Source organism: Streptomyces fildesensis, assembly GCF_016107395.1.
GTDB lineage: Bacteria > Actinomycetota > Actinomycetes > Streptomycetales > Streptomycetaceae > Actinacidiphila > Actinacidiphila fildesensis.
In genome coordinates this window covers 57,119-114,509 of sequence record NZ_JAAIKO010000002.1, presented here as the reverse complement: position 1 = coordinate 114,509, position 57,391 = coordinate 57,119, and the positions used below count along the sequence as shown (strand labels likewise).

Annotated in this window: 53 protein-coding genes, 2 pseudogenes and 1 riboswitch (1 of these 56 only partly in view); of the genes and pseudogenes, 33 read left to right on the top strand and 22 right to left on the bottom strand. The window is 70.1% G+C overall.

Annotated features, from left to right (window positions below; genetic code table 11):
- Both C6N31_RS04275 and C6N31_RS04270 read right to left on the bottom strand, forming a co-directional pair.
- Positions 1-138: the start of an NYN domain-containing protein gene (locus C6N31_RS04275; protein ID WP_198357148.1), read on the bottom strand. 1,239 nt of this gene lie to the left of the window's left edge; 138 of the gene's 1,377 nt are visible here — the first part of the coding sequence; it begins with the start codon at positions 136-138; its stop codon lies beyond the left edge, outside the window.
- Positions 139-229: 91 nt separating this feature from the next.
- Positions 230-520: a hypothetical protein gene (locus C6N31_RS04270; RefSeq protein WP_138356190.1), complete on the bottom strand. Its 291-nt coding sequence runs from the start codon at positions 518-520 to the stop codon at positions 230-232.
- Positions 521-659: 139 nt separating this feature from the next.
- Between C6N31_RS04270 and C6N31_RS04265 the strand changes: the two genes are divergently transcribed.
- Positions 660-1,439 (top strand): rhomboid family intramembrane serine protease, encoded by a 780-nt coding sequence (locus tag C6N31_RS04265; RefSeq protein WP_138356191.1) that lies wholly within the window; start codon positions 660-662, stop codon positions 1,437-1,439.
- Entirely contained in the window at positions 1,436-1,717 is a 282-nt protein-coding gene (locus C6N31_RS04260) for an Lrp/AsnC family transcriptional regulator (protein WP_138356192.1), read from the top strand. The genes C6N31_RS04265 and C6N31_RS04260 overlap by 4 nt, the downstream gene beginning before the upstream one ends.
- A 33-nt stretch (positions 1,718-1,750) precedes the next feature.
- Here the strand turns inward: C6N31_RS04260 and C6N31_RS04255 are convergent, their stop codons facing one another.
- The 6 genes from C6N31_RS04255 to ctaE all read right to left on the bottom strand — a co-directional run bounded on the left by C6N31_RS04255 (position 1,751) and on the right by ctaE (position 9,013).
- Complete coding sequence (locus C6N31_RS04255) at positions 1,751-3,124, bottom strand: aminotransferase class V-fold PLP-dependent enzyme (protein ID WP_164296231.1); 1,374 nt, start codon at positions 3,122-3,124, stop codon at positions 1,751-1,753.
- A 45-nt stretch (positions 3,125-3,169) separates the two neighbouring features.
- A riboswitch (SAM riboswitch) is annotated at positions 3,170-3,285 on the bottom strand.
- 318 nt (positions 3,286-3,603) lie between these two features.
- Complete coding sequence (gene trpD / locus C6N31_RS04250; RefSeq protein ID WP_138356194.1) at positions 3,604-4,668, bottom strand: anthranilate phosphoribosyltransferase; 1,065 nt, start codon at positions 4,666-4,668, stop codon at positions 3,604-3,606.
- Positions 4,669-4,805: 137 nt separating this feature from the next.
- Positions 4,806-6,440 carry a cytochrome bc1 complex cytochrome b subunit gene (gene qcrB / locus C6N31_RS04245; protein WP_138356195.1) on the bottom strand — a complete coding sequence of 545 codons (1,635 nt, stop codon included), beginning with the start codon at positions 6,438-6,440 and terminating at the stop codon, positions 4,806-4,808.
- Positions 6,437-7,489: a cytochrome bc1 complex Rieske iron-sulfur subunit gene (qcrA, locus tag C6N31_RS04240; RefSeq protein WP_232484789.1), complete on the bottom strand. Its 1,053-nt coding sequence runs from the start codon at positions 7,487-7,489 to the stop codon at positions 6,437-6,439. The genes qcrB and qcrA overlap by 4 nt, the downstream gene beginning before the upstream one ends.
- Positions 7,490-7,497: 8 nt before the next feature.
- Entirely contained in the window at positions 7,498-8,310 is an 813-nt protein-coding gene (gene qcrC, locus C6N31_RS04235; protein ID WP_138356197.1) for a cytochrome bc1 complex diheme cytochrome c subunit, read from the bottom strand.
- Between the two features lie 82 nt (positions 8,311-8,392).
- Positions 8,393-9,013, bottom strand: a complete 621-nt coding sequence (gene ctaE, locus C6N31_RS04230) for an aa3-type cytochrome oxidase subunit III (protein ID WP_138356198.1) — start codon at positions 9,011-9,013, stop codon at positions 8,393-8,395.
- A 228-nt stretch (positions 9,014-9,241) separates the two neighbouring features.
- On the opposite strand from ctaE, the gene C6N31_RS04225 reads away from it, so the two are divergent.
- Positions 9,242-9,649, top strand: coding sequence for a hypothetical protein (locus C6N31_RS04225; RefSeq protein WP_138356199.1), 408 nt, complete (start codon positions 9,242-9,244; stop codon positions 9,647-9,649).
- Between the two features lie 9 nt (positions 9,650-9,658).
- Here C6N31_RS04225 and C6N31_RS04220 read toward each other — a convergent pair whose 3' ends face one another.
- The 4 genes from C6N31_RS04220 to ctaC form a co-directional block, all read right to left on the bottom strand.
- Positions 9,659-10,915, bottom strand: a complete 1,257-nt coding sequence (locus C6N31_RS04220; RefSeq protein ID WP_138356200.1) for a L,D-transpeptidase — start codon at positions 10,913-10,915, stop codon at positions 9,659-9,661.
- A gap of 122 nt (positions 10,916-11,037) precedes the next feature.
- Complete coding sequence (locus C6N31_RS04215) at positions 11,038-11,436, bottom strand: cytochrome c oxidase subunit 4 (RefSeq protein ID WP_138356201.1); 399 nt, start codon at positions 11,434-11,436, stop codon at positions 11,038-11,040.
- Entirely contained in the window at positions 11,433-13,190 is a 1,758-nt protein-coding gene (gene ctaD / locus C6N31_RS04210) for an aa3-type cytochrome oxidase subunit I (protein WP_138356202.1), read from the bottom strand. The genes C6N31_RS04215 and ctaD overlap by 4 nt, the downstream gene beginning before the upstream one ends.
- Positions 13,187-14,137: an aa3-type cytochrome oxidase subunit II gene (gene ctaC, locus C6N31_RS04205; RefSeq protein WP_138356203.1), complete on the bottom strand. Its 951-nt coding sequence runs from the start codon at positions 14,135-14,137 to the stop codon at positions 13,187-13,189. Before ctaC ends, ctaD begins: the two co-directional genes overlap by 4 nt.
- A 237-nt stretch (positions 14,138-14,374) precedes the next feature.
- Here ctaC and C6N31_RS04200 point away from each other — a divergent pair, with 237 nt between their 5' ends.
- On the top strand, positions 14,375-15,772 hold the full coding sequence (locus C6N31_RS04200) for a cysteine desulfurase/sulfurtransferase TusA family protein (RefSeq protein ID WP_138356204.1): 1,398 nt from the start codon (positions 14,375-14,377) through the stop codon (positions 15,770-15,772).
- A gap of 97 nt (positions 15,773-15,869) precedes the next feature.
- Here the strand turns inward: C6N31_RS04200 and C6N31_RS04195 are convergent, their stop codons facing one another.
- Entirely contained in the window at positions 15,870-16,844 is a 975-nt protein-coding gene (locus C6N31_RS04195) for a carbohydrate kinase family protein (protein ID WP_138356205.1), read from the bottom strand.
- Positions 16,845-17,032: 188 nt separating this feature from the next.
- Here C6N31_RS04195 and C6N31_RS04190 point away from each other — a divergent pair, with 188 nt between their 5' ends.
- Together C6N31_RS04190 and C6N31_RS04185 are read left to right on the top strand one after the other, a co-directional pair.
- Positions 17,033-17,251 carry a hypothetical protein gene (locus tag C6N31_RS04190; protein ID WP_138356206.1) on the top strand — a complete coding sequence of 73 codons (219 nt, stop codon included), beginning with the start codon at positions 17,033-17,035 and terminating at the stop codon, positions 17,249-17,251.
- A gap of 94 nt (positions 17,252-17,345) precedes the next feature.
- Positions 17,346-18,944: a hypothetical protein gene (locus tag C6N31_RS04185; protein WP_198357147.1), complete on the top strand. Its 1,599-nt coding sequence runs from the start codon at positions 17,346-17,348 to the stop codon at positions 18,942-18,944.
- 93 nt (positions 18,945-19,037) lie between these two features.
- On the opposite strand, the gene C6N31_RS04180 is transcribed toward C6N31_RS04185, so the two are convergent.
- A complete protein-coding gene (locus C6N31_RS04180) occupies positions 19,038-19,391 on the bottom strand; it encodes a HesB/IscA family protein (RefSeq protein WP_138356207.1) in 354 nt (117 codons plus the stop codon).
- A gap of 232 nt (positions 19,392-19,623) precedes the next feature.
- Here C6N31_RS04180 and nadA point away from each other — a divergent pair, with 232 nt between their 5' ends.
- On the top strand, positions 19,624-20,805 hold the full coding sequence (gene nadA / locus C6N31_RS04175) for a quinolinate synthase NadA (RefSeq protein WP_138356208.1): 1,182 nt from the start codon (positions 19,624-19,626) through the stop codon (positions 20,803-20,805).
- 93 nt (positions 20,806-20,898) lie between these two features.
- On the opposite strand, the gene pspAA is transcribed toward nadA, so the two are convergent.
- Positions 20,899-21,177, bottom strand: a complete 279-nt coding sequence (gene pspAA / locus C6N31_RS04170) for a PspA-associated protein PspAA (protein WP_164296222.1) — start codon at positions 21,175-21,177, stop codon at positions 20,899-20,901.
- Positions 21,178-21,241: 64 nt separating this feature from the next.
- Positions 21,242-22,012, bottom strand: coding sequence for a PspA/IM30 family protein (locus C6N31_RS04165; RefSeq protein ID WP_138356210.1), 771 nt, complete (start codon positions 22,010-22,012; stop codon positions 21,242-21,244).
- A gap of 194 nt (positions 22,013-22,206) precedes the next feature.
- On the opposite strand from C6N31_RS04165, the gene C6N31_RS04160 reads away from it, so the two are divergent.
- The 3 genes and pseudogenes from C6N31_RS04160 to C6N31_RS04150 all read left to right on the top strand — a co-directional run.
- Complete coding sequence (locus C6N31_RS04160) at positions 22,207-22,794, top strand: DUF3043 domain-containing protein (protein WP_138356211.1); 588 nt, start codon at positions 22,207-22,209, stop codon at positions 22,792-22,794.
- Positions 22,795-22,880: 86 nt separating this feature from the next.
- Positions 22,881-23,582, top strand: coding sequence for a class I SAM-dependent methyltransferase (locus tag C6N31_RS04155; RefSeq protein ID WP_138356212.1), 702 nt, complete (start codon positions 22,881-22,883; stop codon positions 23,580-23,582).
- Positions 23,582-24,145, top strand: a pseudogene (locus tag C6N31_RS04150) (S1C family serine protease); the annotation flags it as partial. The gene C6N31_RS04155 and the pseudogene C6N31_RS04150, both read left to right, overlap by 1 nt.
- A gap of 231 nt (positions 24,146-24,376) precedes the next feature.
- On the opposite strand, the gene C6N31_RS04145 reads toward C6N31_RS04150, so the two are convergent.
- Positions 24,377-24,586, bottom strand: coding sequence for a hypothetical protein (locus C6N31_RS04145; RefSeq protein ID WP_138356213.1), 210 nt, complete (start codon positions 24,584-24,586; stop codon positions 24,377-24,379).
- A gap of 118 nt (positions 24,587-24,704) precedes the next feature.
- Between C6N31_RS04145 and C6N31_RS04140 the strand changes: the two genes are divergently transcribed.
- The 9 genes from C6N31_RS04140 (at position 24,705) to C6N31_RS04100 (ending at position 37,456) form a co-directional block, all read left to right on the top strand.
- Positions 24,705-25,910 carry a bifunctional adenosylcobinamide kinase/adenosylcobinamide-phosphate guanylyltransferase gene (locus tag C6N31_RS04140; protein ID WP_187144839.1) on the top strand — a complete coding sequence of 402 codons (1,206 nt, stop codon included), beginning with the start codon at positions 24,705-24,707 and terminating at the stop codon, positions 25,908-25,910.
- 411 nt (positions 25,911-26,321) lie between these two features.
- Positions 26,322-27,470 (top strand): nicotinate-nucleotide--dimethylbenzimidazole phosphoribosyltransferase, encoded by a 1,149-nt coding sequence (cobT, locus tag C6N31_RS04135; protein ID WP_138353709.1) that lies wholly within the window; start codon positions 26,322-26,324, stop codon positions 27,468-27,470.
- Between the two features lie 112 nt (positions 27,471-27,582).
- Entirely contained in the window at positions 27,583-29,355 is a 1,773-nt protein-coding gene (locus tag C6N31_RS04130; RefSeq protein WP_138353710.1) for a phosphatidylglycerol lysyltransferase domain-containing protein, read from the top strand.
- Positions 29,352-30,062 (top strand): hypothetical protein, encoded by a 711-nt coding sequence (locus C6N31_RS04125; protein WP_164296214.1) that lies wholly within the window; start codon positions 29,352-29,354, stop codon positions 30,060-30,062. Before C6N31_RS04130 ends, C6N31_RS04125 begins: the two co-directional genes overlap by 4 nt.
- Positions 30,063-30,084: 22 nt before the next feature.
- Positions 30,085-30,903, top strand: a complete 819-nt coding sequence (locus tag C6N31_RS04120) for an adenosylcobinamide-GDP ribazoletransferase (protein ID WP_138353711.1) — start codon at positions 30,085-30,087, stop codon at positions 30,901-30,903.
- A 100-nt stretch (positions 30,904-31,003) separates the two neighbouring features.
- Positions 31,004-35,587, top strand: a complete 4,584-nt coding sequence (locus C6N31_RS04115) for a DUF6531 domain-containing protein (protein WP_368860164.1) — start codon at positions 31,004-31,006, stop codon at positions 35,585-35,587.
- An 11-nt stretch (positions 35,588-35,598) separates the two neighbouring features.
- Positions 35,599-35,904: a hypothetical protein gene (locus C6N31_RS04110; RefSeq protein ID WP_244809140.1), complete on the top strand. Its 306-nt coding sequence runs from the start codon at positions 35,599-35,601 to the stop codon at positions 35,902-35,904.
- A 176-nt stretch (positions 35,905-36,080) separates the two neighbouring features.
- Positions 36,081-36,959, top strand: coding sequence for an AraC family transcriptional regulator (locus tag C6N31_RS04105; protein ID WP_198357145.1), 879 nt, complete (start codon positions 36,081-36,083; stop codon positions 36,957-36,959).
- Between the two features lie 101 nt (positions 36,960-37,060).
- Positions 37,061-37,456 carry a helix-turn-helix transcriptional regulator gene (locus tag C6N31_RS04100; RefSeq protein WP_164296207.1) on the top strand — a complete coding sequence of 132 codons (396 nt, stop codon included), beginning with the start codon at positions 37,061-37,063 and terminating at the stop codon, positions 37,454-37,456.
- 14 nt (positions 37,457-37,470) lie between these two features.
- On the opposite strand, the gene C6N31_RS04095 is transcribed toward C6N31_RS04100, so the two are convergent.
- Entirely contained in the window at positions 37,471-37,878 is a 408-nt protein-coding gene (locus tag C6N31_RS04095) for a DUF2690 domain-containing protein (protein WP_138353715.1), read from the bottom strand.
- A gap of 137 nt (positions 37,879-38,015) precedes the next feature.
- Positions 38,016-38,492: an ATP-binding protein gene (locus tag C6N31_RS04090; RefSeq protein WP_269286293.1), complete on the bottom strand. Its 477-nt coding sequence runs from the start codon at positions 38,490-38,492 to the stop codon at positions 38,016-38,018.
- A gap of 123 nt (positions 38,493-38,615) precedes the next feature.
- Between C6N31_RS04090 and C6N31_RS04085 the strand changes: the two genes are divergently transcribed.
- The 7 genes from C6N31_RS04085 to C6N31_RS04055 all read left to right on the top strand — a co-directional run bounded on the left by C6N31_RS04085 (position 38,616) and on the right by C6N31_RS04055 (position 46,792).
- Positions 38,616-39,470 carry a helix-turn-helix domain-containing protein gene (locus tag C6N31_RS04085; protein WP_198357144.1) on the top strand — a complete coding sequence of 285 codons (855 nt, stop codon included), beginning with the start codon at positions 38,616-38,618 and terminating at the stop codon, positions 39,468-39,470.
- A gap of 13 nt (positions 39,471-39,483) precedes the next feature.
- A complete protein-coding gene (locus C6N31_RS04080) occupies positions 39,484-39,684 on the top strand; it encodes a DUF397 domain-containing protein (protein WP_198357143.1) in 201 nt (66 codons plus the stop codon).
- Positions 39,685-39,812: 128 nt separating this feature from the next.
- Positions 39,813-41,324, top strand: a complete 1,512-nt coding sequence (locus C6N31_RS04075) for a leucyl aminopeptidase (RefSeq protein WP_138353719.1) — start codon at positions 39,813-39,815, stop codon at positions 41,322-41,324.
- A 367-nt stretch (positions 41,325-41,691) separates the two neighbouring features.
- Positions 41,692-43,080 carry a dihydrolipoyl dehydrogenase gene (gene lpdA / locus C6N31_RS04070; protein WP_164296201.1) on the top strand — a complete coding sequence of 463 codons (1,389 nt, stop codon included), beginning with the start codon at positions 41,692-41,694 and terminating at the stop codon, positions 43,078-43,080.
- 51 nt (positions 43,081-43,131) lie between these two features.
- Positions 43,132-44,898 (top strand): 2-oxoglutarate dehydrogenase, E2 component, dihydrolipoamide succinyltransferase, encoded by a 1,767-nt coding sequence (gene sucB / locus C6N31_RS04065; RefSeq protein WP_198357142.1) that lies wholly within the window; start codon positions 43,132-43,134, stop codon positions 44,896-44,898.
- A 237-nt stretch (positions 44,899-45,135) separates the two neighbouring features.
- Positions 45,136-46,137, top strand: a complete 1,002-nt coding sequence (locus tag C6N31_RS04060) for a GNAT family N-acetyltransferase (RefSeq protein WP_198357141.1) — start codon at positions 45,136-45,138, stop codon at positions 46,135-46,137.
- A gap of 142 nt (positions 46,138-46,279) precedes the next feature.
- Entirely contained in the window at positions 46,280-46,792 is a 513-nt protein-coding gene (locus C6N31_RS04055) for a DUF4240 domain-containing protein (protein WP_138353809.1), read from the top strand.
- 81 nt (positions 46,793-46,873) lie between these two features.
- Here C6N31_RS04055 and C6N31_RS04050 read toward each other — a convergent pair whose 3' ends face one another.
- Entirely contained in the window at positions 46,874-47,374 is a 501-nt protein-coding gene (locus C6N31_RS04050; protein WP_138353722.1) for a GNAT family N-acetyltransferase, read from the bottom strand.
- Between the two features lie 76 nt (positions 47,375-47,450).
- On the opposite strand from C6N31_RS04050, the gene C6N31_RS04045 reads away from it, so the two are divergent.
- Positions 47,451-48,344, top strand: a complete 894-nt coding sequence (locus tag C6N31_RS04045; RefSeq protein WP_138353723.1) for a TIGR01777 family oxidoreductase — start codon at positions 47,451-47,453, stop codon at positions 48,342-48,344.
- A 109-nt stretch (positions 48,345-48,453) separates the two neighbouring features.
- A pseudogene (locus C6N31_RS04040) lies at positions 48,454-49,773 on the top strand (NAD(P)/FAD-dependent oxidoreductase); the annotation flags it as partial.
- A 232-nt stretch (positions 49,774-50,005) separates the two neighbouring features.
- Here the strand turns inward: C6N31_RS04040 and C6N31_RS04035 are convergent.
- Entirely contained in the window at positions 50,006-51,517 is a 1,512-nt protein-coding gene (locus C6N31_RS04035; RefSeq protein WP_138353725.1) for an NsdA family TPR-like regulatory protein, read from the bottom strand.
- Between the two features lie 281 nt (positions 51,518-51,798).
- Between C6N31_RS04035 and lipB the strand changes: the two genes are divergently transcribed.
- The 4 genes from lipB to C6N31_RS04015 all read left to right on the top strand — a co-directional run bounded on the left by lipB (position 51,799) and on the right by C6N31_RS04015 (position 55,075).
- Complete coding sequence (gene lipB, locus C6N31_RS04030) at positions 51,799-52,578, top strand: lipoyl(octanoyl) transferase LipB (RefSeq protein ID WP_138353726.1); 780 nt, start codon at positions 51,799-51,801, stop codon at positions 52,576-52,578.
- A gap of 233 nt (positions 52,579-52,811) precedes the next feature.
- Positions 52,812-53,789, top strand: a complete 978-nt coding sequence (gene lipA, locus C6N31_RS04025) for a lipoyl synthase (RefSeq protein ID WP_138353727.1) — start codon at positions 52,812-52,814, stop codon at positions 53,787-53,789.
- 214 nt (positions 53,790-54,003) lie between these two features.
- Positions 54,004-54,246, top strand: coding sequence for an SCO2195 family GlnR-regulated protein (locus C6N31_RS04020; RefSeq protein WP_138353728.1), 243 nt, complete (start codon positions 54,004-54,006; stop codon positions 54,244-54,246).
- Positions 54,247-54,394: 148 nt separating this feature from the next.
- Entirely contained in the window at positions 54,395-55,075 is a 681-nt protein-coding gene (locus tag C6N31_RS04015) for a DUF4191 domain-containing protein (protein ID WP_138353729.1), read from the top strand.
- Positions 55,076-55,189: 114 nt separating this feature from the next.
- Here C6N31_RS04015 and C6N31_RS04010 read toward each other — a convergent pair whose 3' ends face one another.
- Positions 55,190-55,657, bottom strand: coding sequence for an RDD family protein (locus tag C6N31_RS04010; RefSeq protein WP_138353730.1), 468 nt, complete (start codon positions 55,655-55,657; stop codon positions 55,190-55,192).
- A gap of 213 nt (positions 55,658-55,870) precedes the next feature.
- Between C6N31_RS04010 and glnA the strand changes: the two genes are divergently transcribed.
- Positions 55,871-57,280 carry a type I glutamate--ammonia ligase gene (glnA, locus tag C6N31_RS04005; protein WP_138353731.1) on the top strand — a complete coding sequence of 470 codons (1,410 nt, stop codon included), beginning with the start codon at positions 55,871-55,873 and terminating at the stop codon, positions 57,278-57,280.
- Positions 57,281-57,391 lie beyond the last annotated feature (111 nt).

Here is a 57,391-nt window from a genome sequence, read left to right as displayed (position 1 = left end):
GAGGCCGCCGAAGGCATCAGCGGCTATCGTCACGACCCGGTGCCGCACGCCTTCGGGCAGCGGTCGGTCCAGGGCCGGCTCGGCCGCCTCGTCGGCGCCCCTGCTCTCGGCCTGCGGGTGCCCGCCGGTCCCATCCACCAGTCACTCCCGTCCAGTGCTGTCGGCGCCTCCCCGGCCCCCTTCGATCCCTCCGGCCGCCGCCGTACAAGTCCATTGTCGCCGTACAGGGTCAACCCTGCGTCGAATCCGCTTCCGCTTCGACACCGGCGTCGGCGCCGCCCTCGGCTCCCGCACTGGGCCGGTCGACCAACTCGACCTGGTCGGCCGCGTTGCACCAGCGGCAGCGCACCGACTCCACGGTCTCGCTGAGCACCTCGGTCTCCTCGACCTTCGCCTCACCGGCGAGGTCCAGGTGGACGTACTCCACGACCTTCGTCGATCGCGTGACATCGAACCGGGTCAGATTGCCGCACAGCGTGCAGCGCCACCGGGTCGTCGCGGTCGGCAGGGGAACCGGCATCGGGCGGACACCTCTTTCGGGACTTTCGGGTCGGCACGTGGCGTACGCGCGCGTTCCGGTTACCCTACGGCCTCCACGGCGGGCGGCGCTGCGGCGAGGCGCCCCCTGACCGATACGCCTGTTCCGTCATGATCGATACATGGTCATCCCGGTCTACGACAAGAACCCGGTCCGCCGCACTCCCGTGGTGACGTACGCCTTGATCGCCCTGTGCGTGGTCGTGTTCCTGCTGGGTCCGATCTCGGGGTTCAACCCCTCCTACGGCACGGGTGACCAGCTCCAGTGCGCCCAGGCGGTGTATTTCGACCGCTGGGGAGTCATCCCCGCCGAACTGTTCCACGGGCAGCTGCCGCTGGACCGGCTGGGGCTGCCCGCCGGCTGCCCGGCCCCGCACACGTTCACCAAAATGACATTTCCGTCGGTGCTCACCGCGATGTTCGTCCATGGAAGTTGGCTGCATCTGATCGGCAACATGCTGTTTTTGTACGTCTTCGGCGACAACGTCGAGAGCCGCATGGGCCGCTTCCGCTATCTGCTGTTCTTTCTGGCCGCCGGATACCTCGCCACGTACGGCTTCGCGCTCGCCAGCGCCGACTCGACGCAGACCCTGGTCGGCGCCTCCGGCGCCATCTCCGGGGCGCTCGGGGCGTATCTCTACCTCTATCCCAAGGCGCGGGTGACGAGCCTGTTCCCGTTCCTCTTCTTCGTCCCGCTGCGCTTCCCGGCCTGGATGGTCCTCGGCTTCTGGTTCGCGCTGCAGTGGCTGGCCGCCCAGACCAGCCAGTCGGGTCCCGGGGTCGCCTATCTGGCCCACGTGGTGGGCTTTGTCTTCGGCTTCCTGGCCGCCGTGGTGTGCTTCCGCCGAAGCCCTAAGCTGGAGACCGCAGCCAGGGCGACCCAAGGAGACCTACAGCCGTGATCACCGCGATCGTGCTCATCAAGACCAGCGTCGACCGGATCCCCGAGATCGCCGAGGCGATCGCCGCCCTGGACAGCGTCAGCGAGGTCTATTCGGTCACCGGGACGTACGACCTGGTCGCCATGGTCCGGGTCTCCCGGCACGACGACCTCGCGGACATCATCCCGGGCCGGATCAGCAAGATCCCCGGCGTCGAGGCCACCGACACGCATGTCGCGTTCCGCACGTACTCCCAGCACGACCTGGAGGCGGCCTTCGCGATCGGCCTCGAAGGCTGACGCGGCCGGCCGCCGCCCGGCGTATCCGGCCGCTCAGTCGCGGGCGGGCACGCAGCGGCCGTCCTCGGTGCGGTAGTTCCACTTGGCGCCGTCCCTGACGAGTTCCGTGACGGCGCCCAGGAAGCGGTCCACGTGCTCGTCCGGCGTGCCCGCCCCGAAGCTCACACGGATCGCGTTGAGCGACTTCTCCCCCGGCTCGGTCTCCGGGGATCCGCACTCGCCCGGCTCGGTCGGCTCGCTGCCCAGCAGGGTGCGGACCAGCGGGTGGGCGCAGAAGAGGCCGTCGCGCACCCCGATGCCGTACTCGGCGGACAGCGCGGCGGCGAAGTGCGAGCTGTTCCAGCCGTCCACGACGAACGAGATGACACCGACCCGGGGCGCGTCGTCGCCGAACAGCGACAGCACCCGGACCTCCGGCACCCCGGCCAGTCCGGCGCGGACCCGGGTGACCAGGCCCTGCTCCCGCTCCACGAGCGAGTCGAAGCCCGCCTCGGTCAGCGCCCGGCAGGCCGAGGCGATCGAGTACACGCCGATGACGTTCGGCGATCCGGCCTCGTGCCGGGCCGCGGTGGTGTGCCACTCGACGTCCACCCCGCCGTCGGCACGCCGCGCGACCTTGCGGCTCGCGCCGCCGCCCGCCAGGTACGGCTCGGCCTCCTGCAGCCAGTCCGCCCGGCCGGCCAGCACGCCGGAGCCGAACGGGGCGTAGAGCTTGTGCCCGGAGAACGCCACCCAGTCCACGTCCAGCTCCGCGATGTCCACCGGGTGGTGCGGGGCGAGCTGCGCGGCGTCCAGCACGATGCGGGCGCCGTGCGCGTGCGCCGCGTCGGCCAGCTCACGGACCGGCCACAGCTCACCGGTGACGTTCGAGGCGCCGGTCACGCACACGAGCGCGGGGCCGTAGGGGTCGCGCTGCGCGAGCGCCGCCTCCAGCGAGGCGACGGCCTGCTCGGGGGTGCGGGGCGCGGTCAGGTACGTGACGCGCGCGTCCCGCCACGGCAGCAGCGACGCGTGGTGCTCGGTCTCGAAGACGAAGACCTGGGTGCCGGCCGGGAGCACCGAGGCCAGCAGGTTCAGCGAGTCGGTGGTCGACCGGGTGAAGACCACCTGGTCGCCCTCCCGGCAGCCCAGGAAGTCGGCCACCGTCGCCCTGCTCTGCTCGAACAGGTCGGTGGAGAGCTGCGACAGGTAACCGGCCCCGCGGTGCACGCTGCCGTAGTAGGGCGCGTACGCGGCCACGTCGTCCCAGACCCGCTGCAGCGCGGGCGCGCTGGCCGCGTAGTCCAGGGCCGCGTAGGTGACCTCGCCGCCGGTCACCAGCGGGACCCGGACGTCACGGCCGAGCACTTCGAGGGGAGCGGTGGCCACGGAACCAGGGGTGCAGGTGGAAACGGGGTGCACGGACATGACGGAGCTCCTCAGGGACCTGGACCCCGGAAGCAGTCGCGAAGGGGCCCGCGCTTGCCGTAGACACCTCGCCTACGGCCCGGTCATCACCTGGGGCACCCCGCCACGGACGGAGGGTTGCCGGACAGCAAGCCAGGGCCAAATCGCTGTCACTCGTGACCTGACGAGAAGTATGCCAGCTGTCCTGCCGACGGCAAGCGGCATTCCGCGATACGGACGGTCCTCCGGACGGGCTCGAGGGAAGCCCGCCGTCAGGACGGGCAGGCCTCGTCCCCGTCCGGGAGCGCGGAGAGCCCCCGGACCGGGGAGCGGACAGGGATCCGCCGGACGGGGTGCTGGGGCCTGTCCGGCTGGGCAATGGGCAGTCCAGACGCCGTCCGCCGCAGGGGGTCTCCCCGCCCGAAGGCGGGGGAAGCCTCGTCAGGGCTCCCTCCGGCCGAAGGCCGGGAAAGAGCCGTTCCTCATCCGCCGGAAGGGCGTTACGCGTTGCTCGCCGCGACCCAGCGGTCCAGCGCGATTCTGGCCGCGCCCGAGTCGATGGCCTCGGCGGCGCGGTTGATGCCGTCGGCGATCTGGACCTCCAGGGTGGCGGATCCGGGGTCGAGGGCGACCAGGGCGGCGGCCGAGTTGAGCAGGACCGCGTCGCGGACCGGACCGCGCTCGCCCGCCAGCAGCCGGCGGGCCACCTCGGCGTTGTAGGCGGCGTCCGCGCCGCGCAGGGCCTCGACGGGGACCAGCGGGATCCCGACGTCACGGGGGTCGAACGCGACCTGGTCGACCTTGCCGTCCCGGACCACCCACACCTGGGAGGTCGCGGTGGTGGTCAGCTCGTCCAGCCCGTCGTCGCCGCGGAAGACCAGCGCGGAGGAGCCGCGCTCGGCCAGCACACCCGCCATGATCGGCGCCATCCGGGCGTCGGCGACCCCGGTGGCCTGGGCGCGGACCCGGGCCGGGTTGGTGAGCGGGCCGAGGAAGTTGAACGTGGTCTGGGCGCCGAGCTCCCTGCGGGCCTTGGCCGCGTACCGCAGCGCGGGGTGGAACTTCACCGCGAAACAGAACGTGATGCCCGCTTCCTCGGCGACCTCCACGACCCGCTGCGGGGTGAGCTCCAGATTGACCCCGAGCCGCTCCAGCACGTCGGACGAGCCGCTCTGGGACGACGCGGCGCGGTTGCCGTGCTTGACGACCTTGGCGCCGGTGCCCGCCACGACGATCGCCGACATGGTGGAGATGTTCACCGTCCTGGCGAGGTCACCGCCGGTGCCGACGATGTCCACCGTCCGGCCCGGCACCTCGATGATGTTGGCGTGCGCGTACATCGCCCGGACCAGGCCCGACATCTCGTCGACGGTCTCGCCCTTGGAACGCAGCGCGATGGCGAAGCCGGCGATCTGCACGTCGGTCGCCTCGCCGGTCATGATCTGGTCCATCGCCCAGGCGGTGTCGTCGGCCGTCAGGTCATGGCCGCGCAGCAGCTGGTTCAGTACGCCCGGCCATGAGTGGTTCGCCGAGCTGTCGCCGCCTGCCGGGGTCACAACGCTCATGGTCCACACTCCTGGTGGTCGGGTCGATACTGCGTGCCCAAGCCTATCGGGGGCGGGGCACGGCGAAGGGCCCCGTCCATGTCATGGACGGGGCCCTTCGAGGTTGCCGTCAGCCGGCGCGAGGGATCAGCGGACGATCAGTGGTGGCCGTGGCCACTGGTGATCTCCGCGTGCTCCTCGGGGGTCGGCTTGGGGATCTGGCTGGCCTCGCCGTAGAAGCCGTGCGACAGCTTGGTGCGCAGCTTCGTGATCGGGCCGATCTTGCGTTCCACGCCGTTCTCGTCGACCTCGGGGCCGGCTTCGAGCGGCTTCGGCTGGTCGTGCGCGGTGAGCGTGTGCAGCGCCTCCTGGGAGAGCTGCTCGTGCACCTCGATGAACTCACCGTGCGGCAGCCGCTTGATCAGGCCGGTCTCGCGACCGTGCAGGACCTTGTCGCGGTCGCGGCGCTGGAGGCCGAGGCAGATCCGCTTCGTCGCGATGAACACGAGCACCGGGAGCACGAAGAACCCGATGCGCACGACCCAGGTGATCTGGTTGAGCGACAGGTGGAAGTGCGTCGCCCAGAGGTCGTTGCCGCCACCGACGAGCAGGATGCCGTACCAGCTCAGCCAGGCCGCGCCGAAGCCGGTGCGGACCGGGTGGTTGCGCGGCCGGTCCAGCAGGTGGTGCTCCCGCTTGTCCCCGGTGACCCAGGACTCGACGAACGGGTAGATCGCGATCGCGACGAGTACCAGCGGGAAGATCATCAGCGGGATGAACACACCCAGGGCCAGGGTGTGGCCCCATGCGTTGATCTCCCAACCCGGCATGACACGGATCAGGCCCTCGGAGAAGCCCATGTACCAGTCGGGCTGGGCGCCGGTGGACACCTGGTCCGGCCGGTAGGGGCCCATCGCCCAGATCGGGTTGATCGACGCGATCGAGGCGACCGCCGCGATGACACCGAAGACCAGGAAGAAGAAGCCGCCCGCCTTCGCCATGTACACCGGCAGCAGCGGCATGCCGACGACGTTCTTCTCCGTCTTGCCGGCACCCGGGAACTGGGTGTGCTTGTGGTAGAAGACCAGGATCAGGTGGGCCACCAGCAGACCGGCCATGATGCCCGGCAGCAGCAGGATGTGCACCGAGTAGAAGCGCGGTACGAAGTCGGTGCCGGGGAACTCCCCGCCGAACATGAAGAACGACAGGTACGTGCCCACGACCGGCATGGACAGCACCGCGCCGTCCATGAACCGGACACCGGTGCCCGACAGCAGGTCGTCCGGCAGCGAGTAACCGGTGAACCCGGTGAACATGCCGAGGACCAGCAGCAGGAAGCCGAAGAGCCAGTTGACCTCGCGGGGCTTGCGGAACGCACCCGTGAAGAACACGCGCATCATGTGCACGAGCATCGCGGCCACGAAGATCAGCGCGGCCCAGTGGTGGATCTGGCGGACCAGCAGACCGCCACGCACCTCGAAGCTGATGTGCATCGTCGACGCGAACGCGTCGGACATGCGCTGGCCCTGCAGCGGGGCGTAGGGGCCGTCGTAGACGACCTCGGCCATGCTGGGGTGGAAGAACAGCGTCAGATACACACCGGTGAGGATGAGGATGATGAAGCTGTAGAGGCAGATCTCACCGAGCATGAAGGACCAGTGGTCCGGGAAGATCTTGCGCATGTTGGCCTTGGCCAGGCCGTAGATGCCGAGACGGCCATCCGCCCAGTCGGCGACCCGCTCGCCGGCGGGGGCTTTGCCCCGGCGCTGCGAGTTTTCAGCAGTGGTACTCATCCGCGCTCCCAGAAGCTCGGGCCGACGGGCTCCGTGAAGTCGCCGAGGGCGATGAGGTTGCCCTCCTCGTTCACGCTGATCCGCAGCTGCGGAAGGGCGTGACCGGCAGGGCCGAAGATGACCCGGGCGCCGTCGGACAGGTCGAACGTCGACTGGTGGCACGGGCAGAGGACGTGGTGCGTCTGCTGCTCGTAGAGGCTGATCGGGCAGCCGACGTGCGTGCAGATCTTGGAGAACGCGACGATGCCCTCGTGGGCCCAGTCACGCTCCCGCTTGTCCTTGATGTCGTTCGGCTCGAGCCGGATGATCATCAGGGCGGCCTTGGCGATCTCCTTCTGGAACCGCTCCTGGTTCTCCTCCAGGCCCTCGGGCATGGCGAAGGTGAGCGATCCGACGGGAACGTCCTCGGGCCGGAGCGGCTTGTTGGTGTTCTGGTTGATCAGCACCTTGCCCTTGGACCACAGGGTGTGCCGGAGCTTGTCGCCCGGCAGCGGTCCCAGGTCACGCAGGAGCACGACACCGGAGAGCGGCACCAGGGCCAGCGCGCCGAACATCGTGTTGCGGATCAGCTTCCGGCGGCCGAAGCCGCTCTCCTTCGCGCCCTGCGCGAAGTCGGCCAGCACCTGGGCCTTGACCTCGGGCTCGGCCGAAATCGGGTGACGCTCGGCGGCGTGCTCCTCGTCGGACATCAGCGTGCGGGCCCAGTGGACCGCGCCGGCGCCGATGCAGAAGAGGGCAAGACCCAACGTCAGGCCGAGCGAGAAGTTCAGCGCACTGACGTGGCCGAACGGGAAGACGTAGATGATCTTGTCGACGGGGAAGACCACGAAACAGGCGATGAAGCCGATCGTGGACAGCATCGACAGGAGGAAGAGGAACGCGATGGTGCGTTCCGAGCTCTTCGCGGCACGCTCGTCGATGTCCTGACGGCGGTGCTCGTGGGGCGGAAGGCCGGGGTCGGCGAACGCGTTCTCTCCGCGGACGGCCGGCACGTCGCCCCCGTGAGCGTGTGACGGCTCACTCGGCAGGTTCTCTTCTGACTCTGACATGTCCTGACTCATGACTTCTTGGCCTTCGTGGTCCGGGCCGCAACCCAGATGGCGACAGCGATCATGGCTCCGAGGCCGAAGACCCAGGCGAACAGACCCTCCGAAACCGGTCCGATGCCTCCGAGCTCAAGGCCACCGGGGCTGGGGGTCTTTTCGCCGTTCACGGCGTCGAGGTACGCGATGATGTCCGCCTTCGCGTCCTCCGGCATCGTGGTGTCGGGGAAGGACGGCATGCTCTGCGGGCCGCTCTGCATGGCCTCGTAGGTGTGCTTGGGGTCCACGTCCTCCAGGCTGGGCGCGTACTTGCCGTTGGTCAACGCACCGCCCTTGCCTGTGAAGTTGTGGCACTGCGCGCAGTTCGTGCGGAACAGCTCCCCGCCCCTGGCGGCGTCCGCGCCGTCCGGGCTGTACTGCTCCTTGGTGGGTACCGAGGGACCCGGGCCCAGCGAGGCGATGTACGCGGCGAGCTGGTCGATCTGGGCCTGCGTGTAGATGTTCTTCTTCTTCGGGATCTGCGATCCCGGCTGCTGGGCCGGCATGCGGCCGGTGCCCACCTGGAAGTCGACGGCTGCGGCGCCGACGCCCACCAGGCTCGGGCCGTCGTTCTTACTTCCCTGGCCGGACGTGCCGTGGCAGCTGGAGCAGCCGACGGCGTACAGCTTCTTGCCCTCTTCGATCGCGAGGGACTGGGCTGTGTCGTCAGCCTGCGCCTTCTGCGCCGGCGCGAACGCGGCGTACAGCCCCCCGGTGGCCGCGAGCGCGAGAAGTAGGACGACAAGCGCCGCCAGCGGATGGCGCCGTCGTGCGGAGAGCTTTTTCACGGATTACCCCGGTCAGGATCTGTGTCGATGCTTCTGTCTGTGTCTGTCTGAACGTCGTTCCGGCCCGTGGCCGGCCCGCCGGTTACTTGATCAGGTAGATCGTGGCAAAGAGGCCGATCCAGACGACATCGACGAAGTGCCAGTAGTAGGACACGACGATGGCCGCCGTGGCCTGCTCGTGAGTGAACCTCTTGGCCGCGTACGTTCTGCCGAGAACCAGCAGGAACGCGATCAGACCACCTGTCACGTGCATCCCGTGGAAGCCGGTCGTGAGGTAGAACACCGATCCGTACGGGTCGGACGACAGCGAGAGGCCGTCGTTCTTGACCAGTTCGGTGTACTCGAAGATCTGGCCACCGATGAAGATCGCGCCCATCACGAACGTGAGCATGAACCACGCGCGGAGCTTCTTCACGTCGCCGCGCTCGGCGGCGAACACGCCGAGCTGGCAGGTGAGGGAGGAGAGCACGAGGATCGTCGTGTTCGTCGCCGAGAACGGAACGTTCAACGCCGACGCGTGTTCCTTCCAGAACTCGGCACCCGTCACCGAGCGAAGGGTGAAGTACATCGCGAAGAGGGCCGCGAAGAACATCAGCTCGGAACTCAGCCAGATGATGGTTCCGACGCTGGTGAGGTTCGGCCGGTTGACCGACGGGTGCGCGTGCCCGGTATCTACTGCTGTTGCTGTCGCCACGTCCGACATTATGTCGGTCCCTTATCTCGCGCTCACTCCGGGGGGTGCCATTCGGTGTGTCCGGCCCCGCAGGAGACCCGCGTGGCCTACCGAAGCCGTCCCTCGAAGGAGGGATGACGGAGCATCGGACGGATCTTGTCCTGGGCCGAAGGCTCCTCGCGGAGCTGTTCACGGGAGTAGCATCCGAGCCACTTGACGACGGACTCGACGACGATTCCTCGACGATCAGGAGGCACGATGCGGGCGACTGCCACGGTGCTGGTCTACAGCGACGACGCGAACACCCGGGAGCAGGTCCGGCTCGCCGTCGGGCGCAGGCCGGCGCCCGACCTGCCGCCGGTCGAATTCCTGGAGTGCGCGACACTGCCGGCCGTCCTCACGGAGTTGGAACGGGGCGGCATCGACGCCTGCGTCTTCGACGGTGAGGCGGCTCCCGCGGGGGGCATGGGCGTGTGCCGGCAGGTGAAGGACGAGATCTTCCAGGCGCCGCCGGTGCTGGTGCTGATCGGCCGGCCGCAGGACGCGTGGCTGGCCACCTGGAGCCGGGCCGAGGCGGCGGTGACGCACCCCGTCGACCCGGTGGCGCTCGCGCAGGCCCTGGCCGGGCTGCTGCGCAAGCGCCTCGCGGTGACCGCACCGGCGTAGCCGGACCGGTCAGACCTCGGGACGGAGCCGGGCGGGGGCGGCGGTGTTCTGCACCGCCGCCGCCTTGCCCGGGCTGCCCAGCGCGCTGCCCTTCTTCCACTCGGACCAGTTCAGGTTCCAGTCGCCGAAGCCGTTGTCGAACGGAGTCATCGTCGAGCCCGCGCTGTTGACGACCTGGACGACGTCGCCCATGCGCACCTGGTCGAAGAACCAGTGCGCGTTCTCGGTGCTCATCCCGGTGCAGCCGTGGCTGACGTTGTCGACCCCCTGTGAGCCCTCCGACCAGGGCGCGGCGTGCACGTACTCGCCGCTCCAGGTCACCCGGGTGGCCCAGTAGACGGGAAGGTCGTACCCCTCCGAGCTGCCGGCGGCTATGCCGATGCTCTCGCTCTGCATCCGGACGAAGCTCTCCTTGCCCAGGACGACCTTGACGCCGTTGCGGGTGGAGAACCCGGGCTTGCCGGTGGTCACGGGTATGGTGCGGACGACGCTGCCGTTGCGCTTGAACGTCATCTCGTGGGAGCCCGCGTCCGTTATCGCCTCGACCCGGTCACCGGTCGTGAGCGTCAGCGGCTTGGAGGCTCCGCCGTGGAGGCTGTCCGTGACGCGGACACCGTCCAGGGTGCTGCGGACCTCGATCTTCGCGTGGGCGGGCCAGAAGGTCTCAGGCCGGTAGTGCAGCGTGCGGTCGTCCACCCAGTACCAGGAGCCGACGGCGGCCTCCGGACTGGCGGTGACCTGCAGGTTCTGCTCGACCTTGGCGCGTGCCGCGGGGTCCTTGACGGGCACGGTCAGCATGGCGGTGACGGGCTGTCCGACGCCGTAGGTGCCGGTGTCGGGGCCGAAGGTGACCCGGAGCAGGCTGTCGGAGGCCTTCGTGTCGAATCCGACGGTCTCCCGGCCGGGACGCCCGGCGCTGTCCTCGGTGCTCACCCGGACCGTGTAGTGGGCTCCTGCGGCCAGCGGGGCGGTGCTGTGCCAACGTATGCCGTCCGGGGAGAGTTCGCCCCTGACGTAGCGTCCTGCGGCGTCCGTGGCCGTGACGTCGGTGATCCGGCCGTCGTCCTTGGCGGTGATCTCCAGGGGCTTGTTCGGGTCCACCTTGCCGCCGTCGGCGAGACTGTAGGAGACCTCGCCCGCCGCGTCGTAGGGAGAGGCGGCCAGCGGATCCCCGCCGTCACCGCCGCATGAGGTCAGCCCCACCGCGAGAGGGGCTACGAGAAGCGCGTATCGCATCGCCGTCCGGCGTGTCGAGAAGTGACTCATGGTCACAAGGTATGAAGATTCGCCCGGATCGGCGCGTTGAGCGCATGCGAACGGGCTGGGCCCGGACACCGTGCGGTGTCCGGGCCCAGCCCGTGATGTGTCGCGGCGGTCACCCGCCGGTCCTACTGTGTCTGGTTCTCACCGCGGTAGTACTCGAACACCCAGCCGTACAGGCCGATGAGGAGCATCGGGGCGGAGAAGTACAGCAGCCACCAGCCGAAGATCACACCGAGGAACGCCAGCGCACCGCCGATGGCGAGCGAGAGCGGCTGCCAGCTGTGCGGGCTGAAGAAGCCCACCTCGCCGGCGTCGTCCGCGACGTCCGCGTTCTCGTTGTCCTGGGCTCCGGTGTCCGCCCGGCGGGCGGTGAAGGCCAGGTAGAACCCGATCATCACGCTGAGGCCGAAGGCAAGGAACAGCGCCGTGGTGCCGGCGGGCTCCTTGGACCAGTAGCCGTAGACGATGGCCGAGGCGAGGATGAAGACCGCCAGGCCGAGGAACATCTTGCCTTGGACCCTCACAGCTGCTTCCCCTTCTCCTCGTGCTCCTCGCCACCGGCGACGAGGGCGCCGCGCTCAGGGTCGAGGTTCTGCTCGAGCTCCATCGCGGAGATCTCCGGGTGGTGCAGGTCGAACGCCGGCGACTCGGACCGGATACGCGGCAGCGTGAGGAAATTGTGCCGCGGCGGCGGGCAGGAGGTCGCCCATTCGAGGGAACGGCCGTAGCCCCACGGGTCGTCGACCTCGACCTTCTTGCCGTACTTGGCGGTCTTCCACACGTTGTAGAAGAACGGCAGCATCGACAGGCCGAGCAGGAACGAACTGATGGTCGAGATGGTGTTCAGCGTGGTGAACCCGTCGGCCGCCAGGTAGTCCGCGTAACGGCGCGGCATGCCCTCGACACCCAGCCAGTGCTGGATCAGGAACGTGCCGTGGAAGCCGAAGAACAGCGTCCAGAAGGTGATCTTGCCGAGCCGCTCGTCCAGCATCTTGCCGGTGAACTTCGGCCACCAGAAGTGGAAGCCGGAGAACATCGCGAAGACCACGGTCCCGAAGATCACGTAGTGGAAGTGCGCCACCACGAAGTACGAGTCCGAGACGTGGAAGTCCAGCGGCGGCGCCGCCAGGATCACACCGGTCAGACCACCGAACGCGAAGGTGATCAGGAAGCCGACGGCCCACAGCATCGGGGTCTCGAAACTCAGTGACCCCTTCCACATCGTGCCGATCCAGTTGAAGAACTTCACCCCGGTCGGGACCGCGATGAGGAACGTCATGAACGAGAAGAACGGCAGCAGCACACCGCCGGTGACGTACATGTGGTGCGCCCAGACGGTGACCGACAGGCCGGCGATGGAGATCGTCGCGCCGATCAGGCCGACGTAGCCGAACATCGGCTTGCGGCTGAACACCGGGATCACTTCGCTGATGATGCCGAAGAACGGCAACGCGATGATGTACACCTCTGGATGCCCGAAGAACCAGAACAGGTGTTGCCAAAGCAACGCCCCGCCGTTGGCGGCATCGAAGACGTGCGCCCCGAACTTCCGGTCGGCCTCCAGGGCGAACAGCGCGGCGGCGAGCACCGGGAAGGCCAGCAGGACCAGTACACCGGTCAGCAGGACGTTCCAGACGAAGATCGGCATGCGGAACATCGTCATGCCGGGTGCGCGCATGCAGATGATCGTGGTGATGAAGTTGACCGAACCGAGGATCGTGCCGAAACCGGAGAAGGCCAGACCCATGATCCACATGTCGGCGCCGACGCCCGGGGACCGGACCGCGTCCGACAGCGGGGAGTACGCGAACCAGCCGAAGTCGGCCGCGCCCGCCGGCGTCAGGAAGCCGGCCACCGCGATCAGCGAGCCGAACAGGTAGAGCCAGTAGGCGAACATGTTCAGCCGCGGGAACGCCACGTCGGGCGCGCCGATCTGCAGCGGCATGATCCAGTTCGCGAAGCCCGCGAAGAGCGGCGTCGCGAACATCAGCAGCATCACGGTGCCGTGCATCGTGAACGCCTGGTTGAACTGCTCGTTCGACATGATCTGGGTGCCCGGGCGGGCCAGTTCGGCGCGCATGAGCAGCGCCATGATCCCGCCGAGGATGAAGAAGAAGAACGAGGTGATCAGGTACATCGTCCCGATCGTCTTGTGGTCGGTGGTGGTGAGCCACTTGATGACCACGGCGCCGGGCTGTGCCCGCTTCACCGGCAACTCGTCCTCGTACGACTCGCCGATGGCGGCCGCGCCCTGATGGGGTTCGTTGAGAATGCTCATGTGGTCTTGGGCTCCGCATTCTTGGCGTTGCCCGTGGTGGCAATGCCCGCCGGGAGGTATCCGGTCTGGCCCTTCTTCGCCAGATCCTGCAGGTGCTGCTGGTACTGCTCCGGGGAGACGACCTTCACGTTGAAGAGCATCCGGGAGTGGTCCATGCCGCACAGTTCCGCGCACTTGCCCAGGAAGGTGCCCTCCTTGCTCGGGGTCACCTCGAAGACGTTGGTGTGGCCCGGGATGACGTCCATCTTCATGAGGAACGGCACCACCCAGAACGAGTGGATGACGTCGCGCGAGGTGAGGACGAACCGCACCGTCTCGCCCTTCGGCAGCCAGAGCGTCGGACCGGGGTTACCGGTGTCCTGGTTCTTCGTGGCGGGAGTGCCGAAGTCGTAGACGCCCTCGGCACCCACCGGGAACTTCAGCTTGTCGACGGGGATCTGCTCGAGCTCCTTGGGAGCCACCGCAGGGGACGACTTGTTGCCGTCCACGTCCTCGACGTAGTTGAAGGCCCAGCTCCACTGCATGCCGACCACGTTCACCACGTGGTCCGGCTTTTCTGAGGTCGCCAGAAGCTTGGATTCGTCACGCGCGGTGAAGTAGAAGAACACCGCGATGATGATGATCGGGACCACGGTGTACAGCGCCTCGATGGGCATGTTGTACCGGGTCTGCGGAGGAACCTCGACCTTCGTCCGGCTTCGCCGGTGGAAGATCACACTCCAGATGATCAAACCCCAGACAAGTACACCGGTCGCCAGCGCGGCGGCCCAGGAGCCCTGCCAGAGCGCCAGGATCCGGGGGGCTTGTTCCGTAGCGGGGCTGGGCATGCCAAGGCGGGGGTATTCACAACCGGTAGCGGTCACAAGGACCAGCGCCGCGGCCAGCGCCTGCGGCAGCTTCCGCCGCACCGGGCGCCGCGACGAGCGGTCGGAGCCGTTGGGACTCACGTAGCGCCTTCCCGAGAGTCTCGCCCACGCGTCCGGGTGCCCGGCCGTCAGCTGGTCGGTCGGCCCTGGCGCGGGCAGGTAGGTGTGGATGTTTATGCGGACCAAACCCTACTGGACGCTATTTGGGGTCGCGCGGGGAGGGGGTCCAACGCGCCGGGGCACTTCCCGAAGGGATGGACCGGCATGCTCCGCATGCCGCCTGACGGCCCGCCGGGCGACAGGCGTAGCGTGCCGGGCGTGTCCTACTTCGATGCGGCTTCGGCCGCTCCCCTGCACCCCGTCGCCCGCCAGGCGCTGGTAGCCGCGCTGGACGAGGGGTGGGCGGATCCGGCCCGCCTGTACCGCGAGGGGCGGCGCGCCCGGCTGCTGTTGGACGCCTCCCGCGAGGCGGCCGCCGAAGCGGTGGGCTGCCGTCCCGACGAACTGGTTTTCACTCCTTCGGGAACCCGTGCCGTTCACACGGGCGTGTCAGGAGCCATGGCGGGACGGCGGCGGACGGGGCGTCACCTCGTGGTGTCGGCCGTCGAGCACTCGTCGGTGCTCCATGCGGCCGAGGCGTACGAGGCCACCGAGGTCGGGGTGGACCGTACGGGGCGGGTGGACGCCGCCGCGTTCGCCGCCGCGCTGCGGCCGGACACGGCACTGGCCTGCCTGCAGTCCGCCAATCACGAGGTGGGAACGGTCCAGCCGGTCGCCGAGGCCGCCGAGCTCTGCCGGGAGGCGGGGGTGCCGCTGCTGGTGGACGCGGCGCAGTCGCTGGCCTGGGGGCCGGTGGATGGCGGCTGGTCGCTGCTCACCGCCAGCGCCCACAAATGGGGCGGGCCGCCCGGGGTCGGGCTGCTCGCGGTCCGCAAGGGCGTGCGCTTCGCCGCTCAGGGCCCCACGGACGAACGGGAGTCGGGACGCTCCCCCGGCTTCGAGAACCTGCCGGCCATCGTGGCCGCGGCGGCGTCGCTGCGCGCCGTGCGGGAGGAGGCCGCGGCCGAAGGGGCGCGGCTGTCGGAGCTGGTCGGCCGGATCCGCTCCCGGGTGCCGGTACTCGTCCCCGATGTGGAGGTCGTCGGCCATCCCACGCTGCGGCTCCCGCACCTCGTGACGTTCTCCTGCCTCTACGTCGACGGGGAAGCGCTGCTCGGCGGGCTCGACCGCGCGGGCTTCTCGGTCTCCTCCGGCTCGTCCTGCACCTCCAGCACCCTGACCCCGAGCCATGTGCTGCGCGCGATGGGCGTCCTGTCGGAGGGCAACGTCCGGGTGTCACTGCCGCCGGGCACTCCTGCGGAGGACGTCGAGCGGTTCCTCGGCGTGCTGCCGGAGGTCGTCCGCTCGGTCCGCGACCAGCTCGGCGCCCCGGCCTCCCCCGCCGCGGACACCTCCGCCCCGTCGGCCGAGGTCGCCGGTGCCCCCGACAAGCCCGCTCTGACGGTCGACTCGCTCGGCAAGCGCTGCCCGGTCCCGGTCATCGAGCTCGCCAAGGTCATCGGCGATGTGCCGGTGGGCGCGGTGATCTCCGTGCTGTCCGACGACGAGGCGGCGCGGCTGGACATCCCCGCGTGGTGCCAGATGCGGGACCAGGAGTACGTCGGCGAGCGCGCGGCAAAGCGGGGTACGGCGTACCTGGTGCGGCGCAGAACGTGAAAAAGATGGCCTCGAGCTCCCCCGGACTCCGTCCGGGAGGTACCCCCAGGCCGGGCTGAAGGAATCAGCCCGGCCGGCGATCGAGGGAACGAAAGGGTCAGGCCAGGTGGGTCTTGACCTCGGCGGCGGCCTCGTGGCCGTAGGCCTTGGTGAAGCGGTCCATGAAGTGGCCGCGGCGCAGCTCGTACTCCTGGGTGCCGAGCGTCTCGATGACGAGGGTCGCCAGCATGCAGCCGAGCTGGGCGGAGCGCTCCAGCGACAGGTTCCAGTCCAGGCCCGCCAGGAAGCCGGCGCGGAACGCGTCGCCGACGCCGGTCGGGTCGACCTTCGCCTCTTCCTCGGCGCAGCCGACCTCGATCACCGGCTGGCCGACCCGCTCGATGCGGACGCCCTGCGCGCCGAGGGTGGTGATGCGGGTGCCGACCTTGGCGAGGATCTCTTCGCCGGTCCAGCCCGTCTTCGACTCGATGAGCGCCTTCTCGTACTCATTGGTGAAGAGGTACGTGGCGCCGTCCACGAGGAGGCGGATGTCCTCGCCGTCCATGCGGGCGAGCTGCTGCGAGGGGTCGGCCGCGAACGGGATGCCACGGCTGCGGCACTCCTGGGTGTGCCGGATCATCGCCTCGGGGTCGTCCGCGCCGATGAGGACCAGGTCCAGGCCGCCCACCCGGTCGGCGATCGGCTGCAGCTCGATCTGCCGGGCCTCGCTCATCGCGCCGGTGTAGAAGGACGCGATCTGGTTGTGGTCGGTGTCCGTGGTGCAGACGAAGCGCGCGGTGTGCAGCACCTCGGAGATGCGGACGGACGCGGTGTCGACGCCGTGCCGGTCCAGCCAGGCGCGGTACTCGGCGAAGTCGGAGCCCGCCGCGCCCACGAGGACCGGCCGGAGGCCGAGCACGCCCATGCCGAAGCAGATGTTCGGAGCGACTCCGCCGCGCCGGACATCGAGGTTGTCGACGAGGAAGGAGAGCGAGACCGTGTGCAGCTGGTCCGCGACCAGCTGGTCGGCGAAGCGGCCGGGGAAGGTCATCAGGTGATCGGTGGCGATGGATCCGGTGACAGCGATACGCACGACTGAATGCTCCTGCGGGGGCGGCGGCGAAGGTCGGCAAGGGCCGGAAGGAGGCCCTGGGCAACACGGAAAAGGCACAGCCATCGTATGGGGTGCGCCGCCGCGACCGGGAACCGGCCACCGGACACGGAGAAACTACCCGATAGTAGGGCTTACCCCTACCTGATCAAGTGCCTAGGGTCGAAGACATGGCTTCTACTTCGTCCCCACTGCCCCCCGTCGTCGAACCTGAATCCCGCTCCGAATCGCTCGCCGAACTGCTCGGCGACTGCCGTCGGATGGCGCCGCACTGGACGGTTCCCGCCCATGCGGCCCCACCGGTGGCCGCTCCGTCGAGCCTGCACGGAATCACCGTGCCGCTCGCGTCCGCGCACGTCGTGGACGGTATGGCGGAGTACGGCGCCTGATCCCGGCCGGTCGCGGAACCGCGCGGTGGGAACCGCGCGGGCTCCGGCTCCGTCACAGCTGCATCTGACGGTACGGAGCCGAGGGAGCAGCACGGTGAGCACCGAACGCAACGACGACACGATGGAGCATCCCGTCCCCCGCCGCCGCCTCAGGTCACCACTGGCCGTCGCCGCGATGGCCGCGGCGGTCCTGGTGGCTGGCGGCGGCGGGGCCTACTGGGCGACGGCGAACGCGGGCAGCAGCGCCCCCGACAAGAGCGAGAGCAAGGCACCCGCGCCACTGGCGCTGGACGGCGCCAGGACCGGGGTGGCAGCCGGCACGGACAGCGGCGCGGCGGCCCCCGCCGGGGCGCAGTACCAGGTCACGAAGCCGCTGCCGGCCGGTCCGAAGGCGGCACCGGTCTACCGGCCGCACGGGGACGTGACGCAGGCGGCCGTCGAGAAGCTGGCGAAGGCGCTGGATGTGCCCGGCCCCGTCAAGCTCGACCACGATTTCTGGCGGGCGGGCGGCACCCCGGACGGCAGCGGGCCGTTCCTGCAGGTCAACCGGTCGGGCGAGGGCAACTGGTCGTACTCCCGGCTCGGCCCGATCGCCAAGTGCTACCGCACCACGCCGATGAAGCCGGGGGTGCCGAGTGCTCCCAGCGCCGGCGGTCCCGACTCCCCGGTCTGCTCCGGCCCGCCGGTCGCCTCGGCCGACGGCGCGGGCGGTACCTCGACGTCGTCCTCCGGGCTGGCCGGCACGAGTGACGGCGCGGTCTCCGAGGACCGGGCGAAGCAGGCCGCGGCGCCCGCCCTGGCCGCTCTCGGACTGACCGGAGCCGCGGTGGACGCGAGTGAGACCGCCGGCGCGGTGCGCATGGTGAACGCCGACCCGGTGGTGGGCGGGCTGCCGACGCATGGCTGGCGCACCACCCTGCGGATCGGCGCGGACGGGCAGCTGAGCGGCGGCTACGGTCTGCTGGCGGCCCTCGACAAGGGCGACCAGTACCCGGTGATCGACGCGGCGCAGGCCCTGAAGCAGCTGGAGACCGGCGGAGCCGGCGGCACGGACCACGGGGTCGGCGGCACCTGCCCGGCACCGCTCCCGAAGGCGCCGACGGCACCGAGCGACGACAAGACGCTGCCGCAGTCGATGCCGTGTGTGCCGGCCGCCGAGCAGAAGCTGGAGGTCCGCGGCGTCACGTTCGGGCTGTCGGCCCAGTTCGTCTCGGGCGCGCGGGCACTGGTGCCGTCCTGGCTGTTCGACGTGGCACAGGCCGGAGTGGTGAAGGCGCACACGGTGGCACAGCCCGCCGTGGAGGCGCGCTACATCCAGCAGACGGCGCCGGGCACGGGACTGCCGAGTGAGCCGGGCGGTCCGGGTACGACCGCGCCGACGCAGCCCGCCGACCCCGGGCAGCCCGCCGACCCGAACGCGCCCAAGAAGCAGAAGGCCGTCTCGTACACCGTGCGCGGCAACGTCCTGGAGCTGCACTTCTGGGCCGGTGTCTGCTCTACCTACGCGGCGACCGCCGAGGAGTCCGACGCGGCGGTGACCGTGCGGATCACGGGGATGCACGACCCGGCCGTGCGGGGGATGTGCATCATGATCGCGAAGGACACCACCAGGACCGTGCAGCTGGCCAAGCCGCTCGGTGACCGCAAGGTCGTCGACCTGTACGACGGCACCGTCGTGCCGCTGCGGAAGTAGCCGGACAGGTTCCGGGCGGACCGGTTCCCAGCGGGCCGCGGAACGACGAAGGCGGCGGTCACCCTCTCGGGTGGCCGCCGCCTTCGCGTGCGATCAGTGGAACGAATCGCCGCAGGCGCAGGAGCCGGTGGCGTTCGGGTTGTCGATCGTGAAGCCCTGCTTCTCGATCGTGTCCACGAAGTCGATGGAGGCGCCGCCCAGGTACGGGGCGCTCATGCGGTCGGTGACGACCTTCACACCGTCGAAGTCCTTCACGACATCGCCGTCGAGCGAACGCTCGTCGAAGAACAGCTGGTAGCGCAGACCGGAGCAGCCACCGGGCTGAACGGCGACGCGCAGCGCCAGGTCCTCGCGGCCTTCCTGCTCGAGCAAGCCCTTGACCTTGGCCGCGGCGGAATCCGACAGGAGAAGTCCGTCGTTCGCGGTGGTCTCGTCCTGAACCGTCATCTGCTTCACTCCCGGGTTGTTCGGACTGCTGCCACCGACTGGTAACCGATGACCCCCCGGATTCATTCCGGGTCCGATACGTCTTTCCGCCAACAATGCTCGCACACCGGAGGCCGGGAACGGAATGCGTCACATTGACGCGACCCCCATCGTCAATCTGACACGAACGGGCTATCATAGATAACGTCAGGTAGACGAAAAGGCTGTGCTGCACAGAAAGGGCTCCGGGCCCGTGACCACCACAGAACCGCTGGATGTGCTGGATGTTCAGCCCACGCCGCTCGCCCTGCTGCTGCTCGGGCGGGAGTCCGATCCCCGTAGCGAGCGCGGAGTTGACTGCCCCGGCGACCTGCCGGCCGCGTCCGACCCCGACCTGGTCGAGCGCGCCCGCGCCGCCAAGGCGAAGCTCGGGAGCAAGGTCTTCATCCTGGGCCACCACTACCAGCGCGACGAAGTCATCGAGTTCGCCGATGTGACCGGTGACTCCTTCAAACTCGCGCGGGACGCCGCCGCGCGCCCGGAGGCCGAGTACATCGTCTTCTGCGGTGTGCACTTCATGGCCGAGTCCGCGGACATCCTCACGTCCGGCAAGCAGGCCGTGATCCTCCCGGACCTGGCGGCCGGCTGCTCGATGGCCGACATGGCCACCGCCGAGCAGGTCGCCGAGTGCTGGGACGTGCTGACCGAGGCGGGCGTGGCCGAGGCCACCGTCCCCGTCTCCTACATGAACTCCTCCGCCGACATCAAGGCCTTCACCGGCCGGCACGGCGGCACGATCTGCACGTCCTCGAACGCCGAGCGCGCGCTGGAGTGGGCGTTCTCACAGGGCGAGAAGGTGCTCTTCCTTCCCGACCAGCACCTGGGGCGCAACACCGCGGTACGCGATCTGGGCCTGTCGCTCGACGACTGCGTCCTCTACAACCCGCACAAGCCGAACGGCGGCCTGACCGTCCAGCAGCTGCGCGACGCCAAGATGATCCTGTGGCGCGGCCACTGCTCCGTGCACGGCCGCTTCTCGATCGAGTCGGTCGAGGACGTCCGCGCACGGATCCCCGGGGTCAATGTGCTGGTGCACCCCGAGTGCAAGCACGAGGTCGTCTCCGCCGCCGACTACGTCGGCTCGACGGAGTACATCATCAAGGCGCTGGACGCGGCCCCGGCCGGCTCCGCGTGGGCGATCGGCACCGAGCTGAACCTGGTCCGCCGGCTCGCCAAGGCGCACCCGGACAAGCAGATCGTCTTCCTCGACAAGACCGTCTGCTTCTGCTCGACGATGAACCGCATCGACCTGCCGCACCTGGTGTGGACCCTGGAGTCGCTGGCGGACGGCAAGCTCGTCAACCGCATCCAGGTGGACGAGGAGACCGAGCGGTTCGCCAAGCTGGCCCTGGAGCAGATGCTGGCGCTGCCGTAAGGCCCGGTAACGCTGAACGGGCGGGCCGGAACCCTGAGGGTTCCGGCCCGCCCGTTCATGAGCGGTACGAGGTGCGAGGTGCGATCGCGCGGCTCAGCCCGGGATGAGCCCGTCGTCGCCGAGCATCTCCCGGACCTCCGTGAGGGAGGCGTCGGGAGACGGCAGGATCAGCTCCGACGGCTCCAGGGAGGCGTCGGGCAGCGGTTCGCCCAGTTCCCGTACGGCGTCGAGCAGGGCTCCCAGCGTCTTGCGGAAGCCTTCCTCGTCACCGCTCTCGATCTGGGCGAGCAGTTCGTCGTCCAGCACGTTGAGGCGGGTGAGATGGCTGTCGGCCACCTTCACCTGCCCCTCCCCCATGATCCTGACGATCATGACGGCGCCTCCTAGTCGGTTCGGCTACGGCCCGGCGGTTGTCCTGCGTCACTGCTGTCCTGCGTTACTGCTTGTCCATCCGCGGCTTGTCCTCGGGCTGCTTTCCGCCCTCGATGGCCTGCTGCGGAGTGCCACCGGCCAGTTCGGCCTTCATCCGGGCCAGCTCCAGCTCGACGTCCGTACCACCGGACAGCCGGTCCAGCTCGGCCTGGATGTCGTCCTTCTGCAGGCCGCTCTGGTCGTCCAGGGCGCCGGACGCCATCAGCTCGTCGAGGGCACCGGCCCGCGCGCGCAGCTGCTCGGTCTTGTCCTCGGCGCGCTGGATCGCCATGCCGACGTCGCCCATCTCCTCGGAGATGCCGGAGAACGCCTCGCCGATCTTGGTCTGGGCCTGGGCGGCCGTGTACGTGGCCTTGATGGTCTCCTTCTTGGTGCGGAAGGCGTCCACCTTGGCCTGCAGCCGCTGCGACGCGAGAGTGAGCTTCTCCTCCTCGCCCTGCAACGTCTGGTGCTGCGTCTCCAGGTCCGTGACCTGCTGCTGCAGCGCGGCCCGGCGCGACAGCGCCTCACGGGCCAGATCCTCACGACCCAGCGCCAGCGCCTTGCGGCCCTGGTCCTCGTAGGTCGACGACTTCTTCTGCAGCTCGTTCAGCTGCAGCTCCAGGCGCTTGCGCGAGGTGGCGACATCGGCCACACCCCGACGTACCTTCTGCAGCAGTTCCAGCTGCTTCTGGTACGAGTAGTCAAGCGTCTCGCGCGGGTCCTCGGCCCTGTCCAGGGCCTTGTTGGCCTTCGCGCGGAAAATCAATCCCATCCGCTTCATGACACCGCTCATGGGCCTCGCGCGCCCCCTTCTCGGACTACAGCTCCAGCACCTCTACAGACCCCACAGTACGGGCCCTGGTTCCATTACCGCACTGTTCGGCGACGGATGCGCTCCTCCCTAGGGACGATCACGGTTCGGTGACCTAAGGCCCAAGGAGTAGGTGAAGGCTGGGGTTCCCGCCCCGGGGCACGTAACCTGGAGTCGTGTTCCGACGTCGTTCCCCAGATGAGCAGGCCTCAACCACCACGGTGCTTGAGGACCAGCCCCGCGACCCGCAGGCTCCCAAGGGTCGCCCCACGCCCAAGCGCAACGAGGCCCAGGGCCAGCGCCGCACCCGTGCCGTCGTGCCGACCGACCGCAAGGCCGCCGGCAAGCAGGCACGCGAAGCGCGCCGTGCCGAGATGGCCAAGCAGCGCGAAGCGCTGGCCGGTGGCGACGAGCGCTACCTGCCCGCACGAGACAAGGGACCGGTGCGCAAGTTCGTCCGGGACTATGTCGACTCGCGCTACCGCGTCGCGGAGTTCTTCCTTCCGCTCGCGGTGGTCATCCTCGTCCTGAGCATGATCCAGAACACTCAGCTGCGGAACCTCTCGCTGCTGCTGTGGATGGTCGTGATCGTCCTGATCCTGGTCGACTCCGTCATCACGACGATCCTGCTGCGTAAGCAGCTGCGCACCCGCTTCCCCGACAAGAACCTGCGCGGTGCGGTGGCGTACGCCCTGATGCGGACGCTCCAGATGCGCCGGCTGCGGCTGCCGAAGCCGATGGTCAAGCGCGGCGTGAAGCTCTGAGCACCGGCAGATCCGGGTTCGAGGGCGGCTCGGCCGGCTGGCTGGGCGGTCTCGGCGGGCTGCGCAACGTCGTCCGCCAGGAACTGGTGGCTCGGCAGCTCGACGAGCAGATAACGGCGCGCTTCGCCGTGGGCCGCCGGCTGCGGGTGCTCGACGTCGGCCCCGGCCAGGGCACCCAGGCGCTCCGGCTGGCCCGCGCGGGGCACCAGGTCACCGGCCTGGAGTCCGACCCGGAGATGCTCGACGCGCTGCGCACCGCGCTGGCCGTCGAACCGGAGGGCATACGCGAGCGGGTCTCCCTGATCGCGGGCGACGGCCGGGAGACCGGCCGGCACTTCGGCCCCGGCAGCTTCGACCTCGTGCTCTGCCACGGCGTGCTGATGTACATGCCCGAGCCCGACCCGATGCTGGCCGCGCTGGCCCGGGTGCTGGCGCCCGGCGGTCTGCTGTCGCTGCTCGTACGCAACGCCGACGCGCTGGCCATGCGGCCGGGGCTGCTCGGCGACTGGCCAGCAGCGCTCGACGCCTTCGGCAGCGACACGTACACCAACCGGATCGGCCTCGACGTGCGCGCCGACCGCCGGGAGGCCGTGACCGCGACCCTCAACGGGCTGGGCACCCCGGTGCACTCCTGGTACGGGGTCCGGGTCCTCACCGACGCCGCACCGAACGACGCGCCGGTACCGGCGGATCTCGAACCGCTGCTGGCCGCCGAGGAACAGGCCGGGCGGACGGACCCGTACCGCGCCGTGGCGGCACTGCTGCACCTGTGCGGGGTACGCGCCTAGGGCGTGTTTCGGCCGTCGGCCGGACCGTCGGCGAAGGCAGTGAGAGCGACGGCGGCACCGGGGCCACGATCGCGAACATGGTGCAGACCTCGGCCGCGATCAACCCCGGCAACAGCGGCGGCGCCCTGGTGAACCTCGACAACGAGGTCATCGGCATCCCGACCCTGGCCGCCACCGATCCCCAGATGGGCGCGGGAGCGGCGCCGGGCATCGGCTTCGCGATCCCGGCCGCGACCGTCACCGACATCGCCGGCCAGATCATCAAGGACGGCCGCGTCACCGACTCCGGCCGCGCCGCCCTCGGCATCACCGCCCGCACCGTGGTCGGCGACGACCTCCAGCCGTCCGGCGTCGCCGTGGTCTCGGTAACGGGCGGCGGAGCCGCCGCGAAGGCGGGACTCAAGGCGGGCGACGTCATCACCAAGATCGACCCAACCGGGATCTCGACGCTGCAGTCCCTGACGGAGGCACTGGCGGCCCACAAGCCGGGCGACAAGGTCCAGGTGACGTACGAGCGTGGCGGGGCCACGAAGACGGCGGAGGTCACGCTGGGGTCGGTCTGACTCGTCAGGCGTGCCACAGCCGGTGCCCGGATCCCCGGCGCTATCCGCACGTGGCGCGGGCCCGTCACCCATTCCCCACCGGGGCCTGGACGCGAGGGGCCGGGATCGCAGTTGGGGGCACCCCCGGCCGAAGGTTGGGGGACCGTAAATAGTCGATTTCGGACCCCCGCGCCGGAGAGCCCGGCCCCGACCCCGAAGCGGCCGGTACCGAACCCCCCGCGCGCTACGCCGCTATTCCTCGTTCCCGTGCAGGCTCATCGGGCCGTAGATCTTGGTCTCCCCGTCGAAGAGCACGACCTGGTCCGCGCCGCCCTCCACCAGGTCCTTCCAGAGCTCACCGATCCAGGACTCCGCATCCCCCTGCGTCGTGAACTCCTCCGGCTGCACCGCGGGCGCAACCTCGGTGCCGTCGGCCTTCTCGAACCGCCACGTCCACGCCATGTATTTCTCCTCGGTCCTCGGTCCACAGCTGCTGCTGTCCGTCGTGTGCCTGTCCCGCAGGGTAACCGCATGGCGGACCCGGCGAGCCCGCCGTACGCGGACGCGAGACGATCGGGGGGTGGAACTGACACTGCTCGGCACCGGAGGCCCCGAGGGCCTGCCCCTGCCCGACTGCCCCTGCGCCTCCTGTGCGGACGCCATCGGCGACCGCGACGGGCCGCGCGCCGCGACCGCCGTCCTCGTGGACGGCGTGCTGCTGCTCGACCTCACCCCCGGGCTGGCCTTCGCCGCCGCCCGTTCCGGGCACTCCCTCGGCGGCGTGCGGCAGGCACTGCTGTCCCACCCGCACGACGGGCCCGCGGTGGAGATCCCCGTCGGCCTGCCGGCACCGGGCCGCGTCCCCGACGGTCAGGAGCTGACGCTCCTGACCGGGCACCGGGTACGCGCCGTCCCCACGGACGCGCCCGGCACCGGCTACGAGATCGAGGGGCCGGACGGGATGAAGGCCCTCTATTTGCCACCGGGCTGCGCCCCCGCCGGGGTCCAGGAGGCCGCCGCACCGTACAACGTGGTGCTGTTCGACGCGGTCGACCGGCCCGACGCGCTGGGCAGGCTGCGCGCCGCCGGCGCCGTGGGCCCGACCACCGACGTCGTCGCCGTGCACATCGACCACAGCGCGCCGCCCGGCGCCGAGCTGCGGCGCCGGCTCGCCGCGCTGGGCGTGCGCGCCGTCCCCGACGGCACCACGCTGGTCGCCGGCGACTACCACGACGTACCGGACGTGCCCCGCCGCACGCTGGTGCTCGGTGGCGCCCGCTCCGGCAAGTCCGCCGAGGCGGAACGGCGGCTCGCCGCGTTCTCCGACGTCCTGTACGTGGCCACCGGCGGCACCCGCGAGGGCGACCAGGAGTGGGCGCGCCGCGTCGCGCTGCACCGCGACCGCCGGCCCGGTACGTGGGCGACGCAGGAGACCTGCGACCTGGTGCCGCTGCTCGCCGTGGACGGCGCGCCGCTGCTCATCGACTGCCTGGCGCTGTGGCTGACGTCCGCGATGGACTCCGTCGGCGCCTGGGACGACGAGCAGTGGTCGTCGGGCGGCGAACGCGAACTGCACGCCCGGGTCGCCGAGTTGACGGCGGCGTGGCGGGCGACGCGGCGCACGGTGGTCGCGGTGAGCAATGAGGTGGGTTCGGGGGTGGTTCCGGGGACGGCGTCGGGGCGCCGGTTCAGGGACGAGTTGGGGCGGTTGAACGCCGCTGTTGCGGGAGAGTCCGAGCAGGTGCTTCTTGTGGTGGCGGGTCAGGCGGTTTCGCTGCGCGGCTGATGGGGCTGTGTCCTGGTCGGGGCCGGGCTCTCCGGCAGGGGGGTCCGAAATCGACTATTTACGGGCCTGGCGGCCCACAAATAGCTCGGCAGCATTTCGGACCCCCCTGCCTGCGATCCCGGCCCCTCGCGTTCACGCCCCGGTGGGGGTTGGGTGACAGGCCCGCGCCACGTGCGGGTAGCGCCGGCCCTTCGCGTTCACGCCCCGGTGGGGGTTGGGTGACGGGCCCGCGCCACGTGCGGGTTGGGGGTGGGAACTCCGGGCCGCCGCCGGTCGATCCCGCGCCGGCAGGCGACCCTGCGGCCCGCACCCCACGGCCGGAGGCCGGCCCGCGCCCGCGCGGCCCCTGCGGCCCGCGCCGGCAGGCGCCCGCTTCCCCTGGCCCGAGGCGCAGCCGGTACTGTGCGGCGAATGAGCGGCCTGAATCTCGATGACTTCGGCTCCCTGGTGGAGCGTCCCGACGCCGGTGTGCGGCGTGACGCGCAAGACCGGTGGCAGCGTCTGGTGAGCCCTCCGGGGGCTCTCGGCAAGCCCGCGGAGCTGGCCGAGTGGCTGTCGGCCGCTCAGGGGCGGGTTCCGGCGCGGCCGATCGCCCGGCCACGGGTGCTGTTGTTCGCCGGGGACCACGGGGTCGCGAGCCTGCGCGTCTCGGCGCATGAGGCCGGTACGGCCGTGGCGCTGGTCCGGGCGGTGCTCGACGGTGGGGCGCCGGTGAATGTGCTGGCGCGTCAGTTCGGGGCGCAGGTCCGCGTGATCGACATGGGCCTGGACTGCGATCCGGCGGAGCTGCCGGCCGAGGTCACCGCGCACCGGGTGCGCCGCGGCTCGGGGCGGGTGGACGTGGAGGACGCGCTCACCGTCGAGGAGGCCGAACTGGCGTTCCGCGCGGGCATGGCCATCGCCGACGAGGAGGCCGACTCCGGTACCGACCTCGTACTGCTCGGTGACATCAGCGTCGGTGGCACCACGGCCGCCGGCATTCTCGTGGCGGCGCTGTGCGGTACGGACGCCTCTGTGGTGACCGGCCGCGGCTCCGGGATCGACGACCTGGCGTGGATGCGCAAGTGCGCGGCGATCCGTGACGGGCTGCGCCGGGCCCGGCCGGTCCTGGGCGACCAGCTCGAACTGCTGGCCGCGAGCGGTGGCGCGGACCTCGCCGCGATGACGGGCTTCCTGCTGCAGGCCGCCGTGCGCAAGCTGCCCGTCGTGCTGGACGGTGTCGTCTCCGCGGCCTGTGCGCTGGTCGCGCAGCGTGTGGCGTTCCGGGCTCCCGACTGGTGGCTGGCGGGCCAGGCGAGTGGTGAGCCGGGGCAGGCCAAGGCTCTGGACCGGCTCTCCATCGAGCCGCTGCTCGACCACGGCGTACGGCTCGGCCAGGGCACCGGCGCGCTGCTCGCGCTGCCGCTGCTGCAGGCCGCGGCGGCGCTGGCGGCGGAGTTGCCGGACGTGTCGGGCGAGCCGGTGGTGGAGCGGGCCCCGGAACCCGTCACGGAACCTGTCGCCGTCACGTCGGAGGAGCCGCCCGCGGACCCGCCCCGCGAGGCGGCCGACACTCCGTAGAGCGCCGTTCCGCCCGCCCTCCGGGGTGGGCTCCGCGGGGCGTAGCCGGATCCGGCCACCGCCCCTGCGACGAGGATCCGGACATTCCGTCATAAGATCCACAACCATGGGAATGGGCAGCACGACACCGGGTCGCACACCGCAGGACGGGGAGGGCCGTCCGCATGTCTGGGGGCAGCGCTCCGCCGCCTACGCCGTCTGGTATCTGCGGGCTGTCGCCTTCCTCAACTTCCTCGGGGCGGTGTGGGTCTCCTTCGGAGCCGACATCCGGCGCCACAACATCGAGGACCTCTTCACCCCGTATCTGCTGACCGCGGGCTTCACCACGGGTGTGTTCGCGCTCTTCTTCGCCATCACCATGCGGCGCCGCAAACGGGCCGCGTGGGTGCTCAATCTCGTGCTGAGCGGGCTGTTCCTGCTGGTGCTGGCGCTGACGATGGGCTTCGCCGAGTACCGGGGCCACGTCCAGAACTGGATCACCCTGGGCCTGACCGGCTCCTTCGTCGCCGCCCTGCTGGTCGGCCGCCGTGAGTTCCGGGCCAAGGGCGACCGCTCCAATCCGAAGCACGCGATCCTGACCGCCGTCGGCGGCCTCATCGTGGGCTCGCTGATCAGCGCGCTGCTGGTCACCGCGACCAACAGCGAACACGGCTCGGACTTCGGCGCCAGCTTCCGTTACGCGATCATGCGCATGATCGCGCTCGACCCGAATGACGACAATTACGCGAACATCTCAACGCCCGGGTGGGTGGATGTCGTCATCAACGTCATGAGTGCGTTGCTCTTCCTGCTCGTGCTGTACGTGGCGTTCCGCTCGCCGCGCGGCCGGGCACTGCTCGGCCCGGAGGACGAGGCCAAGCTGCGCGGGCTCCTGGACCGCTACGGCGACCGGGACTCGCTCGGCTACTTCGCGCTGCGCCGCGACAAGAGCGTCATCTGGTCGCCGAGCGAGAAGTCCGCGATCGCGTACCGGGTCGTCGGGGAGGTGTCGCTGGCGTCCGGGGATCCGATCGGCGACCCCGAGGCGTGGCCCGGCGCCATCGACGCCTGGCTCGCCGAGGCCCGCGAGCACGCCTGGGTGCCCGCGGTGATGGGCGCGAGCGAGGAAGCGGGCGTGATCTACGCCAGGCACGGCCTGGACGCCCTGGAGATCGGGGACGAGGCGATCGTCGAGACCGCCGAGTTCACCCTGGACGGCCGCGCCATGCGGACCGTGCGGCAGGCGTACAACCGCGTCAAGCGGACCGGCTACACCGTCCGGATGCGCCGGCACGACGACATCCCCGCGGACGAGATGGACGCGATGCTGGAGCGCGCCGACGCCTGGCGCGACGGGGAGACGGAGCGCGGGTTCTCGATGGCGCTCGGCCGGCTCGGCGACCCCGCCGACGGGCGCTGCGTCATGGTCGAGTGCCACGACGGCGAGGGTGTGCCGCGCGCGCTGCTGAGCTTTGTCCCGTGGGGTCCGCAGGGGCTGTCGCTGGATCTGATGCGCCGCGACCGCGACTCCGAGAACGGGCTGATCGAGTTCATGGTCATCGAGCTGATCCAGCGCGCCGACGAGGTGGGCGTGCGGCAGATCTCGCTGAACTTCGCGATGTTCCGCTCGGTGTTCGAACGCGGCTCGAGGCTGGGCGCCGGGCCGGTGCTGCGGTTCTGGCGCTCCCTGCTGACGTTCTTCTCGCGCTGGTGGCAGATCGAGTCGCTGTACCGGGCCAACGCCAAGTACCGGCCCATCTGGGAGCCGCGGTATCTGCTGTTCGGCAAGAGCAGCGAGCTGCCGCGGATCGGAATCGCCAGTGCCCGGGCCGAGGGCTTCCTCGAAGCGCCGCGGCTGCCGTCCCCGCTGCGCAGACGCGACCGAGAGCGGACCGCTGCCAGGTGAGCCCCTTCAACAAGCGCCTTCGCGACTTCGCATACGTCGAATGGGGCGGAATCTCCCGAGATGTGTGGTTCGAGCTGCGGACGAAGAAGCTCCGCGCGATCCCACTGACCCTCTCCGCGTGCCTGTCCATCCTGACCCTTCAGGTGATCCAGCACTCCGGGAGCACCGGCACGGAGTGGGTCAACCGGCTCGGCGGCGTCTACGCGACGCTCCCGTGGTGGAAGGCGCTGCTGCGCACGCCCCTCTCGCTCTTCGTCCCCGACCCGTCGCTGCCGGTGTGGGGGCTGATCGCCCAGGTCGTCTTCATGTTCGGCATCGCCGAGATGACGGTCGGCAGGCGGCACACCCTCGGCATCGGGCTCCTCGCGACGCTCGCCGGCACGTCGTTCGCCCGCTACTCGCTCGCGGTCGGCCCCGACGGCTTCCTCGGGCTCCCGGTCTCCACCCTCGTCGTGCGCGACACCGGCCCGTCGGCGGCGGTCGTCGCCCTCGGGGTGTACGTGGCCTGCCGCTACCGCGCCTGGTGGACGGGGGGCGCGCTGATCCTCGCGATGCTCGTCGAGGTCGTCTTCATCGTGAACCTCGCGGGCTTCGAGCATCTGACGGCGATCGTGGCGACGCTGCTGCTGTGCGCCCTGGAGGGCCACCTCCGGCGGCGCCGGGAGGCGGAGCTCCATCGGGAGTCACCGCGGCAGCCCTCGGGTTAGCCGCCCGGGGTAGCCTCACGCGGTGACCGACTCCGCCGAGCCCTCGAAGGCCGGACCCGCGCCCGCCGCCTCCGTCGCGGACGCGCTCCGCTTCGCCTTCGGCACCCTCACCGCGCTGCCGGTGACCGTCACCCGCTGGGACCGGTCCGCCGCGCGCGGCGGGATGCTGTGCGCGCCGGTCGTCGGGGCGGTGGTGGGCCTGTGTGCCGCCGCGGTCGGCGGACTGCTGCTGCTCCTGGACGCGTCCCCGCTGCTCGCCGCCGTCGCCACCGCGGCCGTGCCCGCCGCCCTGACCCGCGGTCTGCACCTGGACGGCCTGGCCGACACCGCCGACGGGCTCGGCAGCGCCAAGCCCGCCGAGGACGCCCTGCGGATCATGAAGCAGTCGGACATCGGGCCCTTCGGCGTCCTGACGCTGCTCTTCGTCCTCCTCGCCCAGGTCGCCTGCCTCGCCGCCCTCTACGCCGACAGCTGGTCCCACGGCGCCGCCGCGGCCGCCGTCTCCGCCGTGGTGGCCCGTACCGCCATGACCCTGGCCTGCCGCGACGGCGTGCCCCCGGCCCGCCCCGACGGCCTGGGCGCCGCCGTGGCCGGAGCGGTCCCGCTCCGCATCGCGGCCCTCACCGCGGCCGGCACCCTCGTGGTCGCGGCGGCGGCCGGCGCCCTCTTCGGCCTCTCCCCCGCCCTCCACTTCGCCCTGGCCGCCCTCCTCGCCCTCATCACGGCCGAACTCCTCCTCCGCCACTGCCGCACCCGCTTCGGCGGCATCACGGGCGACGTCTTCGGCGCCCTGGCCGAAACGGCGGCGACGGCGGTTCTGGTCGTCCTGTCCCTGGGCTGACGACGGCATCGCCGGGTGCTGTCGCACCAGGCGCCATGGAAGCGTCTGTGGCGGAAGTGAAAGGATCGCTCGGACAGAGGCGAATCACGGGGGTTAGACAGTGGCGAATCGTCCGACGGATTGGCATGTGCTGGACCTGGACCGGGATCCGGTGCCGGGTGATCCGTACGAGGTGAAGGAACTCGCCCGGAAACTGGGCGACTTCGCGGACGATGTGTCGTCGGCGTTGCGGTCGGTGCGCGGGCTGAGCGGCAACAACGCGGTGCAGGACTGGGCGGGTCTGGCGGGGGACGCGTACCGCGAGCAGTTCGGGGATCTGCCGGGCGAGCTGGGCAAGTTGGAGAAGTCCTACCGGCTGGCTTCCGGGGCGTTGGAGACGTACTGGCCGAAGCTGGAGACCGCGCAGGCGGACGCGGACCGCGCTTTGGCGCAGGGGCGTACCGCCCGGCAGGATCTGGACGCGGCCAAGACCACGCAGGGCAACGCCGACGACTGGGTGAAGCGGGCGGGCGACAAGTCCAAGGAGTACCAGGCCGATCCGAAGCCGGGCGTGGAACCGCCGTCGGCGGACGAGGTCCGTACCGCCACCCGTAATGCGCTGGACGCTTCGAACGCGCAGAAGTCCGCGAACACCGCCGTCCACGACGCGCAGCAACGCCTGGACGCGGCGAAGGAACTGGCAGCTCAGGCCGCCCACCTGCGGGACACCGCCGCGTCGACCGCGGAGCACGCCCTGCACGAGGCGTCCGACGCTGGGATCAAGAACAAGCACTGGTGGGAGAAGGCGGTCGACTGGGTCGCCGACCACTGGGACGACATCGTCGCGGTCTGCAAGGTCATCGTCGCCGTGCTCGGCATCGTCGTCCTCATCATCGGCGGACCGCTCGCCTGGATCGTGCTGGCCGCCGCATTGGTCGTCCTCGCCGACACCCTCATCAAATACGCGCAAGGAAAAGCCAGCCTCTGGGACGTCTTCTTCGCCGCCCTCGACTGCATCCCCATGTTCAAGGGCCTGACCACCGCTGGCGGCCTGCTCAAAATGGCCAAGGAACTCCCGGCACTGCTGAAGAGCGGCAAGGCCCTGGAGAACATCGCCAACAGCGTCCGCAAGGGGGCAGGCGGGCTGCGTCAAATGGGACGCGAGATGAAGAAGCTCTTCACCTGTGGCGACCCCATCGACGTGGCAAGCGGCGAAATGGTCATGTCAGCCACCGATCTCCAACTTCCCGGTGTCCTGCCGCTGACCCTGGATCGCCACTTCCGCTCCTCGTACCGGGCGGGCCGCTGGTTCGGTAAATCCTGGGCCTCAACGCTGGACCAAAGGCTTCATCTCGACGATCAGGGTGTGCGCTTCACCACTGGCGACGGGATGCTGCTGCACTATCCCGTCCCCAGCGCAGGCCTTTCCCTCATGCCTCTCGAGGGTCCACGCTGGCCCTTGACATGGGACGGCGGACCTACCAGTGACATGTCGGTCCGCATACCCGAGTCCGGCCGGACTCTCGGTTTCACTCCGCACCCGGGCACAGCCGAACTCCTGCTCACTTCCATCAGCGATCGGTACAACAACCGCGTCACCATCACCTACTCGGCGGACGCGGCCCCCGTCGATCTGCGCCATACGGGGGGATACCACGTCGGAATCGAGACAGGGGGCGGCCGAGTCACCGCTCTGCGCCTCCTCAGCGATCCGGAACGGCCGCTGTTGATGGGATACGGATATGACGGCGACGGCAACCTCACCCAAATCTTTGACTCCTCCGGCCTGCCGCTCGCCTTCAGCTACGACAAACGTGGCCGTATCACGGGCTGGGAGGACCGGACAGGGACCTCGTACGGCTACGAGTACGACGAAGCAGGACGCTGTGTGGGTACGACAGGCTCGGAAGGGATTCTGAACTACCGCTACTCATACGATCCCGACGCCCGCACCACCGTCGCCACAAATTCTCTCGGTCACGCCACCACGTTCCACTTCAATGATCAGTACCAACTCATCCGCGAGACCGATCCGCTGGGGCAGGTCACCCTGCTGAGCTGGGATCGGTACGACCGCCTGCTCACCAGGACCGACCCCCTCGGCCGCACGACGAGCTGCGCGTACGACGGTGCCGGCAACCTGACCATGGCGACCCGCCCTGACGGCAGCTCCGCGACGATCGAGTACAACGACCTCAACCTGCCCGTGAGGATCACCCAACCCGACGGAACGCGCGCCCGCTACTCCTACGACGCCGCTGGGAACCGTACGTCCGCGACCGACGCGCTCGGCGCCACGACGAACTTCACCTACGACGAGCGCGGCGGTCTGACCAGCGTCACCGACGCGTTCGGCACAGTGCAACAGGTCGTGGTCAATGACTCCGCCGGTCTTCCGGCGGCGATCACCGACGTAGGTGGCACCACGATCCGGATCACGCGGGATGCATTCGGACGCATGGTGGAGGCCGCTGACGCGTCCGGGGCGTCCACGAGTGTCGGCTGGACGGGCGAAGGGCAGATCGCTTGGCGCATGGCTCCGGACGGGTCCGTTGAGCAATGGTCGTACGACGTCGAGGGAAACCCCGTCGCGCACCGCTCCGGCAGCGGCCGTGCAACACGATACGAGAACACTCATTTCGACCTCTGCGCCGTTCGTACGGAACCGGACGGCTCTCGTTACGAGTTCACCTACGACACCGAACTACGAGTGGTGGCGGTAACCAACGCGCAGGGCCGAGTCTGGAGCTACGACTACGATCCCTCGGGCCGCCTCGTTGGGGAGACCGACTTCAATGGCCGGAAGCTCAGTTATCGCTACGACGCAGCCGGTCAATTGACGGAACGCATCAACGGAGAGCGGCAAAGCATCCGATTCGAGCGGGATGTCCTGGGCAATGTCACCCGGCAGGATTCCAGTGGTGTGGTCACCGACTTCGTTCACGACGCACTCGGACGCCTGAAATGTGCCGTCAGCCCCGTTGCCGACCTCTCCCGGGAGCTGGACCCTCTCGGCCGCATTCTGGCCGAAAGCGTCAACGGTCGTACTGTTTCCTCGCGTTACGACGCAATAGGCCGCCGTACTCGGCGCACCACGCCGAGCGGGGTCCTGAGCGTCTGGGAATTCGGCACCACCGGCAGGCCGATGTCCCTGCGGTCGGGCAGCCACACCGTGCGCTTCGCGTACGACGAAGCGGGCCGGGAGGTCGAGCGCGACCTAGGGGGCGTGGCACTCAGCTGGCAGTGGGACGACAACAACCGTTCGACAGCACAGACACTGTCAACCCGCGGCCCGAAGTCCCCGATGGCGCAACGGCGGACCTTCACTCACGCCGCGGACGGAAGCCTCACAGCCGTCGATGACGCCTCGGGGGGCTTCCACCACTTCGAGCTGGATTCCGCGAGCCGCGTCACTGCCGTCAACGGTGCCGACTGGACCGAGGCATACGTCTATGACACCGCCGGGAATCTCGCCGCCGCGACACTGCCGGCCGGTGAGCACACCAGCCCGGAATCGGGCGACCGGTCCTACAACGGAACGCTCATCCAGCGGGCGGGGCACGTCAACTACACCTACGACGATCAGGGCCGGGTGGTCAGGCGTACGCAAAAGCTACTCTCGGGTGGCAGTCGTGTATATCAATACGTGTGGAACGCCGAAGACCGGCTCACGGACGTCACCACCCCGGACGGCATCGCCTGGCACTACGAGTACGACCCGCTCGGCCGCCGAATCTCCAAGTCACGCCTTGCCGACGACGGAACTACCGCCCTGGAAACAACGGAATTCGTCTGGGACGGCACGCGCCTCGCCGAGCAGACAACCGCGGATGCCACGACAACCTGGGATTGGGAACACGGCGACATACCCGTCGCACAGACGGTTCGCGCCGCATTGCGCGATGCCCCTCAGGACGACATCGACGAGCGCTTCTACGCCATAGTCACCGATCTGGTCGGTACGCCAACCGAAATGGTCGACGTATACGGTGTGATCGTCTGGAAGAATCGGTCGACACTGTGGGGATCACCGCTCGGCGTCACGTCACCGGCGAATGTGGACTGCCCTCTGCGCTTTCCCGGGCAGTACTACGACGCCGAGACCGGCTTGCACTACAACTATCAACGCTATTACGAACCCGGGACCGCCCGATACCTCAGCCCGGACCCGCTCGGCCTCACTGCCGCTCCCGATCACCACGGCTATGTCTCCAACCCTCTCAATTGGTCCGATCCGCTGGGTCTCAAGGCCAAGTGTCTGGTGGATCTCTACCACGGCACAACGGGAGCCGGCCTGGACGGAATCCTCAAGAACGGGATCGATCCCACCTTCAGTACTCGGGCCATGGACTTCGGACGCGGCGGCTTCTACGTCACCAATGACGCCAACCAGGCCCGACAGTGGGCCACAAGACTCGCCGACCGGGCGGGCGGCACAGCGGAGGTACTGCACTTCCGCGTTCCGAAGAGCGAGCTGGACAACCTCACGAGTAAGATCTTCCATGGTCCCAGCGACGACCTGGCCAGCTTCATCAGGCATCACCGCAATGGCGGCGCAATGCACAGCTTCGAGATGGTGGAGGGCCCCATGCTGTTGAACCTCAGGGCTTTCCGCGGCGGCGCGGACGGCGTCTTCAAGGGACACCAGATAGCGATCTTCTCCTCTAAGGCAGCTGATCTGTTCACCCGATCCTTGGTCCGTTAGGAGATCGACTCGTGTCCGAGTTCACGATGCCCGCAGTTCCGGAGATGCAGGAATATCTGGGCGAAGTCGCCGAAGAACTGGTGACCCTCTTCGGGATCTCCCGGGCCGAGGCGGTGGCGCGTATCAACCGGGCGTGGGGCAACCAGGTGTTCAACGAATGGCCCGACCTACTGGCCCACGAGGAGCCCGAGCACTGGGCCTACGGCCTCTACTACGAAGGTGACGTGCCCTACTGGGAGCCCGACGCCGACCGGTCCCAATGGCGGATCCGCCAGGCCCCGCCGCGGGACTCGCCCGCCTGGACCCTGGAGGCCTGACCGGGTGGCGGTATCGCGGGCCCGGCAGAGGCACTCGGCACGGTCCGCCCGGTGCCGACGGATCCTCAGCGCGACCTGGCAGGCCACATCTGACCGGAAAGGGTGCTCCGAACCCTTTCCCCGCACCGCAGGATGACAAGGGCTGAGCGGTTCCGGGGTCATGGGGGGAACGGACGATGCAGCATCTGGCGTGTCCTGAGGGCCGTTGGGAGGTGGCGACGGCGCTGCCGCATGCCCGGCTGCGGCCGGGGGTGCAGCGGTACCGGGGGTACCGGCTGAACCTGGACCTGCCGCGGCAGCGGCTGGAGGTCCCGGACGGCGCGGTGACGCTGTTGTTCTCCTTCGACCACGAAGTGCGGGTGACGGAGGCCCTGACGCCGTCGGCCCCCGGCAACGCCCACCGCTCGATGCTGGTCGGGCTACGCACCAGCGCCGGCCTCGGGCGGCACAGCGGGCGGCTGTACGGCCTGGAGGTCATCCTCTCGCCATGGAAGGCGTATTCGCTGTTCGGGATCCCGATGCACGAACTCGCCGACACCATCACCGACCCCATCGACCTGCTCGGCCCCCGCTGCCGCGATCTCGCCGACGCCCTCGCCTGCGCCGCTGGCTGGGCCCAGCGCTTCGACCTGCTGGACACCGTGTTCCTGCACTGGTCCGAGGACGCGCTCCCCGTCTCGGACCGCGTCCGGTACGCCTGGCGGGAACTCGCCAGGACCTCCGGCGCCCTGCCCATCGGCGAGCTCGTCGCCGCCACCGGGTGGGGCTGGCGGCAGTTGGAGAACCGCTTCCGCGCCGAGATCGGGCTGACGCCGAAGGGCGCGGCGCGCGTCATGCGGCTGCGCAAGGTGCTGCGGCTGATGGCGGCGGACCTGCCGGTGGCGGGCATCGCCGCCGAGTGCGGATTCAGCGACCAGGCGCACCTGAACCGCGAGTTCAAGGCGATGATCGGCCGCACCCCCCGCCAGTTCCGGCACGCCCGCGGCCTGGACTTCGCGGGCCCGCCCACGGTGGACCGGGTGGACGGCCAGGTCACCAGCATCATCCTGACCTGACGCCGGCCTGCGCCGAACCGTGCCGGGTGCGGGTGCCGGGTGCGGGTGCGGGTGCGAATTTCTTCAATACGGCGCGACCGCCGCTCTGCGAGCCTGCCGAGGTGTATGACACCAGAACGGCCCCGTCCGCCCCGGCGGCACTACGGCGCTACCAGGAACTGCTCGCGGACCAGAACCGGTTGCTCGCCGAGCAGAACGCCCTGCTGGAACGCATCCAGACCTTCACCGCCCTGGCCGCCGCACCGTCACCGCCCGCCGTCTCCCGCTGCGACCCACCCGTCCTGCCCCCGACGCTCGTGCAGCGCCACATCCTGCTGCTCCTCGCGGACGGCACCAAGGACAGCGCGATCGCCCGCCGGCTGGGCGTCAGCGAACGATCCGTCCGCCGCCACGTCGGCTCCCTCGCCGAACGGGCCGGAGCCAGCAACAGGTTCACCCTGGCACTGGCCGCGGCCCGCCTCGGCTGGCTGCCGGCCTACGACCGGCGGGCCGTCTAGGCCCACTGGGCCCTCTAGTACCAGCCGGTACACACGGTGGTGCCGTTGAACCCGCACGCCCGCATGACGTAACCCGCGTCATCGAAGGCCGGCGTGTGGGTGTCGCTGCCCGACTGCTGCGTGGTCATCCCCATCGGCCCGGTCCACGTGGACCCACCGTTGCTCGACCGGTCGACCCACACCTTGTTGCCCACGTTGGAACTGCTGATCCGTCCCCACGCGCACCGGCTGGACGTGCTGTAGCGCAGCTCGATGTACATGCTGCCGTTGTGCGCGGTCTTCTTGGTCACCGCGTTGCTCGTACTGCACGCCGCTGGCGCGCTGGGCGCCGCGCTCGCGGCTGGGGCGAGGGTGACGACACCCGCCACGACGATGGCGGTACTTCCGATTCCTGCGGCGATCCGGCGCTTGAGCGAAGACATCTGCGATTCCCTTCGGCTACCTGCTGGGACCCCCCGATCCCACCAGCCGAAGTCCCCCCGGACGAGGGCGAACAGGACATGCGTCCCCTTCCGGACACCCTGGAACCGTTAGACCGCCGCGTACGTCGTTGCGGCGGTCACCGTGCCGCCAGCTCGAACCACATCAGCTTGCCGCACAGCCCGAACGGCTCCTCCCCCAGCGCGTATCCGCCGCACCGGTCCGAGAACAGGTCCAGCAGGAAGAGCCCGCGCCCGCCGTCCGCGTCCGGATCCGGCGCGAGCGCCGCCGGCAGCTCCGGGTTGTTGTCCCGGACCGTCACCCGCAGCCGACGCGGCTCCCAGTTGAGCCGCAGCGAAGCGGGGCCCTGCGCGTAGCGGTACGCGTTGGTCGCCAGCTCCGAGGTCAACAGCGCAGCCGTATCGACGAGTTCACGTAAGCCGTGTGCCACGAGGATCGCCCGGACGGTCGTCCGGGCGATCCCGGGCGCGCGTGGGTCGTGCGGCAGTTGGAGGTAGTACTCCCACGTTTCCGCTTCGCGGCGGGCGGGGTCGGGACACGACGGCTGCACGGCGTACATGTTGCCCTCCGGGCCGGGTTGAGTGGCGTGGGTCACACCGTAGTGGATTCTGACTCACATGTGAGTCCATTTCCAACTAACAGGTGAACTATTCTTGCGGCTGCTGGACCGGCCTCGTGCAGCGCTGACAAACTGGCTCCGGCCTGCGAGAGAGGACCCATGGCATCGAAGAACCCACCGACAGGTAGGCAGCGCCGCCTGGCCACGGAGGTCCGCAGGCTTCGCGAACAAGCAGGTCTCTCCGTGGCGGAGGCCGCCGAGCGGCTGGGCGCGGACCGGACGATGGTCTCGAACATCGAAGCGGCACGCACCGGCCTCAGCGAGGACCGGGTCCGCCAGATCGCCAGCTTCTACCGATGCTCCGACCACGCGCTGATCGATGCCCTGGCCGGGATGACCGGTGCGCGACGGGGTCGTCTCTGGTGGGACGAGTACCGCGGCAAGGTTCCCGGCGGGTTCCTCGACATCTGCGAGTTGGAGCACTTCGCCGTCTCTTTGCGTACCTCCCAGACGACACATCTGCCGGGACTGTTCCAGACCGAAGACCATGCCCGCGCGATCTTCTCGCTCGCCGTCCCCAAGCCCCGCCCGCTTGAGCTGGAGTTGCGGCTCGCGCAGCGGATGGCACGTCAGACCGTCCTCGACCGGCCCGACCCACCGCAGTACACCGGGATCATCCACGAGGCCGCGCTCCGCATTCAGTTCGGCGGCCCGAAAACCACGCGTGCGCAGCTCGAGTACCTCGCCGAGGCCTCCGAGCGGGAGCGCGTCACCCTGCTGGTGATCCCCTTCAGCGCCGGTGGGATCTTCGGTGACGGCCAGTCCATCCTCTACGCCAAGGGTCCCGTCCCGCAGTTGGACACCGTGCAGTTGGACTCGGCGCTCGGCCCGGTCTTCGTCGACGCCCCGACGCCGCTGACGAACTATGCGGCGCTGCTCGACAACATGGAGCAGATGGCAATGCCCGCAGTCGCGTCCCGGGAGCTCATCCTGGCAATCGCCCGCGAACTCTGAGAGGTGGCCGTACGTGTCCCGACCGAACTGGCAGAAGTCCTCGTTCTCCGGCGGAGGCGGCAACAACTGCATACAGCTGGCCGTCACCGGCCCCCGCGTATCCATACGCGAAAGCACCGAGCCCGGGGCGATCGTGACGACCACCCCCGCCCGGCTCAGGGCGTTCCTCGACGCCGTGAAGGCAGGGGCCCTCGACGCGCCGCGTCAGGCGTAGGCTCGACCGCGGCACAGGCCGCGCAGCCCTGGCGTGCCGCCCCGCGGGCGTGGCGGAATACGATGCGAGGGGCGCGGCCGGCCCACCCCTCGGCCGACAACATTCGACGGAACAGGACCACCCTCACCGTGACTGCACTGACACTCAGCACTTCCTCCGGCGCAGCGTTGCGCGCGGATGCCGTCGTCATCGGAGTGACCAAGGGCGCCAAGGGCCCCGAGGTCGCCGCCGGTGCGGAGGCCGTGGACGCGGCGTTCGACGGCAAGCTCGCCGCGACGCTGGAACTCCTCGGCGCCTCGGGCGGCGAGGGCGAGGTGACGAAGCTGCCGGCTCCGTCCGGCGTGAAGTCGGCGGTGGTGCTCGCTGTGGGTCTGGGTGAGACGCCCGCCGACGGTGCCGGCTACGACGCCGAGGCGCTGCGCCGGGCGGCCGGTGCCGCGGCGCGTGCGCTGAGCGGGACGAAGAAGGCGGCGTTCGCGCTGCCGGCGACGGACGCGGCGGGCGTGGAGGCGGTGGCGACGGGCGCACTGCTGGGCGCTTACGCGTACACGGCGTACCGGGTGGACAGCGCCGGCGGCAAGGGTCCGCTGGGCGAGATCGCCCTGGTGGGTGCCAAGCCGCGCGACAAGGCGCACAAGGCCGCGGCCGAGCGGGCGACCGCGGTGGCCGAGGAGGTCAACCGGGCGCGTGACCTGATCAACATGCCGCCGAACGACCTGAACCCGAAGGCGTTCGCGTCGGCGGTCCAGGCCGCGGGCAAGGAGCACGGCCTCAAGGTCGAGGTGCTCGACGAGAAGGCGCTGCTCAAGGGCGGCTTCGGCGGCATCATGGGCGTCGGCCAGGGCTCGGCGACCCCGCCGCGGCTGGTGAAGGTGGCGTACACCCACCCGAAGGCGAAGAAGACCGTCGCGCTGGTCGGCAAGGGCATCACGTACGACTCGGGCGGCATCTCCCTCAAGCCCCCGGGCCACAACGAGACGATGAAGTGCGACATGAGCGGCGCGGCCGCCGTGTTCGCGACCGTCGTGGCCGCGTCCAAGCTGGGCCTGCAGGTCAACGTGACCGGCTGGCTGGCGCTCGCGGAGAACATGCCGGGCGGCAACGCGACGCGTCCCGGCGACGTGCTGAAGATGTACTCGGGCAAGACCGTCGAGGTGCTCAACACCGACGCCGAGGGCCGGCTGGTCCTGGCGGACGCGCTGGCGCGCGCCTCCGAGGACAACCCGGACGCGATCGTGGACGTGGCGACGCTGACCGGCGCGATGGTGCTGGCGCTCGGTACTCGTACGTTCGCGATCATGTCGAACGACGACGGCTTCCGTACCGTGCTGCACGAGACGGCGACGGAGTCGGGCGAGCAGGCGTGGCCGATGCCGATGCCGCCGGAGCTGCTCAAGGCGATGGACTCCCCGGTCGCGGACATCGCGAACATGGGCGAGCGGGCGGGCGGCGGCCTGGTGGCCGGTCTGTTCCTGCAGGAGTTCGTGGGCGAGGGCATCACCTGGGCGCACCTGGACATCGCGGGCCCGGCGTTCAACGAGGGCGCGCCGTTCGGCTACACCCCGAAGGGCGGCGCCGGCACGGCGGTCCGCACCCTGGTCCGGCTGGTCGAGAAGGCCGCCGCGGGCGACGTCCTCTAGACCCCCGGCAAACCCCGGACGGACGCGCTTCCGACCGCGCGTTTCAGCCGGAATTCAGTGCTCGTTTGTACGAAGGTACGGCCCCGGGCTAGCACGCCCGGGGCCGTACGCGCGACCGGGCGGGTGTTCGCCCTGAGCGAGATTCCAGCGCCCGGAGTGCCCCTTACGGGCCAGTAGCCTCCCGGGATGAGGCTTAAGTCCGTCTCAGACCCCGGCCCGGTGGCCCGTCCGCCGCGAACAAGTGCGAAGATGTTGGTCGGCACGACAGGGCCCAGTTTTCACAGTTTTCAGACATAGCGGCCGAATAACAGCCGCCGCCCGGTCACCACAGACCGGCTCCGGCGTACCCATGCATGGAGGACGTGACGTGGCGAACGACGCCAGCACCGTTTTCGACCTAGTGATCCTCGGCGGCGGCAGTGGCGGTTACGCCGCGGCGCTGCGCGCGGCGCAGCTGGGCCTGGACGTCGCCCTGATCGAGAAGAACAAGCTCGGTGGCACGTGTCTGCACAACGGCTGCATCCCCACAAAGGCTCTGCTGCACGCGGGCGAGATCGCCGACCAGGCTCGTGAGAGCGAGCAGTTCGGTGTCAAGACCACCTTCGATGGCATCGACATGGCGGGTGTCCACAAGTACAAGGACGACGTGATCGCGGGCCTGTACAAGGGTCTGCAGGGGCTGGTCGCCAGCCGCAAGATCACTTACGTCACGGGTGAGGGCCGGGTGTCCTCCCCCACCACCGTCGATGTGAACGGCGAGCGCTACACCGGCCGCCACCTCCTGCTGGCGACCGGCTCCGTGCCGAAGTCGCTGCCGGGTCTGACCATCGACGGCGACCGCATCATCTCCTCGGACCACGCGCTGGTCCTGGACCGCGTCCCGAAGTCCGCGATCGTGCTGGGCGGCGGCGTCATCGGCGTCGAGTTCGCCTCCGCGTGGAAGTCCTTCGGCGCGGACATCACGATCATCGAGGGCCTGCCGCACCTGGCCCCGCTGGAGGACGAGAACAGCTCCAAGATCCTGGAGCGCGCCTTCCGCAAGCGCGGCATCAAGTTCAACCTCGGCACCTTCTTCCAGAAGGCCGAGTACACGGCCGACGGTGTGAAGGTGACCCTCGCCGACGGCAAGGAGTTCGAGGCCGAGCTGCTGCTCGTCGCCGTCGGCCGCGGCCCGGTCTCGCAGGGCCTGGGCTACGAGGAGGCCGGTGTCGCACTCGACCGCGGCTATGTCCTCGTCGACGAGTACATGCAGACCAACGTGCCGACCATCTCGGCCGTCGGCGACCTCGTCCCGACCCTCCAGCTCGCGCACGTCGGCTTCGCCGAGGGCATCCTGGTAGCTGAGCGGCTGGCCGGTCTCAAGGCCGTGCCGATCGACTACGACGGCGTTCCGCGCGTCACGTACTGCCACCCGGAGGTCGCCTCCGTCGGTATCACCGAGGCGAAGGCCAAGGAGCTGTACGGCGCCGACAAGGTCGTCACCCTGAAGTACAACCTCGCGGGCAACGGCAAGAGCAAGATCCTCAAGACCGCGGGCGAGATCAAGCTCGTCCAGGTCAGGGATGGTGCCGTCGTCGGCGTCCACATGGTCGGTGACCGTATGGGCGAGCAGGTCGGCGAAGCCCAGCTGATCTACAACTGGGAAGCGCTGCCGGCCGAGGTCGCCCAGCTCATCCACGCGCACCCGACCCAGAGCGAGGCGCTCGGCGAGGCCCACCTGGCCCTCGCGGGCAAGCCGCTGCACTCGCACGACTAAGCCCCTCACCACGCACCCCATCCGCACAGATCGTTAGGAGCAACCGCAACCATGGCGGTTTCCGTAACCCTTCCGGCGCTCGGCGAGAGCGTGACCGAGGGCACCGTCACCCGTTGGCTCAAGGCCGAGGGTGAACGCGTCGAGGCAGACGAGCCGCTGCTCGAGGTGTCGACCGACAAGGTCGACACCGAGATCCCGTCGCCCGCTTCCGGCATTCTGGCCTCCATCAAGGTGGCCGAGGACGAGACCGTCGAGGTCGGCGCCGAGCTGGCCATCATCGACGACGGCTCGGGCGCGCCCGCCGCCGCCCCGGCCGCTGCCGAGGCTCCGGCCCCGGCTCCCGTCCAGGCCGAGGCCCCCGCCGCGCCGGCTCCGGCCGCCGAGGCCCCCGCGGCCCCGGCCCCGGCCGCCGCTCCCTCGGGCTCCGCCGAGGGCACCCCGGTCCTGCTGCCCGCACTGGGCGAGTCGGTCACCGAGGGCACCGTCACCCGTTGGCTCAAGTCGGTCGGCGAGACCGTCGAGGCCGACGAGCCGCTGCTCGAGGTCTCCACCGACAAGGTCGACACCGAGATCCCGGCCCCGACCGGTGGTGTCCTCCTGGAGATCCTCATCAACGAGGACGAGACCGCCGAGGTCGGCGCCAAGCTCGCCGTCATCGGCGCCGCGGGTGCCGCTCCGGCGGCTGCCCCGGCCGCCGCGGCTCCGGCTCCGGCCGCCACCCCGGCACCGGCTCCCGCCGCTCCGGCCCCCGTCGCGGCTCCGGCCGCCCCGGCACCGGCCGCCCCGGCCCCGCAGGCCCCGGCACCGGCTCCGGTCGCGCCCGCCGCCCCGGCTCCGGCACCCGCCGCCCCCGCCCAGGCCCCGGCCGCCGCTCCGGCACCGGCCACCTCGGGTGACGACGGCGCCTACGTGACCCCCCTGGTCCGTAAGCTCGCCTCCGAGAACGGCGTGAACCTGTCCTCGGTCAAGGGCACCGGCGTCGGTGGCCGTATCCGCAAGCAGGACGTCCTCGCCGCCGCCGAGGCCGCCAAGGCCGCGGCCACCGCGGCCCCGGCCGCGTCCGCGCCCGCTCCGAAGGCCGCCCTCGTGGCGTCCCCGCTGCGCGGCCAGACGGTCAAGATGACCCGCATGCGCAAGGTCATCGGCGACAACATGATGAAGGCGCTGCACAGCCAGGCGCAGCTCACCAGCGTGGTCGAGGTGGACATCACCAAGATCATGCAGATGCGCAACAAGGCCAAGGACGCGTTCGCGCAGCGCGAGGGCGTCAAGCTCTCGCCGATGCCGTTCTTCGTCAAGGCCGCGGCCCAGGCGCTGAAGGCCCACCCGGTCGTCAACGCCCGGATCAACGACGACGAGGGCACCATCACCTACTTCGACTCCGAGAACATCGGTATCGCGGTGGACTCCGAGAAGGGTCTGATGACTCCGGTCATCAAGGGTGCGGGCGACCTCAACATCGCGGGTATCTCCAAGCGGACCGCGGAGCTGGCCGGCAAGGTCCGGGCGAGCAAGATCAGCCCGGACGAGCTGTCCGGCGCCACCTTCACGATCAGCAACACCGGCTCGCGCGGTGCGCTGTTCGACACGGTGATCGTGCCCCCGAACCAGGCCGCCATCCTGGGCATCGGCGCGACCGTCAAGCGTCCGGTGGTCATCGAGACCGCCGAGGGCACCGTCATCGGCGTCCGCGACATGACGTACCTGGCGCTCTCCTACGACCACCGCCTGGTGGACGGTGCCGATGCGGCCCGTTACCTGACGGCCGTCAAGGAGATCCTGGAAGCCGCCGAGTTCGAGACCGAGATCGGTCTCTGACACTCATGCCGCGTCCCTGACGCGGCGAGGTGATCGCAGTGCGACGCCCCCGACCCGGTACGCCGGGCCGGGGGCGTCGGCGTTCCGGCGGTGAGGACGGTCCGGCAGAGCGGACCACCTTGCCCTCGGGCTCGTCATTCGCCTTGTCGGCCACGCCGCACCTCCTGTAGTGGTACGTACTGCATGACCGTCGCAGCCATACCCGGCACCCTGTGCCAGGTTTCCTCCGGAGGCATCTTGCCGCTTCACATAGATCTGCTGACCGACCCCACCGGCGCGCAGCTCCACGACTGGCACCAGGTGCTCACCGCCGCCCTCGGCCATGACCTGCCCGGTGATCCGGTCCCCTCGTCGGACGATGTGTCCGCTCAGCTCACGACGCCGAGCGCCCACAGCCGCAAGCTGCTGTGGCTGGCGCGGAACACCGCGGGGGCGCCGGTGGGAACCGCCGCACTGCGGCTGTTCGACGAGCCGGGGCGCTCCCATCTCGCGGCGCTGGAGCTGTACTCGCACCCCGCCCACCGGCGGCTCGGCGCCGGTTCCCTGCTGCTGGACACCGCCGTGGGCGCGGCCCGCGACAACGGGCGGCGCAGCCTCGTCACCAGAACCACGGTCGGGACCCCCGGCGACCGGTTCCTGGCCACCCGCGCGTTCACCCCGGCGCTGAAGCTCACCTGGCGGCGGCTGCGGTTCGACAGCATGGACACCGCCGCGATCGGCGCGTTCGCCGGCGAGCAGCACCCCGGCTACCGGCTGGAGACCTGGGAGGGCGTCGCCCCGGAAGCTCTGATCGACGGCTTCGCGCTCGCCAAGCGGGCCATGGGCGTGGGCGCCGGGCCGGCCGGCGGGATCCCCCCCGGCCATGTGCCGTGGAACGCCGAGCGGGTCCGATCCGCCTCCGAGATCTTCGCCAAGCGCGGCGAGCAGCTGATCACCGTGGCCGCGATCAGTGAGGCGGACGGCTCGGTGGCCGGGTACACCGAGCTGGTCGTACCGGCCGACGGCTCCGGCCGCGCGCTGCAGTACGACACGGCCGTCGTCCCCGGCCATCGCGGGCACGGGCTCGGGCGCTGGATGAAGGCGTCGATGATCCAGCGGATCACGTCCGAGCTGCCCGGAGTGACGGAGATCGAGACCGACAACGCCGACGACAACCGGCACATGGTGGCGATCAACACGGGGCTCGGCTTCGTGCCCGTCCGGCAGACGGTGGAGTACCAGCTGCGCCTGGCGGAATGATTTCCTCCGATCCGTCCCACGACCGCCGGGGAGCGCCCTGCGACGTCATCCGGCCATTGAGCCCAAACGTGCGTAACGACACGGGCGCATACGGGGCACTCCGCGTGCGTCCGGCCCCGGCAACCGGGAAGCTGGACGCGTGATGGACGAGACGGAGTTCTGGGAGATCATCGACAGTACGCGCGCGGCCGCGGACGGTGATCCGGAGGAACAGGCCGATCTGCTGATCGAGCGGCTCGCGCTGCTCGATCCGGACTCGGTCACGGACTTCGCGCGGCACTTCGAGACGCGCTTCGCGCGGGCCTTCCGCTGGGACGTGTGGGGCGCCGCCGACATCATGCTGGGCGGCGCCGACGACGAGGCGTTCGACTTCTTCCGCTGCTGGCTGATCGGACAGGGCCGGCACGTCTTCGAGGGTGCCCTGCACAGCCCCGACGACCTGGCCTTCCTCGTCGCGGAGTTCGACCCGGAGGTCGACGGCGACGCCGAGGAGCTGGGTTACGCGGCGGACGAGGCGTACGAGCAGCTGACCGGGGTGCGGCTGCCCGACCTGGAGCTGCCGCCGCCCGGTGACCCGGAGGGCGAGCAGCTGGACATGGACGACACGGACCTCATGGCGGACCGGTTCCCCAAGTTGTGGGCCCGCTTCGGCTGACCGGACCGCCCGGCTGACCGGACCGCCCGGCCGGAGGAGCCGCTGACCGGACCGCCTGAGCCGGCCGGCCGACCGGCCCGCCTACGCAGCGGCGAAGTCCAGCGGCCGGCCCATCAGCACGTCGTCCACGTACGCGCCTTCCAGCAGGAACTCGCCCGGCAGGACGCCCTCGACCGCGAACCCCATCGACTCGTAGAGCCGCCGCGCCGGAGCGTTGTGGCCCAGCACCCGCAGGGTCATCCGGGTCGCGCCCTGCCGGCCCGCCTCGTGCAGCGCCGCGGCCATCAGCCTGCGGGCGATGCCCCGGCCGCGGGCCCAGGTGTCCACCGCGAGCCCCTGTATCTGGCGGACGTGCGCGTTGCACGGCAGCGGGGTGGGCGGCACGATCCGCACATAACCGGCCACCCGCCCGTCGACCTGCGCGACGAGGATCTCCTCCGGCGTATGGCGCTCGTCGTAGAACGGCTTGCCGGGGTCGGGAGGCGGCTGCACCGCGTGCAGCGAGGACCAGGTGCGGACATCGATCCCGACGAGGTCGGCCTCGTCGGCGTAGGTCGCCGAACGGACCATCACATCTGACATGCCGGCAACTCTGCCACGTGCGGCTCCCGGCCCCCAGAGCGCCCCGCCGGGTCCCGTCGCGGGGCAGAATGGCCCCATGCGTATCGCAGTCACCGGCGCGTCAGGCCTGATCGGTTCCGCCCTCGTCCGCTCCCTCGGCACCGACGGGCACGTGGTCGTCCGCCTGGTCCGGCGCGAACCCGCCGGCCCCGACGAGGTCCGCTGGGACCCCGCCCGCCAGTCCGTGGACACCAAGGGGCTGACGGGCTGCGACGCGGTCGTCCACCTCGCCGGCGCGGGCGTCGGCGACCACCGCTGGACCGCCGCGTACAAGAAGGAGATCCACGACAGCCGGGTCCTCGGCACCACCGCCATCGCCCGGGCCGTCGCGTCCCTCGACACCCCGCCCAAGGTCTTCGTCTGCGGCACCGCGCTCGGCTACTACGGCGACACCGGCGACCGCCGCACGGACGAGGACGGCCCGGCCGGCGCGGGCTTCCTCGCCGGCGTCGTCCAGGACTGGGAGGCCGCCGCGGAACCCGCGGCCGCGGCCGGCATCCGGACCGTCTTCGCCCGCACCGGCCTCGTCGTGTCCCGCCGGGGCGGCGCCTGGGGACGGCTGTTCCCGCTCTTCAACGCCGGTCTCGGCGGCCGGCTCGGCGACGGGCGCCAGTACTGGAGCTTCATCTCCCTGCACGACGAGATCGCCGCGTTCCGCCACATCATCGACACCGCGAGCCTCTCGGGACCGGTGAACCTGACGGCGCCTGAACCCCTCACCAACCGCGAGGTGACCGCCGCGATGGGCCGCGTCATGCACCGGCCCACCCTCGCCACCGTCCCCGCGTTCGCCCTGCGCATCGCGCTCGGCGAGTTCTCCCAGGACGTCCTGATGAGCCAGCGGGTGGTGCCGCGGCGGCTGCTCGACTCGGGCTTCTCCTTCGCGTTCCCGGGCATCGAGGAGAGCATCCGGGCCGCGTTCGGGCACTGAGTGCCGAAAGGCTGAATCGCACCGTGCACCTGGTGCATCAGCCACGTGTGATGAGGGCATGACCCCTACCAGCGCCAGCTGACGCGAGCGGGGAACGAAGCCAACCTCCGGGAGGGGCATCGTGCTCTCAACAGCACGGCAAGCGGACGTCGTCGTGATCGGGGCCGGGCTCGCGGGCCTCGCAGCGGCGCACCATCTGATCAGTGCGGGGCTGACCGTCACCGTGCTGGAAGCGGGATCCCGGGTCGGCGGCCGGATGGCCACCGACACCGTGGACGGTTTCCGGCTCGACCACGGTCCACAGCTGCTCAACACGTCGTACTCCGAACTCCGGCGCACCCCGGGGCTCCAGGGGCTGCGGCTGCGCCCGTTCGCCCCCGGCGCCCTGGTGCGGGCCGGCGGCCGCGGCTACCGCGTCGGCGACACCCGCGGCACCCGGGCCCGGGCCGTGCTCTCCGCCGCCAGGACCCCGCTCGGCGACACCCTCGACCGGGCGGGGCTCGGCACCGCGCTCAACCGGCTGGCCGCCACCTCCACCGCCCGGCTCCTCGCCCGGCCCGAGACCACCACGGCCGCCGCACTCGCCGCCCGTGGCTTCGCCCCCCGGCTCCTCGACGGATTCGTCCGCCCCCTGCTCAACGCCCTGCTCTGCGACCCGGACCTCACCACGTCCAGCCGGTGCGCCGACCTCGTGCTGCGCGGCTTCGCCCGCGGCGGAACGTGCCTGCCCGCCTCCGGCGCGGCCGCCGTCCCGCACCGCCTCGCCGCCGCCCTGCCGCCGGGCACCGTGCGCCTCGGCGTCCGGGCCACCGCCGTCTCCGTCAACGCCGTCGCCACCGACGGCCGCGGATCCGGCGAACTGCCCTGCCGAGCCGTGGTGGTGGCCACCGGCGCCCGCGCCGCCGGCGAACTCCTCCCCGGCCTCCGGGTACCCGGCTTCCACGCCGTAACCGTCGTCCACCACGCCGCGCCCCGTTCCCCGCTGCGCGAGCCCCTGCTGGTCCTCGACGCCGACCGGCACGGTCCCGTCTCGCACACCCTCCCGGCCAGCGAACTCGACCCCTCCCGCGCCCCGTCAGGGCGCGCCCTCGTCACCTCCGTCCTCCTCGGCCCCCAGGAGGACGGCCGCACCGACGACATTGCCGTCCGCAAGCACCTGGCCGAGCTGTACGAAACCTCGACGGACGACTGGGAACCCCTCGCCACCCACCACGACCCCGAGGCCGTCCCCGTGATGACCGCCCCCCACGACCTCCGACGCCCCGTCCGGCTCCTGTGCGGCCTCTACGTCTGCGGCGACCACCGCGACACCAGCACCGTCCAAGGCGCCCTCCTCTCCGGCCACCGCGCCGCCACCCACCTCCTGGCGGACTTCGGCCTCCACCCGGCCCTGGTGACGTCCCCCCAACCGGCGGAGGAGGCGGCGTAGAGCCACGCGCCTCCGACGTGAGGACACGGACACCAGCACCCACCCCTTCCCGCAGGCCGGAGCGGGCGTGAGGTGACCGGGGCCGGAGGGGTGGGGCTTCGACATGCTGCCGAGCTGTTTGTGAGCCGCTGGGGACACCCCCGGCCGAAGGCTGGGGGACCGTGAACAGTCGATTCCGAAGGCCGGCACCGCAGGACCCGGTCACCGCACCCCCGACCGGCCCGAAGGAACCTCAGCCCACGGCCAACCCCAGCGCCGCCGCCCGCTCGTAGAACCCCCGCGCCGCCCCCGTCTCCCGAAACGGCTCCAACCGCCGCCCGAAGTCCCGCACATACTCCACCGCCCGGGTCGACCGCATCTCGGTCGCCTGCTGCATCGCCTCTCCTCCGAGCGCACACGCCAGATCCACCTCCCCCAACCCCAACCGCGCAGAAGCCAGCACCGTCCGGCAGAACACCCGGCTCCGCGCGTACGCCGGCCCCCGCAACTGCAGCGAGCGCTCCGCGTACTGGGCCGACGCCCGGTACTGCTGCAGATCCCGGTGGCAGTGGCCGAACTCGTCCGCGAGCTGCGCCTCGTCGAAGAACCGTGCCCAGTACGGGACTTCGTCCCCCGCCCGGGCCGCCTCCAGCGAGCGCTCCGCGCGCGCCAGCGCGGCCGAGCAGGCCCGCACCTCGCCCAGCAGCCCGTGCCCGCGCGCTTCCGCCGCGTGCAGAAGGGCCTGTACGACGGCGGGCGCGCTCGTGCCGACCCCCTGCTGCGCCACCCGCGCGAGCTGGACCGCCTCGCGCCCGTGCCCGAGGTAGACCGCCTGACGGCTCATCGTGACGAGGACGTAGCCGCCGTAGACGCGGTCGCCGGACGCCTGGGCGAGGCGCAGGGCCTGGACGAAGTAGCGCTGCGCGAGGCCGTGGGCGCCGATGTCGTAGGAGGTCCAGCCGGCCAGCCGCGTCAGGTCGGCGACCGCGCCGAACAGCCGCCGTCCGAGCGCCTCGCCGTACGTGCCGCGCAGCATCGGCTCGGCCTCGTGTTCGAGGTAGCGGACGAGCGCCTGACGGGCGTGGCCGCCGCCGTAGGTGTTGTCGAGGGTCCGGAAGAGGTCGCCGACGGAGCGCAGCGCGGCGATGTCGCCCATGGTGACGCGCTGGCGGGAGACGGCGGCGCGGGCCGGCCCGTGGCCGCCGCGCGTCTGCGCGGGGATCCGGGCCCGGCCGGTGCGCTCCGCCTCCGACCCCCCGGAACCACCACCGACCGCACCACCGGCACCACTACTGGCGCCACTGCTCACCCCGTGCGCCACATGCTCGTCCGCCCGCCCGATGAGCCAGTCGCGGCTCGGCACCACCAGCCCGGCCGGTGTGAAGGCGATCTTGCGCAGCTCGGCCTGGCTACCGGTGTCTTTCCGCCACAGTCCGCTGATGATGTCGATGGCTTCTTCCGGTCCTGCGGCGAACTCCAGGCCCGCGTAGACCGGCGCGCACGCGTCGAGCCCGAGATCCTGAGCGGACAGCCGCCGCCCGAGCCGTCGCGTGAAAACCTCCGCGATGAGCGCGGGGGTGGTGCCGCGCGGCTGCTGGCCGCGCAGCCAGCGCGTCACGGAGGTCTTGTCGTAGCGCAGGTCCAGGCCGTGCTCGATCCCGAGCTGGTCGACCCGGCGGGCGAGCCCCGCGTTGGAGAAGCCGGCCTCGGTGATCAGGGTGGCGAGCTGGCGGTTGGGCGAACGCTGCGGGGATCGGTCCGTCATCGGCTGCGCGGTCCACTTCCTTCGAAGGACTCCGGAACGGCGTGAATGTAACGGCCTGTAGTGCCGCGCTCACCACCAGAGCCTCAGATTCCCCCGAATGGGTGACAGCCCAGCCCATTGACTTGCAAAGCCGTATCTTCCGGTCACCGACCGTGGTACCGACGCCCACCCGAACAACTCCGGCCCGCCCCCCACCCCAGCTTCCCCGGCCCCTTGAAGGCGGCCTTCGGCCCGGTCGTACAGTTGCAGGGGCGCTAACGAGGCGACTACGAGGAGCTGACGTGACTGACCTGCACTTTGTCCACCTGGGCTTCGGGGCGGACGCCGTCGAATACCAGGAGGCATGGCAGGAGCAGCGCAGGGTGCACGCCGCGCGCTTCGAGGACGAGATCCCCGACACCTGCCTCCTCCTCGAACACCCGCCGGTCTACACCGCGGGCCGTCGCACCGCCGACAACGAGCGCCCGCTGGACGGCACGCCGGTCGTCGACGTGGACCGCGGCGGCAAGATCACCTGGCACGGTCCCGGCCAGCTCGTCGGCTACCCGATCCTCAAGCTGCCGCGTCCGGTCGACGTCGTCGCGCACGTCCGGCGGCTCGAGGACGCGCTGATCCTGACCTGCGCCGAGTTCGGCCTGGAGACCACCCGCATCGAGGGCCGCAGCGGCGTCTGGGTGCTGGGCGACCCCGTCGAGCAGCGCCCGGTGGGCGGCCTGACCCTGGACTTCGACCCCCGTCTGGCCGACGACGAGTTCGACCCGCGGCTGAACGGCCCGGAGTACGCCCCGTCCAACGCCGGCCAGCGCCGCGAGGACCGCAAGCTCGCGGCCATCGGCATCCGGGTCGCCAAGGGCGTGACGATGCACGGCTTCGCGATCAACTGCGACCCGGACAACACCTGGTTCGACCGGATCGTGCCGTGCGGCATCCGCGACGCCGGAGTCACCTCGCTCTCCAACGAGCTGGGCCGCGACATCTCCGTCACCGACGTCGTGCCGGTGATCGAGAAGCACCTGCGGGCGGTGCTGGAGACCGCGGCGCCGCTCCCGCGCGCCGTGTAGGGCGGGGGCAGGGCACCAGGGGCCGTCCGCGGGCTCGCGGGTGGTGCCGGGCACGACGTCCTCCCGGGGACCGTGCGGGACCACTCCTGGCCTTCACCCCGGCCCTCACTCCCTTGGGGGAATGCCCCCATGAGCCTGTTGGTTGGCTCTGTTCGTATAGGTACAAACAACGGGCGTACCCTGGGGTTCGCCGAAGATTCGAAGACACGCTGGTGGAAGGGGAGTACCGGACGATGTCCGCTGTCGCACCCGACGGACGCAAGATGCTGCGCCTGGAAGTCCGGAACGCTCAGACCCCCATCGAGCGCAAACCCGAGTGGATCAAGACCCGGGCGAAGATGGGCCCCGAGTACACCAAGATGCAGGCGCTCGTGAAGAGCGAAGGCCTGCACACCGTGTGCCAGGAGGCCGGCTGCCCCAACATCTACGAATGCTGGGAGGACCGCGAGGCCACCTTCCTCATCGGCGGCGACCAGTGCACCCGGCGCTGTGACTTCTGCCAGATCGACACCGGCAAGCCGGCCGCGCTGGACCTCGACGAGCCGCGCCGCGTCGGCGAGTCCGTCGTGACCATGAACCTGAACTACGCCACGATCACCGGCGTCGCCCGCGACGACCTGGAGGACGGCGGCGCCTGGCTCTACGCGGAGACCGTCCGCCAGATCCACGCGCAGACCGCCGAGCGGGCCGAGGGCTTCACCAAGGTCGAGCTGCTGATCCCGGACTTCAACGCGGTCCCCGAGCAGCTCGCCGAGGTCTTCTCGTCCCGGCCCGAGGTGCTCGCGCACAACGTCGAGACCGTGCCACGCATCTTCAAGCGGATCCGTCCCGGCTTCCGTTACGAGCGCTCCCTCGAAGTGATCACCAGGGCTCGCGAGGCCGGGCTGGTCACCAAGTCCAACCTGATCCTGGGCATGGGCGAGGAGCGCGAAGAGGTCAGCCAGGCGCTGCGGGACCTGCACGACGCCGGCTGCGAGCTGATCACCATCACGCAGTACCTGCGGCCCTCGCCGCGGCACCACCCCGTCGAGCGCTGGGTGAAGCCGCACGAGTTCGTGGAGCTCAAGGACGAGGCCGACCAGATCGGCTACGCCGGCGTCATGTCCGGGCCGCTGGTCCGTTCTTCGTATCGTGCGGGCCGGCTCTTCCAGCAGGCGATGGACCGCCGCCGGGCGACGGGCGAGCAGTCGGTGGCGGCCCAGTCCGTCTGAGGTCCCGTGTGAGACCCCTCACGGTGACGCGGTGCGGCCACGCACCGCGTCACCATCCCCGCCAGGCATGCGGCGCGGCGAAGCGGAATCAGGCACGCGGCAAGGTTTCATGCGAGATTGACCGTGCGGTCACGGGCTGGTAACACAATGTGGCGAGCCTGGTTCACGCACACCCATGCGATTGCGATTCCGAGGCGTCCTGAGGGGGACCCCCATGCAGGTCGAGTCCGCACAACTCCGCCAGAGCACCCTCCACCCCACAGTCACCGTCACCGGAGCCCTGCGCGCCATGGAGGCACTGCTGCTGGGCGGGGGCCAGCAGACCGCCCGTCGCAACGCCTGGTCGGCCGTGGTCGAGGACCGCCGCCGGGCCAAGGACCGGCGTGAGGTGCAGCACGTGATCGAGGCGCTGAACGCGCCCGCCGCCGTCCGTAACACGGGGCCGGATTCCTTCTGAGCGCTGGTCCCGATCCCTTCCGGGCACAGGCTGAGCACCGGGCTCCGTTCCTTCCGGGCACAGCACCGGCTTCCCCCTGACGGGCCGGCCGGTCCCTTGAGGGCCACCGATGCGCCCACCGGCGCGCGGGCCACGTATCCTGTGCCGCATGGCGAGGAAGGAAACATCCGAGAACCCTGGGCGGCTTCAGCAGATCGCTCAGACCTACAAGATGACCAGGCGGGCCGACTCCAAGGTCGGGCTCGTCGTAGCGGCTGTGGGAATCGTCACCTTCGGTGTCGTCCTCGCCCTCGGCTTCTTGATCGACCACCCCATCTACGCGGGCATCCTGGGCTTGCTGTTCGCGTTCCTCGCGATGGCCATCGTCTTCGGCCGCCGGGCCGAGAAGGCCGCCTTCGGGCAGCTCGAGGGCCAGCCGGGTGCCGCCGCGGCGGTGCTGGACAACGTGGGCCGCGGCTGGACCGTGACCCCGGCGGTCGCGATGAACAAGAGCCAGGACGTGGTGCACCGTGCGGTCGGCAAGGCCGGCGTGGTGCTGGTCGGCGAGGGCAACCCGAACCGGGTGAAGGCCCTGCTGGCCGCCGAGAAGAAGAAGGTGGCGCGCGTCGTGTTCGACGTGCCGATCACCGACATCATCGTCGGCAACGAAGAGGGCCAGGTCCCGCTCAAGAAGGTGCGTACGACGCTGCTCAAGCTGCCGCGCGTGCTGGCAGGACCGAAGGTCACCGAGGTCAACGACCGTCTGCGGTCGCTCGGCACCCTCATGAGCAACATGCCGATCCCGAAGGGTCCGATGCCGAAGGGCATGCGGATGCCGAAGGGCCGCTGAACCCCGGAACACCGACCACAACGCCCTCGTGGGCCGGGCGAGCCGTAGGCGGCTCGGCCAGGCCCACGAGGGCGTTCACGTTGGCGGGGGCTCGCCGACGCTTGTCGCGCTCGCCTAGATCCGGACCTGAACGGCCTGCGCGGCCTTGTCGTGCAGGCCGCGGCCGTCGCGGTCCCACACCAGCGCGGGGATCACCAGCAGCAGGAGGACCGTACGGAGCACCACCGGGCCGATGCGGAGCCGCCCGCCGTCGACACGGACCACCCGCAGGCCGAGCAGCCGCTTACCGGGCGTGCTGCCGACGGTACCGAGGGCCACGACGCTCAGGGCGCCGAAGAGTGCCAGCGTCCAGGGATTGGACCCCTGGACGTCACGATGCGCGATCAAGCCGTATGCGATCACCAGACACAGCATCCAGTCGATGAACACCGCCGCGAACCGCCGGCCGACGGTGGCCAGCGAACCCGGCCCGTCCTTCGGCAGTCCCAGCCGTTCACCCCGGTAGCCGAAATCCGTGCCCATCTGCTCGGCGGCCGCGCGCGGTCCCGAGAGCCACGACCCGAGTGCTTCCCTGTTGTCCACCCGTCCACCGTACTGTGCCGCCCCGGGTCACCCGTACGGTGCCTTCACCGCCCGCGCGCGCCACCTACGACCTAGCGGTTAACCTCGTCGAAACAAATGGGTCATGCTTGGGAAATCCTCGATCCCTATGGTCGGGGCCAGCGTGCGCCATCGCACTGGCCGCGCCTCGTGTTGCCATCCCGGACTCTTCGAGCCGGGTCTAGGAGGAGTTGGATGTTCCAGAACGCCGACGACGTCAAGAAGTTCATCGCGGACGAGGACGTCAAGTTCGTAGACGTCCGCTTCTGTGACCTGCCCGGAGTCATGCAGCACTTCACGGTCCCGGTCAGTACCTTCGACCCGACCGAGACGCTGATGTTCGACGGGTCGTCGATCCGCGGCTTCCAGGCCATCCACGAGTCCGACATGGCGCTCGTTCCTGACCTCACCACGTCGCGCCTGGACTCGTTCCGCAAGGACAAGACGCTCAACATCAACTTCTTCATCCACGACCCGATCACCGGCGAGCAGTACAGCCGTGACCCGCGGAACGTGGCGAAGAAGGCCGAGGCCTACCTCGCGTCGTCCGGCATCGCCGACACCGCGTACTTCGGCCCCGAGGCCGAGTTCTACGTGTTCGACAGCGTGCGCTTCGCGACCAACGCCAACGAGTCGTACTACCACATCGACTCCGAGGCCGGCGCCTGGAACACGGGCTCCGAGGACAACAACCGCGGCTACAAGGTCCGCTACAAGGGCGGGTACTTCCCGATCCCGCCGGTCGACCACTTCGCCGACCTCCGTGCCGAGATCTCCCTGGAGCTGGAGAAGTCCGGCCTGCAGGTCGAGCGTCAGCACCACGAGGTGGGCACGGCCGGCCAGGCCGAGATCAACTACAAGTTCAACACGCTGCTCGCAGCGGCCGACGACCTCATGCTCTTCAAGTACATCGTGAAGAACGTCGCCTGGCGCAACAACAAGACCGCGACCTTCATGCCGAAGCCGATCTTCGGCGACAACGGCTCGGGCATGCACGTCCACCAGTCGCTGTGGACCGACGGCGTGCCGCTGTTCTACGACGAGCAGGGCTACGCGGGCCTCTCGGACACCGCCCGCTACTACATCGGCGGCATCCTCAAGCACGCCCCGTCACTCCTCGCCTTCACCAACCCGACGGTGAACTCGTACCACCGTCTGGTGCCCGGCTTCGAGGCCCCGGTCAACCTGGTCTACTCCCAGCGCAACCGTTCCGCCGCGATCCGCATCCCGATCACGGGCGCGAACCCGAAGGCCAAGCGCATCGAGTTCCGCGCGCCGGACCCGTCGTCCAACCCGTACCTGGCCTTCTCGGCGCTCCTGATGGCCGGCCTCGACGGCATCAAGAACAAGATCGAGCCGGCCGAGCCGGTCGACAAGGACCTCTACGAGCTCGCCCCCGAAGAGCACGCGGGCGTCCCCCAGGTCCCGACCTCGCTCCCGGCCGTCCTCGAAGCCCTCGAGAACGACCACGAGTACCTGCAGGCCGGCGGTGTCTTCACCAGCGACCTGATCGAGACCTGGATCGACTACAAGCGCACCCAGGAAATCGCCCCCATCGCCCTCCGCCCGCACCCGCACGAGTTCGAGATGTACTTCGACCTCTAAACGGCGCCGCGCGCACCTGAGCCCTGGTGCTCTCCCCACGGAGAGCACCAGGGCTCAGTGCTGTGCTGGAAGGGGCCGACGGCCACCCAGACCAGCCTTCACTGGTAGACG

Bases quoted from the DNA above. Each gene is read 5' to 3' on its own strand.
- C6N31_RS04270 (WP_138356190.1), bottom strand. From the start codon at position 520: ATGCCGGTTCCCCTGCCGACCGCGACGACCCGGTGGCGCTGCACGCTG.
- cobT (WP_138353709.1), top strand. From the start codon at position 26,322: ATGAGCGGCCTGAATCTCGATGACTTCGGCTCCCTGGTGGAGCGTCCC.
- glnA (WP_138353731.1), top strand. From the start codon at position 55,871: ATGTTCCAGAACGCCGACGACGTCAAGAAGTTCATCGCGGACGAGGAC.
- pspAA (WP_164296222.1), bottom strand. From the start codon at position 21,177: ATGATCGTCAGGATCATGGGGGAGGGGCAGGTGAAGGTGGCCGACAGC.
- C6N31_RS04265 (WP_138356191.1), top strand. From the start codon at position 660: ATGGTCATCCCGGTCTACGACAAGAACCCGGTCCGCCGCACTCCCGTG.
- C6N31_RS04180 (WP_138356207.1), bottom strand. From the start codon at position 19,391: ATGACGGTTCAGGACGAGACCACCGCGAACGACGGACTTCTCCTGTCG.
- C6N31_RS04050 (WP_138353722.1), bottom strand. From the start codon at position 47,374: ATGTCAGATGTGATGGTCCGTTCGGCGACCTACGCCGACGAGGCCGAC.
- C6N31_RS04035 (WP_138353725.1), bottom strand. From the start codon at position 51,517: ATGACGGACCGATCCCCGCAGCGTTCGCCCAACCGCCAGCTCGCCACC.
- C6N31_RS04165 (WP_138356210.1), bottom strand. From the start codon at position 22,012: ATGAGCGGTGTCATGAAGCGGATGGGATTGATTTTCCGCGCGAAGGCC.
- lipA (WP_138353727.1), top strand. From the start codon at position 52,812: ATGTCCGCTGTCGCACCCGACGGACGCAAGATGCTGCGCCTGGAAGTC.
- qcrA (WP_232484789.1), bottom strand. From the start codon at position 7,489: ATGTCAGAGTCAGAAGAGAACCTGCCGAGTGAGCCGTCACACGCTCAC.
- C6N31_RS04130 (WP_138353710.1), top strand. From the start codon at position 27,583: ATGGGCAGCACGACACCGGGTCGCACACCGCAGGACGGGGAGGGCCGT.
- C6N31_RS04020 (WP_138353728.1), top strand. From the start codon at position 54,004: ATGCAGGTCGAGTCCGCACAACTCCGCCAGAGCACCCTCCACCCCACA.
- C6N31_RS04085 (WP_198357144.1), top strand. From the start codon at position 38,616: ATGGCATCGAAGAACCCACCGACAGGTAGGCAGCGCCGCCTGGCCACG.
- C6N31_RS04225 (WP_138356199.1), top strand. From the start codon at position 9,242: ATGCGGGCGACTGCCACGGTGCTGGTCTACAGCGACGACGCGAACACC.
- C6N31_RS04255 (WP_164296231.1), bottom strand. From the start codon at position 3,124: ATGTCCGTGCACCCCGTTTCCACCTGCACCCCTGGTTCCGTGGCCACC.
- C6N31_RS04015 (WP_138353729.1), top strand. From the start codon at position 54,395: ATGGCGAGGAAGGAAACATCCGAGAACCCTGGGCGGCTTCAGCAGATC.
- C6N31_RS04190 (WP_138356206.1), top strand. From the start codon at position 17,033: ATGGCTTCTACTTCGTCCCCACTGCCCCCCGTCGTCGAACCTGAATCC.
- ctaE (WP_138356198.1), bottom strand. From the start codon at position 9,013: ATGTCGGACGTGGCGACAGCAACAGCAGTAGATACCGGGCACGCGCAC.
- sucB (WP_198357142.1), top strand. From the start codon at position 43,132: ATGGCGGTTTCCGTAACCCTTCCGGCGCTCGGCGAGAGCGTGACCGAG.
- C6N31_RS04145 (WP_138356213.1), bottom strand. From the start codon at position 24,586: ATGGCGTGGACGTGGCGGTTCGAGAAGGCCGACGGCACCGAGGTTGCG.
- trpD (WP_138356194.1), bottom strand. From the start codon at position 4,668: ATGAGCGTTGTGACCCCGGCAGGCGGCGACAGCTCGGCGAACCACTCA.
- C6N31_RS04095 (WP_138353715.1), bottom strand. From the start codon at position 37,878: ATGTCTTCGCTCAAGCGCCGGATCGCCGCAGGAATCGGAAGTACCGCC.
- ctaD (WP_138356202.1), bottom strand. From the start codon at position 13,190: ATGAGCATTCTCAACGAACCCCATCAGGGCGCGGCCGCCATCGGCGAG.
- C6N31_RS04220 (WP_138356200.1), bottom strand. From the start codon at position 10,915: ATGAGTCACTTCTCGACACGCCGGACGGCGATGCGATACGCGCTTCTC.
- C6N31_RS04055 (WP_138353809.1), top strand. From the start codon at position 46,280: ATGGACGAGACGGAGTTCTGGGAGATCATCGACAGTACGCGCGCGGCC.
- C6N31_RS04105 (WP_198357145.1), top strand. From the start codon at position 36,081: ATGCAGCATCTGGCGTGTCCTGAGGGCCGTTGGGAGGTGGCGACGGCG.
- C6N31_RS04045 (WP_138353723.1), top strand. From the start codon at position 47,451: ATGCGTATCGCAGTCACCGGCGCGTCAGGCCTGATCGGTTCCGCCCTC.
- qcrB (WP_138356195.1), bottom strand. From the start codon at position 6,440: ATGAGTACCACTGCTGAAAACTCGCAGCGCCGGGGCAAAGCCCCCGCC.